The organism is Bacillus sp. JJ1122 (assembly GCF_036964885.1).
Taxonomy (GTDB): domain Bacteria; phylum Bacillota; class Bacilli; order Bacillales; family Cytobacillaceae; genus Mesobacillus.
The window spans coordinates 1-54,498 of record NZ_JBALQL010000012.1 but is presented as its reverse complement, the minus strand read 5'-3'; the positions used below and the strand labels follow the sequence as shown (position 1 = coordinate 54,498).

52 protein-coding genes are annotated in these 54,498 nt (G+C 40.5%); 36 read left to right on the top strand and 16 right to left on the bottom strand.

The window, feature by feature from the left end:
* Positions 1 to 296: 296 nt before the first annotated feature.
* From fdhD to mug, 3 genes are all read left to right on the top strand, one after another.
* Positions 297 to 1,121, top strand: a complete 825-nt coding sequence (gene fdhD, locus V7201_RS07620) for a formate dehydrogenase accessory sulfurtransferase FdhD (protein WP_335376199.1) — start codon at positions 297 to 299, stop codon at positions 1,119 to 1,121.
* Between the two features lie 124 nt (positions 1,122 to 1,245).
* Positions 1,246 to 1,491, top strand: coding sequence for a hypothetical protein (locus tag V7201_RS07615; RefSeq protein ID WP_335376198.1), 246 nt, complete (start codon positions 1,246 to 1,248; stop codon positions 1,489 to 1,491).
* A gap of 48 nt (positions 1,492 to 1,539) precedes the next feature.
* Positions 1,540 to 2,052 carry a G/U mismatch-specific DNA glycosylase gene (gene mug, locus V7201_RS07610; protein ID WP_335376197.1) on the top strand — a complete coding sequence of 171 codons (513 nt, stop codon included), beginning with the start codon at positions 1,540 to 1,542 and terminating at the stop codon, positions 2,050 to 2,052.
* Positions 2,053 to 2,086: 34 nt separating this feature from the next.
* Here the strand turns inward: mug and V7201_RS07605 are convergent, their stop codons facing one another.
* Together V7201_RS07605 and V7201_RS07600 are read right to left on the bottom strand one after the other, a co-directional pair.
* A complete protein-coding gene (locus V7201_RS07605) occupies positions 2,087 to 2,539 on the bottom strand; it encodes a GNAT family N-acetyltransferase (RefSeq protein ID WP_335376196.1) in 453 nt (150 codons plus the stop codon).
* A gap of 1 nt (position 2,540) precedes the next feature.
* Entirely contained in the window at positions 2,541 to 3,026 is a 486-nt protein-coding gene (locus V7201_RS07600) for a VanZ family protein (RefSeq protein ID WP_335376195.1), read from the bottom strand.
* A 451-nt stretch (positions 3,027 to 3,477) separates the two neighbouring features.
* On the opposite strand from V7201_RS07600, the gene V7201_RS07595 reads away from it, so the two are divergent.
* The 4 genes from V7201_RS07595 to V7201_RS07580 all read left to right on the top strand — a co-directional run bounded on the left by V7201_RS07595 (position 3,478) and on the right by V7201_RS07580 (position 7,248).
* A complete protein-coding gene (locus V7201_RS07595) occupies positions 3,478 to 3,915 on the top strand; it encodes a peptidylprolyl isomerase (RefSeq protein ID WP_335376194.1) in 438 nt (145 codons plus the stop codon).
* A gap of 208 nt (positions 3,916 to 4,123) precedes the next feature.
* Positions 4,124 to 4,873: a hypothetical protein gene (locus V7201_RS07590; protein ID WP_335376193.1), complete on the top strand. Its 750-nt coding sequence runs from the start codon at positions 4,124 to 4,126 to the stop codon at positions 4,871 to 4,873.
* A 25-nt stretch (positions 4,874 to 4,898) separates the two neighbouring features.
* Positions 4,899 to 5,771 carry a DUF3307 domain-containing protein gene (locus tag V7201_RS07585; protein WP_335376192.1) on the top strand — a complete coding sequence of 291 codons (873 nt, stop codon included), beginning with the start codon at positions 4,899 to 4,901 and terminating at the stop codon, positions 5,769 to 5,771.
* Positions 5,772 to 5,856: 85 nt separating this feature from the next.
* Entirely contained in the window at positions 5,857 to 7,248 is a 1,392-nt protein-coding gene (locus V7201_RS07580) for an FAD-binding domain-containing protein (protein WP_335376191.1), read from the top strand.
* 70 nt (positions 7,249 to 7,318) lie between these two features.
* Here V7201_RS07580 and V7201_RS07575 read toward each other — a convergent pair whose 3' ends face one another.
* Positions 7,319 to 8,194: a DMT family transporter gene (locus V7201_RS07575; protein WP_335376202.1), complete on the bottom strand. Its 876-nt coding sequence runs from the start codon at positions 8,192 to 8,194 to the stop codon at positions 7,319 to 7,321.
* A gap of 160 nt (positions 8,195 to 8,354) precedes the next feature.
* On the opposite strand from V7201_RS07575, the gene V7201_RS07570 reads away from it, so the two are divergent.
* From V7201_RS07570 to V7201_RS07510, 13 genes are all read left to right on the top strand, one after another.
* The gene (locus tag V7201_RS07570; protein ID WP_335376190.1) at positions 8,355 to 9,764 is read left to right on the top strand and encodes a PLP-dependent aminotransferase family protein; all 1,410 of its coding nucleotides are present in this window, start codon (positions 8,355 to 8,357) and stop codon (positions 9,762 to 9,764) included.
* A 418-nt stretch (positions 9,765 to 10,182) separates the two neighbouring features.
* A complete protein-coding gene (locus tag V7201_RS07565) occupies positions 10,183 to 10,944 on the top strand; it encodes an exodeoxyribonuclease III (protein WP_335376189.1) in 762 nt (253 codons plus the stop codon).
* A 232-nt stretch (positions 10,945 to 11,176) separates the two neighbouring features.
* Positions 11,177 to 11,824: a helix-turn-helix transcriptional regulator gene (locus V7201_RS07560; protein ID WP_335376201.1), complete on the top strand. Its 648-nt coding sequence runs from the start codon at positions 11,177 to 11,179 to the stop codon at positions 11,822 to 11,824.
* A gap of 14 nt (positions 11,825 to 11,838) precedes the next feature.
* Positions 11,839 to 12,657: a pyruvate, water dikinase regulatory protein gene (locus tag V7201_RS07555; RefSeq protein WP_335376188.1), complete on the top strand. Its 819-nt coding sequence runs from the start codon at positions 11,839 to 11,841 to the stop codon at positions 12,655 to 12,657.
* Positions 12,657 to 15,329, top strand: coding sequence for a pyruvate, phosphate dikinase (ppdK, locus tag V7201_RS07550; RefSeq protein WP_335376187.1), 2,673 nt, complete (start codon positions 12,657 to 12,659; stop codon positions 15,327 to 15,329). Before V7201_RS07555 ends, ppdK begins: the two co-directional genes overlap by 1 nt.
* A 373-nt stretch (positions 15,330 to 15,702) precedes the next feature.
* Positions 15,703 to 16,002, top strand: coding sequence for a hypothetical protein (locus V7201_RS07545; RefSeq protein ID WP_335376186.1), 300 nt, complete (start codon positions 15,703 to 15,705; stop codon positions 16,000 to 16,002).
* A gap of 232 nt (positions 16,003 to 16,234) precedes the next feature.
* Entirely contained in the window at positions 16,235 to 16,615 is a 381-nt protein-coding gene (locus V7201_RS07540) for a hypothetical protein (RefSeq protein WP_335376185.1), read from the top strand.
* Between the two features lie 260 nt (positions 16,616 to 16,875).
* On the top strand, positions 16,876 to 19,452 hold the full coding sequence (locus V7201_RS07535; protein ID WP_335376184.1) for a DEAD/DEAH box helicase: 2,577 nt from the start codon (positions 16,876 to 16,878) through the stop codon (positions 19,450 to 19,452).
* Positions 19,453 to 19,703: 251 nt separating this feature from the next.
* Positions 19,704 to 20,975 (top strand): LysM peptidoglycan-binding domain-containing protein, encoded by a 1,272-nt coding sequence (locus V7201_RS07530; RefSeq protein WP_335376183.1) that lies wholly within the window; start codon positions 19,704 to 19,706, stop codon positions 20,973 to 20,975.
* Positions 20,976 to 21,161: 186 nt separating this feature from the next.
* Positions 21,162 to 21,545, top strand: a complete 384-nt coding sequence (locus V7201_RS07525) for a phasin family protein (RefSeq protein WP_335376182.1) — start codon at positions 21,162 to 21,164, stop codon at positions 21,543 to 21,545.
* 14 nt (positions 21,546 to 21,559) lie between these two features.
* Positions 21,560 to 23,236, top strand: coding sequence for an ABC1 kinase family protein (locus V7201_RS07520; RefSeq protein ID WP_335376181.1), 1,677 nt, complete (start codon positions 21,560 to 21,562; stop codon positions 23,234 to 23,236).
* A gap of 116 nt (positions 23,237 to 23,352) precedes the next feature.
* Positions 23,353 to 24,279: a glutaminase A gene (gene glsA, locus V7201_RS07515; RefSeq protein ID WP_335376180.1), complete on the top strand. Its 927-nt coding sequence runs from the start codon at positions 23,353 to 23,355 to the stop codon at positions 24,277 to 24,279.
* Positions 24,280 to 24,469: 190 nt separating this feature from the next.
* Positions 24,470 to 25,129, top strand: coding sequence for a hypothetical protein (locus tag V7201_RS07510; protein WP_335376179.1), 660 nt, complete (start codon positions 24,470 to 24,472; stop codon positions 25,127 to 25,129).
* An 82-nt stretch (positions 25,130 to 25,211) separates the two neighbouring features.
* Here the strand turns inward: V7201_RS07510 and V7201_RS07505 are convergent, their stop codons facing one another.
* On the bottom strand, positions 25,212 to 25,586 hold the full coding sequence (locus tag V7201_RS07505; protein ID WP_335376178.1) for a hypothetical protein: 375 nt from the start codon (positions 25,584 to 25,586) through the stop codon (positions 25,212 to 25,214).
* A 5-nt stretch (positions 25,587 to 25,591) separates the two neighbouring features.
* Positions 25,592 to 26,782 carry a ParM/StbA family protein gene (locus tag V7201_RS07500; protein ID WP_335376177.1) on the bottom strand — a complete coding sequence of 397 codons (1,191 nt, stop codon included), beginning with the start codon at positions 26,780 to 26,782 and terminating at the stop codon, positions 25,592 to 25,594.
* A gap of 184 nt (positions 26,783 to 26,966) precedes the next feature.
* On the opposite strand from V7201_RS07500, the gene V7201_RS07495 reads away from it, so the two are divergent.
* The 3 genes from V7201_RS07495 to V7201_RS07485 all read left to right on the top strand — a co-directional run bounded on the left by V7201_RS07495 (position 26,967) and on the right by V7201_RS07485 (position 30,149).
* Positions 26,967 to 27,752 (top strand): CsxC family protein, encoded by a 786-nt coding sequence (locus V7201_RS07495; RefSeq protein ID WP_335376176.1) that lies wholly within the window; start codon positions 26,967 to 26,969, stop codon positions 27,750 to 27,752.
* A gap of 315 nt (positions 27,753 to 28,067) precedes the next feature.
* On the top strand, positions 28,068 to 28,841 hold the full coding sequence (locus tag V7201_RS07490; RefSeq protein WP_335376175.1) for a CsxC family protein: 774 nt from the start codon (positions 28,068 to 28,070) through the stop codon (positions 28,839 to 28,841).
* A gap of 204 nt (positions 28,842 to 29,045) precedes the next feature.
* A complete protein-coding gene (locus V7201_RS07485; RefSeq protein WP_335376174.1) occupies positions 29,046 to 30,149 on the top strand; it encodes a hypothetical protein in 1,104 nt (367 codons plus the stop codon).
* A 41-nt stretch (positions 30,150 to 30,190) separates the two neighbouring features.
* On the opposite strand, the gene V7201_RS07480 is transcribed toward V7201_RS07485, so the two are convergent.
* On the bottom strand, positions 30,191 to 31,033 hold the full coding sequence (locus V7201_RS07480) for a CsxC family protein (RefSeq protein ID WP_335376173.1): 843 nt from the start codon (positions 31,031 to 31,033) through the stop codon (positions 30,191 to 30,193).
* A gap of 302 nt (positions 31,034 to 31,335) precedes the next feature.
* Entirely contained in the window at positions 31,336 to 32,007 is a 672-nt protein-coding gene (locus V7201_RS07475) for a CotY/CotZ family spore coat protein (RefSeq protein ID WP_335376172.1), read from the bottom strand.
* 206 nt (positions 32,008 to 32,213) lie between these two features.
* Here V7201_RS07475 and V7201_RS07470 point away from each other — a divergent pair, with 206 nt between their 5' ends.
* The 6 genes from V7201_RS07470 to hutG all read left to right on the top strand — a co-directional run bounded on the left by V7201_RS07470 (position 32,214) and on the right by hutG (position 39,237).
* On the top strand, positions 32,214 to 32,822 hold the full coding sequence (locus V7201_RS07470; protein WP_335376171.1) for a branched-chain amino acid aminotransferase: 609 nt from the start codon (positions 32,214 to 32,216) through the stop codon (positions 32,820 to 32,822).
* A 330-nt stretch (positions 32,823 to 33,152) separates the two neighbouring features.
* Complete coding sequence (gene hutP / locus V7201_RS07465; RefSeq protein WP_335376170.1) at positions 33,153 to 33,590, top strand: hut operon transcriptional regulator HutP; 438 nt, start codon at positions 33,153 to 33,155, stop codon at positions 33,588 to 33,590.
* Between the two features lie 105 nt (positions 33,591 to 33,695).
* Positions 33,696 to 35,228, top strand: a complete 1,533-nt coding sequence (gene hutH, locus V7201_RS07460) for a histidine ammonia-lyase (protein WP_335376169.1) — start codon at positions 33,696 to 33,698, stop codon at positions 35,226 to 35,228.
* A gap of 54 nt (positions 35,229 to 35,282) precedes the next feature.
* Positions 35,283 to 36,944 carry a urocanate hydratase gene (gene hutU, locus V7201_RS07455; RefSeq protein WP_335376168.1) on the top strand — a complete coding sequence of 554 codons (1,662 nt, stop codon included), beginning with the start codon at positions 35,283 to 35,285 and terminating at the stop codon, positions 36,942 to 36,944.
* Positions 36,945 to 37,028: 84 nt separating this feature from the next.
* Positions 37,029 to 38,309 (top strand): imidazolonepropionase, encoded by a 1,281-nt coding sequence (hutI, locus tag V7201_RS07450; RefSeq protein ID WP_335376167.1) that lies wholly within the window; start codon positions 37,029 to 37,031, stop codon positions 38,307 to 38,309.
* A complete protein-coding gene (gene hutG, locus V7201_RS07445; RefSeq protein WP_335376166.1) occupies positions 38,278 to 39,237 on the top strand; it encodes a formimidoylglutamase in 960 nt (319 codons plus the stop codon). Before hutI ends, hutG begins: the two co-directional genes overlap by 32 nt.
* 59 nt (positions 39,238 to 39,296) lie before the next feature.
* Here hutG and V7201_RS07440 read toward each other — a convergent pair whose 3' ends face one another.
* The 7 genes from V7201_RS07440 to V7201_RS07410 form a co-directional block, all read right to left on the bottom strand.
* Positions 39,297 to 40,319, bottom strand: a complete 1,023-nt coding sequence (locus tag V7201_RS07440) for an LLM class flavin-dependent oxidoreductase (protein WP_335376165.1) — start codon at positions 40,317 to 40,319, stop codon at positions 39,297 to 39,299.
* A gap of 164 nt (positions 40,320 to 40,483) precedes the next feature.
* Positions 40,484 to 41,218: an exonuclease domain-containing protein gene (locus tag V7201_RS07435; protein ID WP_335376164.1), complete on the bottom strand. Its 735-nt coding sequence runs from the start codon at positions 41,216 to 41,218 to the stop codon at positions 40,484 to 40,486.
* Complete coding sequence (locus tag V7201_RS07430; RefSeq protein WP_335376163.1) at positions 41,205 to 42,191, bottom strand: DUF294 nucleotidyltransferase-like domain-containing protein; 987 nt, start codon at positions 42,189 to 42,191, stop codon at positions 41,205 to 41,207. The genes V7201_RS07435 and V7201_RS07430 overlap by 14 nt, the downstream gene beginning before the upstream one ends.
* An 86-nt stretch (positions 42,192 to 42,277) precedes the next feature.
* A complete protein-coding gene (locus V7201_RS07425) occupies positions 42,278 to 43,609 on the bottom strand; it encodes an ammonium transporter (RefSeq protein WP_335376162.1) in 1,332 nt (443 codons plus the stop codon).
* A gap of 165 nt (positions 43,610 to 43,774) precedes the next feature.
* Positions 43,775 to 44,098 (bottom strand): MerR family transcriptional regulator, encoded by a 324-nt coding sequence (locus V7201_RS07420; protein WP_335376161.1) that lies wholly within the window; start codon positions 44,096 to 44,098, stop codon positions 43,775 to 43,777.
* A gap of 92 nt (positions 44,099 to 44,190) precedes the next feature.
* Complete coding sequence (locus V7201_RS07415) at positions 44,191 to 44,343, bottom strand: Fur-regulated basic protein FbpA (RefSeq protein WP_335376160.1); 153 nt, start codon at positions 44,341 to 44,343, stop codon at positions 44,191 to 44,193.
* Between the two features lie 15 nt (positions 44,344 to 44,358).
* Entirely contained in the window at positions 44,359 to 44,502 is a 144-nt protein-coding gene (locus tag V7201_RS07410) for a hypothetical protein (RefSeq protein WP_335376159.1), read from the bottom strand.
* Positions 44,503 to 44,709: 207 nt separating this feature from the next.
* On the opposite strand from V7201_RS07410, the gene V7201_RS07405 reads away from it, so the two are divergent.
* From V7201_RS07405 to V7201_RS07380, 6 genes are all read left to right on the top strand, one after another.
* A complete protein-coding gene (locus tag V7201_RS07405; protein ID WP_438825033.1) occupies positions 44,710 to 45,537 on the top strand; it encodes a dimethylarginine dimethylaminohydrolase family protein in 828 nt (275 codons plus the stop codon).
* Positions 45,538 to 45,704: 167 nt separating this feature from the next.
* On the top strand, positions 45,705 to 47,168 hold the full coding sequence (locus V7201_RS07400) for an alanine/glycine:cation symporter family protein (protein ID WP_335376157.1): 1,464 nt from the start codon (positions 45,705 to 45,707) through the stop codon (positions 47,166 to 47,168).
* A gap of 120 nt (positions 47,169 to 47,288) precedes the next feature.
* A complete protein-coding gene (locus tag V7201_RS07395) occupies positions 47,289 to 48,206 on the top strand; it encodes a CBASS cGAMP-activated phospholipase (protein WP_335376156.1) in 918 nt (305 codons plus the stop codon).
* A gap of 93 nt (positions 48,207 to 48,299) precedes the next feature.
* Positions 48,300 to 48,569, top strand: a complete 270-nt coding sequence (locus V7201_RS07390) for a DUF1292 domain-containing protein (protein WP_335376200.1) — start codon at positions 48,300 to 48,302, stop codon at positions 48,567 to 48,569.
* Between the two features lie 101 nt (positions 48,570 to 48,670).
* A complete protein-coding gene (locus tag V7201_RS07385) occupies positions 48,671 to 49,444 on the top strand; it encodes a class I SAM-dependent methyltransferase (RefSeq protein ID WP_335376155.1) in 774 nt (257 codons plus the stop codon).
* A gap of 60 nt (positions 49,445 to 49,504) precedes the next feature.
* Positions 49,505 to 49,774, top strand: coding sequence for a hypothetical protein (locus V7201_RS07380; protein ID WP_335376154.1), 270 nt, complete (start codon positions 49,505 to 49,507; stop codon positions 49,772 to 49,774).
* A gap of 288 nt (positions 49,775 to 50,062) precedes the next feature.
* Here the strand turns inward: V7201_RS07380 and V7201_RS07375 are convergent, their stop codons facing one another.
* Positions 50,063 to 52,135 (bottom strand): hypothetical protein, encoded by a 2,073-nt coding sequence (locus tag V7201_RS07375; RefSeq protein ID WP_335376153.1) that lies wholly within the window; start codon positions 52,133 to 52,135, stop codon positions 50,063 to 50,065.
* Between the two features lie 108 nt (positions 52,136 to 52,243).
* A complete protein-coding gene (locus tag V7201_RS07370) occupies positions 52,244 to 53,398 on the bottom strand; it encodes a glycoside hydrolase family 18 protein (protein WP_335376152.1) in 1,155 nt (384 codons plus the stop codon).
* 184 nt (positions 53,399 to 53,582) lie between these two features.
* On the opposite strand from V7201_RS07370, the gene V7201_RS07365 reads away from it, so the two are divergent.
* Positions 53,583 to 54,374, top strand: a complete 792-nt coding sequence (locus tag V7201_RS07365) for an alpha/beta fold hydrolase (protein WP_335376151.1) — start codon at positions 53,583 to 53,585, stop codon at positions 54,372 to 54,374.
* Positions 54,375 to 54,498 lie beyond the last annotated feature (124 nt).

The window sequence follows — 54,498 nt, the reverse complement described above, 5'->3', positions numbered from 1 at the left end:
TTCTGCCGGGTTTTCGTTAAAAGATAAGAAAGTATAAAATTCACTTCGAGAAATGTCCAGCTCCAGCGCCTAGCCCCTCGAGTCGCTTCGGTCCGCCCAATGAAGTCAAAGAACGACTTCACTGGTCGGCCCTCCAGCGCTTGTCGGGGCTGACCAAGGCGCTTGCGCTTTTTGTTCTTTACGCAAAGACAGTGCAAGGAAGGTTCCTAATGACAAGCTGCAAGTTTGAAAGCTTCATAATTTGGTTAAAAGTAAAAGACTGTTAGGAAAAACTTTAATTAGAGGGGATGGCTGCTGTGAAACCAGTCGAAGTCAAAAGGGAAATTCTTCGTTTTGGAGATGGCCAGGCCGAAAGAATGGTAGACAGTATCGTGACCGAATATACTGTCACGGTTAAGGTGAACGGACAGGAATTTGTCACGATGGTTTGTACCCCTGACTACATCGAAGAAATGGTCATTGGCTATCTTGCTTCAGAGGGGATCATAAGAAAATTCACTGATATTGATGATATATGGATCCAGGAAAAAGAGGGTTTCGTACACGTGAAAACCAACAGGGAAAATCCTTATTATAAAAACCTTCAGGGGAAGCGCTATTTAACTTCCTGCTGCGGAGCAAGCCGCTCAAGTTTTGTATTTGCCAACGATGCTCTTACAGCGAAAAAGCTTCATGGAGTCAAAACAGAAATCGAGGTAAAGGATTGCTTTAGATTGATGGAGGAGATGCAGGACGCTGCTGACTTGTTCCAAAATACAGGCGGTGTCCATAATGCATCTTTGTGCAATTTGTTCGGGCCTGTGGTTTCAAGGGTGGATATCGGCCGGCACAATGCCCTGGATAAAATTTATGGCCATTGCCTGAAGAACGACATTCCGATTCATGATAAAGTAATTGTTTTCAGCGGGAGGATTTCATCTGAAATTCTGCTGAAAGTCGCAAAAATAGGATGTCCTATCGTTTTATCTAAGTCGGCACCAACTGAGCTCGCCCTTAAGCTTGCCGATAGTCTTGGAATCACGACAATCGGCTTCATCCGAAATCGATCATTAAACGTTTATACTCATCCTGAACGTATAGCGGATGCTAAATATACACTTCCAGAAAGCCGGGTTAAATAAACTCGGCTTTTTCTTGCAGGTAAGTGGAGCTTTCGTCTCATTTTGTCATCATTCCGGATTTTACTTTAAGTATAATGAACGATGTACTTTGGAAAAATGGAGGTGAATACAGAGGAGTGATAGAATGGAAGAGCATGAACTTGAAGATATGTTTGATTGGGCTGGCTTATCGAATGTTTATGAAAGACACGGTTATAAAATGTGGCTCAGCGGGCTTGGGGAAATTATAGATGCTGAACTTTTAGATAACCTTTCAAATGCTTATTCTTTTGAAAGTGCCGAAGCAATGTATTATGATGAATTTCTTTTTCATTTGAAAATTTTTAAAGGAATTTGTAAAAATAATGAATTGCCACCTCGGTATTGGTGAGGCCGTATAACACAATAGAAAATGATTGAAGCTAGAGGGGGGAGAGCCATGGAACCGATTGCTGATCATCTGCGCAAGAATTTAGATGTCATCTTTGTGGGGTTTAACCCTAGTATCCGTTCATCCGAAACCGGCCATCATTATGCAAACCCTAATAACCGGTTTTGGAGGATTCTATTTGAATCAGGGATTACACCTAGAAAGTATGTGACAACGGAAGATTATAAGCTGTTGGAGTTAGGCTACGGGATGACAAATATCGTGGCAAGACCAACTAAAGCTGCGGATGAAATAACGAAAGAAGAATATCTTCAGGGCAAGCAGGAGCTAAAGCGAAAAATAGAAACATACCATCCGAAAATCGTTTGTTTTGTCGGCAAGGGAGTTTATCAGCAATATAGCGGCAAGAAAGAACTGCATTGGGGAAGGCAAGAGGAATCCGTAGTCTCTGGAACGATTGATTTTGTTGCTCCTTCTTCAAGCGGGCTTGTCAGAATGAAGATGGATAAAGTTGTGGGCATCTATAAAGAGATACCAGCTTTGCTTGGGAAATTGAAGTAATGAAAAGGCAATCCCGTTGTATGAGGATTGCCTTTTAAATTTGCATCGAAAGTCTGATCATGTCCCGACATTGGATTCCGTTTTCGTAGATGGGTTCGGGATAATGGCGAACGAAAAAGTCATGGTCAATCCCGATAATCCGAAAGCCGGCTTTTTGATACAGCGCTAGCTGACTAATACTTGAATTGCCGGTCCCAATCTCCACAGTGTTAAAGCCCTTTTCTTTTGCAGCTTCAATCCCATGCTTGATCAGCTTGCTGCCAATTCCTTTCCCATGCAAGTATTCTGATACGGCTATGTTCTTTATTTCAATTATATCTTTCGACTTTGGAAACAGAACGATTATCCCTACAACGGAATTGTCCAATTCTGCAACATAGCAGTAGCCGCCTTTTAAATAAGCTGAAACCATATCTTCAGATGGATCTGCCAGTAGAAGCAAATCCCAGGGTGGATGTTCATCCTTTCTAAGCGGTGTAATGATCATATTATTCTTTCACCCTTTTCTGCATAATCCTTAAAACCATCGCAAATAAAAGGTAGCCGATGAAGCCGCCTACTGTATTCAGGATGATATCATCCACATCAAAGCTGCCTACCCGGGTCAGAAACTGCAGGACTTCCACTGAAGATGTCGCTAAAAAGACCGCACCTGCCGTTTTCCAGAAGCCATTAAACCTTCTAAAGAGCAAAGGAAGGAAGAACCCCATAGGAAGAAAAGCAAGCACATTGCCTAAAAGATTCGATATCCAGATATTCTGGTTGATATGGGAAGATGCTTTAATATAATTGTTGATCGTTTTGAATGGAATAATATTGTATGGATGGGTTCCTGAAGAATTGATTTCGTAGGCAGCCTGCCTGTATGGGCTGAAAAATAACAGTGCCGCTGCAATGATCACGTAAAGTCCAAACAGGGCATAAGCAATCGCAATCGTCCACTTTTTATTTTTAAATTCTAATTGATTTAGCATATACCCTCCTTATATGTACTTTTATAGTTAATTCTCATTTTACCAGACTTTAAACATCCAATTATATATACTATTCTTTTTATGAAACTTATTGCCAGGAATTTATGATTTATAGTTGATTGAGAGGTAATTACGTCATATAGAGTTCAGAGTTAAGGGAAGAGGTGAAGACTTAATAGAGAGATTTCTATAAAGTAGTAATATAAAAAACCTTACAGAAGAATTCCTGTAAGGTTTTGGTCATGTATATGTATTCCTGCATAGCAGGGCCCCTGCCGTCCGTACAGTGGTTAAGTGTCCCGCAACAAGCGAATGTTCGGCAGAGGCACTTTTATTTTAACACAAAACAGGGCGAAAAATACATTTTTAACGATGGAAGGGTACATGACTTTCATTTTTATTTAAAAAAGTGTTATGATAACAGTGATTTTAACATAAGGAGATGATTTTCATGGCTAAAAAAGGATACATAGAGATGCAAAATGGTGAGAAAATCGAATTTGAACTATACCCAAATGAGGCTCCTGGAACAGTTGCAAACTTTGAAAAGCTTGCAAACGAAGGCTTCTACAACGGTTTGACTTTCCACCGTGTTATTCCAGGTTTCGTCAGTCAAGGTGGCTGCCCTAACGGAACGGGAACAGGCGGTCCTGGCTACACAATTAAATGTGAAACGCAAGGCAACCCACATACACATGTACCAGGCTCGCTTTCTATGGCGCATGCAGGAAAAGATACAGGCGGCAGCCAGTTCTTTATCGTACATGAATCACAACCGCACTTAAATGGTGTTCACACTGTTTTTGGAAAGGTTACTTCTGGCCTGGAAGCAGCTAAGGCTATGCGCAATGGCGATGTAATGGAAAAGGTTGTCTTAACTGAAGAATAGGACATAATAGAAGAGCCCTTGTGGCTCTTTTTTTTGTACTTTTCTACCCATTGTGTCGAACGTATGCTCTTGTTACAATGAAAGTGTACTGAGCTGTATAAAATAGTTATATTGGAAAGTCTAATATTGAATAAATTTGACTATAATATCTAATTTATATAAAATTATATCAATTAGTCTAATTAATTTAATGTTAGGTGGAATGGCCATGCAGCCAGCTTCAATCTTTATCATGGATATATCTAAATCTTCTTCTGCTGAGCTAGGGGAGAAACTGAGCTCTTATTTATCTGATATTGAGGAATGGATTAATAAATGGTTTCATGGTTATGGACATATTCAGGTACGCCATCGTTCAGGCGATGAGCTTATCTTCCTCGCGGAGGGTTATGCCTCTGCCTTCGTAACCGCGTTCTTCATAAGTCGTCTATGGAAGTATGAGAACAATAAGCCGTATTTTGGACTGGCTTTTGGCAGCATAGATAAAAGTATAGAGGAAATCGATATTGAAAAGTGGATTCATCCAGTAGTGAAACAAGCAAGGCTGGCAAATGACTTCTTAAAAAAGCAAAAGGAAAGAGAGACATTTCATTTTGACTTAAAAGGAAACATACATGCGCATGAACTAATAACGTTACTAAATGGCATGCTAAAACTGCAGAATGCGTTAAGCAAGCAGCAAACGGATGTCCAGCGGCTAGTGTGTTCCCTGTACTTGGTATATGAAAAGCAAAATGTGATCGCAGAGCTGCTTGAAAGGTCAGCGCCTACTATTTATAGTCACTTTAAAAAGGGCCATAGCGAACTCGTGCTTGGCAGTTATCATGAAATTTCCCGCGTATTGGCTTCGCTTCAAACAAAGGAGTTTGGTGTTTCGACGGAGTGTAATCCAGAATTGCTCGAAGAAAATATTAGAAAGCATGTGAAAGGTCTGTTGAACGATGTATTTAATCTATAGGCTTTAACTGCAGAAAGGGGTCGGCATGCTTTTATTAAGTTTAATCATTGCGCATTTAATAGCGGATTTTTACCTGCAGACAGATAACATGGTGAATGACAAACTGAAGAATATTAAAAAACACTTGTTTCACCATTTAATTGTTAATGCTGCCGTCCTGTCCTTAGCATGGTATTTGAATGATCAAGGGACTGACCCTTTAACAGCGATCATTTGGCCAGTTCTTTTCATAACAGGTACTCATTTTTTTATTGACCTGCTTAAAATTAAGCTTGTAGATCAATATACCAACAGTGAAAACTTAAATAAATTATGGTTTTTTGTGCTTGACCAGCTATTGCATCTGGTGACGATTTTAATAGCTTTACAGTTATTTTATCAAATCCCGCTAGTTTCAATTCTTGATAGACTTTCAGAACTCCTCATGGGAGAAGGGGGCGAGATTGGGGCGCTAAACACAATTTTGTTCCTTGTGATCATCTTAATTTTAGGAACCACAGTGAGTGGACATATCATCAGGATTCTGCTCGGATCCCTGCCAGGCCAGCTTCTAACTTTTGAGGGAAAATATACGTTTAAAAATGACCTGAAGGAAAGCGAATACCTTAAAAACAGCAATGGAGAAAGAGGGCTGTCTGAACAATACAGTTATATGATTTTCAACAAACATGACTTATCGCGTGGGAAGCTGATTGGTTATATAGAACGCCTGCTCGTTATCCTTCTTACATATTATGCTTCTTATCCCGCAATCGCCTTCATTGTGACAGCCAAATCAATCGCACGTTTCAAGCAGATGGATGACCGCGACTGGGCGGAATATTTTCTGCTTGGAACATTAACATCGATGTTTTTGGGAATTGTATTTGGAATCCTTTTAAGAGAAGTACTTAATTAGGAATAAATGAATGGCAGCCATTTGGGATGCCATTTTATTTAAAGGGTAAAAAGTATATGTGGATTGAAAAATGGAGTGATTAACGATGAATCTTGTTCTTTTTCAAAGAGATATACGGATATTTGATCATCAGCCATTAGCAGAAGCAGCCAAAATCGGGGAGGTTTTGCCTTTATACGTGATTGAACCTTCTGTTTGGAGGGAAACCGAGCTCTCTGCCCGCCATTTTCAATTTGTCCTTGAAAGCCTGGAAGAGTTGTCAGTGCAACTCCAGGAAATCGGAGGAGAGTTATTTTTTGCAGTTGGTGAAATGGAGACTGTGCTATCGGAACTGCTGAACAAATATGAATATATCACGTTGTATGCCCATACCGATGCAATTAAAAAAAGCCGTATCAGCCAATGGGTTAATGAAAATAACCAGAAATTGTTCACCTATGGTATGGAATTTGTAAATGTTTCAGAAAAGGGATTTAAAAGCCGGTGGACAGCCAATCTAAAGAAACCGATCATTGATGTTCCAAAAAGGATAGAGAAACCTTCATTTATACCTGAAATTCTTTTTACTGATTTTAAAAGGTTCCGAAACTATAAGGTGAATGGCAGCAAGATTCGTTTTGGTCAACAGGGCGGTGAAATAAAAGCAATAGAAACGCTGGAATCATTTATTGAGAAGCGATTTGCGAATTATATCATCAACCACGACAAACCTCTGCCATCATCCTTATCATCGAGCAGGCTGTCGGCATATTTGACATGGGGAAATATTTCAGAGCGGATGATTTATCAAAAGACCATTGAACGGCTGCAAACTTGCAGTGATGAAGAAAAGCGTCAATTTGAAGAGTTCTTATCAAAGCTGTATACACGAGCAAAAATTATTCATCTTGCGAAAGAATATCCGGTAAATGCAGAAAGGAGCGCAATCAAGAAAACATGGAATGAAGAATGGTACCAACGCTGGGCAGATGGGAAAACAGGAATCCCGATAATAGATGCAGCGATGAGGAGTGTCCATAAAACCGGCTGGTTAAATTTCAATTTAAGGGCAATGGTCATTTCTTTTATCTGCAATACACTGCTGCTGGACTGCCGAAAACCTTCAATAGCACTGGCTGAGTTGTTTTTGGATTACGAGCCGGCGATTCACAATTTTTATGTACAAAAGCAGGCTGGTTTATTTGAAAAGCATAAAGTGAAAATGATTAACCCCATAAAATTCGGAAAACAACACGATCCCGACGGGGCGTTCATTCGCAGATACGTTACAGAATTAAGCAATGTACCTGCTGAATTCATACATGAACCGTGGCTATACCCAGGCTTTTACAAGCTAGGGTATCAAACACCAATGGTGGATGCAGTGAAAATGAACAAGAATGCCAAGCTCCAGTTTGAAAAGGAAATAAACAATGAAAGTACTGCCCTGTCACCAAAAAAGGCTGGAGAAACAGAGCAGCTATCCTTTGATTTATAAAATATTATGATGGTTGAATATAACCATCTATGAAACGCAAGATCGATTATCAATAAACGCTAATGGCAATTTAACATGACGCCTTTGCTTCTTCAATTTCTGTCCTGATCACCCTGAAGTAGGTAAATGACACCCCGATGAGTGTGATCATCCCACCGAACAGTGTCGTCATTGTCGGTGCTTCACCGAGCCATATCCAAGCAATGATGAACGTAGCAGCAGGCGTTAAATACAATGAGCTTGCTGCTTCAGAAGCTCCTGATTTAGCAGTAATGTAAGCTAAAGCGAAATAGGCGATCACAGTAGGGAATAATCCAAGGTATATGGCGCTTGCCGTTGCCCCGGCAGGAGCCTGAGCCAGCTGTGCCCCCAAACCTGGTGCGTATACGAGCATGAGAAGAGTCGCAGCCCATATCGTATAGGCTGTAAAAGGAAGCGCCCCGTATTTATTTAAGAACTTTTTTTGGAAAACAAAATAAAGTGATTCGGATAGAGAAGCTATCAATATCAAAATGACACCTAAACCGAGTTCCAGCTCTCCGCCTGAGCCCCGATAAATAAGGAGAATCCCAGCTATGCTGATGAAAGCTCCCATCCAATACCTCTTACCGGTTCGCTCCTTAAAAACAAGCCTTCCTAACAAACCAATAAAGACTGGTGATGTAGAAATGAGCAGGCTTGCAGCTCCTGCACTGACAGATTTTTCACCAATATTAAGAGCAGTCTGATAGACCGCAAATCCAAGAAATCCAAATAAAAAAATAACAGGCCAATCTTTTAATTCTGGTAATTTCATCTTTGTCTTCCCGGCATAAATCACAAGGGCAATGGAACCAACCAGAAGCCTTAGCAGCGATAAATGTTCAGGTGAATATCCTTCTAGACCATGCCGTATACCGGCGAATGCTGAACCCCAAAAGAGAATGATCAGCGCATGTGCAGCCATAATTTTTATGTTCAAGCGTCATCACCTCTAAAAAACCATCCAATTTAAACCTGTATCAGTTTATTTCTTTCAAATATAAACGGGTCTTGGTAAAATGTATCCAACCAATCAGGAAATATAAAAACCAACCAATTTTTTAAAAAATGAACGGAGCCTTTATATGAAAGCACCAAAATATCAAATGATTATCAACTTTATAAAAGACCAAATAATGAATGGAACTTGGCCGGTTGGCAGCAAGCTTCCCAGCCAGCGTGAACTTGCTAAGCAATTTGCAGTAAACAGAAGCACGGTTGTTACGGCGCTTGATGAACTTACTGCTGAAGGGTTGGTTGAAGGGAAGCTTGGAGCAGGAACAATAGTAGTAAACAATACCTGGTCTCTCATGCGTTCAAATGTCCCTGTGAACTGGAATGAACAGGTCCATTTTGGTTCCCATCAAGCAAGCTTGGGCACTGTTCAGGCTATTAATCTTGCTGAATCGGATGAGAGCATGATTCAGCTGAGCAAGGGTGAGCTTTCAAAAGATCTTTTTCCGCTTGAAGAAATGAAGGAAGTGATCTCGAAGGTTGGCAAGGAACTTATGCCTTTCGGTTATGAAGATCCAAAAGGAAATCCTGCTCTCAGGGAAGCGATAAGCAATTACCTGAAACCAAAAGGTATCGAAGCGCCGCCATCCTCTATTCTTGTTGTATCAGGTGCATTGCAGGCATTGCACCTCATATCAATAGGATTATTGCAGAAGGAATCAACTATATTTCTCGAAAATCCTTCCTATATTTATTCATTATCGACCTTCCAATCTGCTGGCATGAAGTTGCAGGGAATCCCCATGGACCAAGATGGGGTAGTGCCTCATTTGATTGAAGCATCGAGGGATCATAGGAAATCCGTACTATACTGCCATCCGACTTTCCATAATCCGACCGGTGCTTTAATGGGAGATGCCAGGAGACAAGAACTGATCCAAGTCGCGGAAAAAGTTCAGCTTCCGATCATTGAGGATGATGTATATGGTGATCTATGGCTTGATTCACCGCCGCCGCCGCCAATCAAGTCATATGACAAACACGGAAATGTCTTATATATTGGAAGTTTGTCTAAGAGTCTTAATCCCGGTTTAAGGATTGGATGGATTGCAGGGCCTCAGGGAGTTATTGACAGGCTGGCTGACTTGAAGATGCAAACGGATTACGGCTCAAGTTCCCTTTCACAAAAAATTGCTGCAGAGTGGCTATCAAGCGGAAAATATGACCTACATTTAGTAAACGTGAGAAAGCAGTTAAGAGAGCGGAGAGATGCGGTGCTTGCTGCTGTAGAAACTCATTTAGGACGGTATGCGGATTGGGATGCCCCTAAAGGCGGGTTCTTCATCTGGATAAAAATGAATCCTGAAATATCGTTAGCAGACTTATATAGGAAAGCTTTTGCAAAAGGGGTCCTCATAAATCCGGGAAGAATTTATGCCACAAAGAATCTCCAGCATTTCAGGCTGTCATTCGCAAATGCTCCTGTAGCTGATATTGTAAAAGGAATCGGTATATTAGAATCAATTATCGAAGACTGCTAAAATAAAAGGGGAAAGTCGAGACTTGTAGGTAAGTATGATTCAAGGTAAGTGATACAAGTAAAATTTAAAGGCTTCATAAAAGAATAAAGCTAGTGTTGATATAGAATCATTTATTTAATACTTTGGCTGAGTTAATGCACAATATCGTTTTTTTTAACCTGTTGACCTTCGTTCCAGGCGCGAAGACTCCTCCGAAAATACTAACGCATTTCCATCGTGCGTGGGCAGATTCGAGAAGATATTCAGTGTCCTGCAGGCTCAGCGCCAGCCTGCGGAAAGCGAAGGGACTGGAACGAAAATCAACAGCCTTGTTTAACAGAGCTAATACTTTAAATGATATCTTTATTGCAACAACACTGGGCTCTGTTAAGAATCTGAACGGCAAAAGAAAACACTAACTGAGGGGAACAGAGAGAATATGAAATTAGTATCATGGAATGTGAATGGAATCCGCGCCTGTTCGGGTAAAGGGTTTTTAGATTATTTTAAAGAAGCAGATGCTGACCTTTTTTGTATCCAGGAAACGAAACTTCAAGAGGGCCAGATTGATCTCGAGTTAAAGGGATATCATCAGTTTTGGAACTACGCAGAGAAAAAAGGTTATTCCGGTACAGCTATTTTTACAAAGAAAAAGCCTATAGCGGTCAGATACGGAATCGGGTCTGCTGAATATGATTGCGAAGGTCGAGCGATCACACTTGAATTTGAGCAGTTTTTCCTTGTGAATGTCTACACACCAAATTCACAGCGTGATCTTGCCCGTCTTGGCTACCGATTGGCTTGGGAAGACAAACTCCGGGAATACCTTATGGAATTGGACGATAATAAATCTGTCATCCTGTGCGGAGATTTGAATGTGGCGCACAATGAAATAGATCTGAAAAATCCTAAGCCCAACCGCGGGAATTCGGGTTTTACGGACGAAGAACGAGGGAAGATGACGCAGTTGCTGAACGGTGGTTTTGTTGATTCGTTCCGCCATTTATATCCTGAAACTGAAGGAGTATATACATGGTGGTCATATATGAACAAGGTAAGGGAACGGAATATTGGCTGGCGTATAGACTACTTCATTATTTCCGAAAGGCTTGTCCCTGAAATCATAGATGCCGGTGTTGAATGTTTTGTTATGGGAAGCGACCATTGTCCAGTTACGCTTGAATTGAATATAAAGGAATAATTTTATCCCCTGGCTTTTTAACCAGGGGTGTTTTTTGTATTTATAGAGATTGAGACCAAAAGTATGGCTTATTTAATACATGATAAATTGCTTATTTTAAAAGAATTCGAGAATAAATAAAACCTTTTCTTTTGATTTTTCATTAAATGTTATATACTATAAATTAATAAGGATAACACATTTAAAAATTCCTTGATAATGTAACATCATTATTATTGGAGGTAAGTTGGTGGTGAGTTCTATTAAACTAACAAAACGGCAGGAAGAAATCGTTCAAATCGTCAAGGAAGATGGCCCAATTACAGGGGAACAGATAGCAGAAAAGCTGAAGTTGACTCGGGCTACGCTAAGGCCTGATCTTGCCATTTTGACAATGGCTGGCAGCTTAGAGGCCAGGCCGAGAGTGGGCTATTTTTTTAACAAAGATAAAGAGAAACAATTTAACGGTACAGCCTTTCTTGATCTGAAGGTCAATGATTATAAAGGGCACCCGATTGTCGTGCAAAAGTCAGCCTCAGTCTATGATGCTATTGTCCAGATGTTCCTTGAGGATGTAGGTACGCTTTACGCGGTGGATTCAGAAGGATGCCTGGCAGGAGTTATTTCAAGGAAGGATTTGCTGAGGGCGGCTATCGGAAACAAGAACCTGGAGGATCTTCCTGTAAGCGTAATCATGACAAGAATGCCAAATATCATTACTGTGAAGCCGGAGGAGACAATGCTCCAGGCAGCAAAGAAGCTTGTCCTGAACCGAATTGATTCACTCCCTGTCGTCCGTGAACTCAAAGAAAAACCAGATACATATGAAGTCATCGGACGGATTACAAAAACCACGGTTACAAAGATTTACTTAGAAATAGTAGAGCAAAAATCTGTCTAGGAAGTGAGCGCGTTTTGGATATGAAGGAAGTTGTCTATGTAGTTTCCGATTCTGTCGGAGAAACAGCAGAATTTGTAGTAAAGGCTGTGGCCACACAATTCAATGGGGGCCAGGTTGATATTCGGCGGAATTCGTACGTTGAGGACGAAGAGGACATTGAGGATGTCATCATGGTCGCAAAACAAGGGCACTCCATCATTGCATACACCATTGTCGTTCCGGCCTTGAAAGCCTATCTTGATAAAAGGGCAGAAGAAGAGGGCATTTATGCTGTCGACTTGTTAAATCCACTTATGAATGCCTTCGAAAAAAAGTTCAACAAAGAGCCAAACCATCGCCCGGGTATGATGAGAAAGCTAGATGATGACTATTTCCGCAGGATAGAAGCGATTGAATTCGCGGTTAAATATGATGACGGAAGGGACCCGCGAGGAATTCTAAGAGCTGATATCGTTTTGGTCGGCGTTTCCCGTACATCGAAAACCCCGCTTTCCATGTACCTTGCACATAAACGGTTCAAGGTGGCCAATGTACCAATTGTACCTGAAGTAAAGCCTCCTGATGAACTTTTCCAGGTCCCCAGAAGTAAATGTGTAGGTTTGATCATCTCGCCTGACAAATTAAACGAAATCAGGACAGAGAGGCTGAAAGCACTAGGATTAGGCTCCAGGGCTAATTACGCGAGCTACGAACGCATTCTTGAGGAATTGGATTACGCAGAAAAAATCATGAAGCGTGTAGGCTGCCCGGTTATCAACGTGTCAAATAAGGCAATTGAAGAAACAGCCGGTTTAATTCTCGATATTCTAAAAAGTGAGAGGAGTTTTACTTGATGTCTAAATTCGTTTATCTCTTTAATGAAGGCAACAGCGGCATGAAAGAAATTCTTGGAGGCAAGGGTGCTAACCTGGCAGAAATGACTCGAATCGGGCTTCCAGTCCCTTTCGGGTTCACGATTTCCACTGAAGCCTGTAATGCTTATTATGATGCAGGTAAAACAATTACAGCTGAAGTCCAGGCTCAAGTGCTTGAGGCACTAAGAGAACTTGAAGAGAAAACAGGCAAGAAATTAGGCAATCCGCAAAATCCTCTGCTTGTGTCCGTGCGCTCAGGTGCGGTATTTTCAATGCCAGGCATGATGGATACCATCCTTAACCTGGGAATGAATGATGAAACGGTTGAGGGAATGGCTAAGCTTACAAACAATCCTCGTTTTGCATATGATTCATACCGCCGCTTCATCCAGATGTTCAGTGATGTTGTGCTGGATGTTGATGTATTTTTCTTTGAACGTCTGCTAGAGGAGACCAGGGAAGCTAAAGGCTATAGTTCGGATCCTGAAATGACGGCAGAAGACTGGAAGGAAGTAATCCAAGGCTATAAAAATATCGTGACAAAGCATACCAGAAAGCCTTTCCCACAGGATCCAAAAGAGCAATTATTCCTTTCAATCAATGCAGTATTTGATTCATGGAACAATCAGCGAGCGATTGTTTACCGCCGACTGAACAAGATCCCTTCTCATTTAGGAACAGCAGTAAATATCCAGAGTATGGTTTTTGGTAACATGGGTGACGATTCCGGAACAGGAGTTGCATTTACAAGGGACCCATCTACTGGTGAACATATTCTGTATGGTGAGTACTTAATCAATGCACAAGGAGAGGATGTTGTTGCGGGTATCCGTACTCCACAGCCGATCCAGACATTAAAGGATGAAATGCCTGCGGTTTATCAGCAGTTTGTAGATACTTGCAAACGCCTTGAACAGCATTATGCAGATATGCAGGATATTGAATTCACAGTAGAGCGAGGTGAATTATTCATTCTTCAGACCCGTACTGGAAAAAGAACTGCACAGGCAGCAATCCGTATTGCTGCAGAGCTTGTTGAAGAAGGCATTATTGATAAAAAGGCTGCGCTGCTTCGCGTTGATCCAGAACAGCTTGACCAGCTTCTGCACCGCAGGATTGATGAAAACTTTGAACGGAAACAGCTCGCAAAAGGGTTGCCTGCTTCACCTGGTGCAGCTACTGGAAAGGTCGTATTCGATGCGGACGAAGCTGAGCTTCTATCAAATGATGGCCAGAAGGTCATATTAGTTCGTCCGGAGACAACTCCTGATGATATCCACGGAATCATTGCCGCCCAGGCAGTGGTTACAAGCCGTGGCGGCATGACCAGCCATGCCGCTGTTGTTGCCCGCGGTATGGGGAAGGCATGTATCTGTGGATGTGAAGCCATGAAGATCGACCTTCATGAAAAGCAATTCCGTGTTGGGGAAGTTGTCGTTAACCACGGCGATATCATCACGATCGATGGTGGGACCGGAGAAATCATGCTTGGTGAGATTCCAATGATTGAACCTGAACTTTCTGATGAATTCCAGCTTCTTCTTTCATGGGCGGATGATGAACGCAAGATTGGTGTCCGTGCAAATGCGGATAATCCAGAAGATGCAGCAAAGGCGCTTGAATTTGGAGCGGGGGGAATTGGATTATGCCGTACTGAACATATGTTCATGGATCCAACTAGGGTGCCGATTGTCCAGAAAATGATCCTTGCCGAAAATTATGAAGAGAGAACTAAAGCCTTGGATGAGCTTCTGCCAATGCAACAAGAAGATTTTGAAGGTATCCTTGAAGTTATGCAGGGACTGCCCGTGACAATTCGATTGCTTGATCCGCCTCTTCATGAGTTCTTGCCTGATAAAGAAGAACTTATCGTTGAGATTACCAGGCTGCAAATCCTTGATCCGCAGTCTAAAGAGCTGAAGGAAAAGGAAGCATTGTTAAAGAAAGTCCGTCAATTGGATGAATTCAATCCGATGCTTGGCCACCGCGGCTGCCGACTTGGTATGATCCATCCGGAAATCTATGAAATGCAGGCAAGGGCAATCTTTTACGCAGTAGCGAAGTTAGCTGATAAGGGCATTGAAATCCAGCCGGAGATCATGATTCCACTCGTAGGCCATGTAAATGAACTTAAGGAAATGCGTGAGCTGGTTAATGCAGCAGCTCAAAGTATTAAAGAAGAAACAGGAAAGAATTTTGAATATACAGTTGGTACGATGATTGAAATTCCACGAGCTGCATTGACTGCTGACCAAATTGCTGAAGAGGCAGATTTCTTCTCCTTCGGAACAAATGATTTAACGCAGACAACGTTTGGTTACAGCCGTGATGATGCAGAAGGAAAATTCCTTCAGGCATACATCGAACAAAAAGTCCTTCCTGAAAATCCATTTGCGGTGCTCGACCGTGAAGGAGTCGGCAAATTAGTTGAAACCGGGGTAAATCTTGGCCGTCAAACAAAACCAGGCCTTAAGACAGGAATCTGTGGTGAGCACGGCGGCGAAAAAAGTTCAATTGAATTTTGTTACAACGCTGGACTTGACTATGTCAGCTGCTCTCCATATCGTGTGCCTCTAGCCCGTCTAGCAGCAGCACAAGCTACAATCCGTCATGGGCAAAGCACAGAGAAGGTTGCAGTATCAACAAAATAAAAACCAGTGAATAGCGCTACTTTTAAAGATATAGTTTTCTTTTCCTGTATTTCAAAATGAGGGTGTCCCAAAAAGTATCTTGGGACACCCTTTCTTGTTATTGAAAGGAGTCGGTTGATATCGGCTGAAGGTACTCGTTATCGGCATGTTAGAGAAACGAAAAGCTCAAGTTCCCTGTTTTTTTGAAGGAGTGAGTGCCCTCAGCTACAATAAATATAGATCCCGGTTTAAAAAACCACTTAATTTAATGTTGTTTTAGCATGGATTGTTGCTTTTTGAACAAGTACGTGTTCCGCATTTGTAAGGGCTCTTTTCGAGGAGGCTTCTCAAAATTCACATTAAAACTTGTGAAAATCCAAGTGGAGGGTTTAATTTGGTTGAGAAAGCAACAAAGGTCACGTTAAGAGCCAAATTAAAAGAGGCAAAAAGTAAAAATAAAATAAACAGAACCGGGTCATCAATAAATCCGATTGGCACCCAAAAAAGCGGGGACAGAGAAAAACAGGTCACCCATGAAGCCGATTGGCGCCAAAAAAGCGGGGACAGAGAAAAACAGGTCACCCATGAACCCGATTGGCGCCCAAAAAAACGGGGACAGAGAAAAACAGGTCAAAAAAGTTGTCAGAGAAAAGCAGGTCACCAATCTTATTGGTTCCAAAATAATACGCACTGAAAGAAATATGTCATAGGAAAAAATCAAAGAGCATAAATTACTAGGTGGAGATAGAAAAATACCGCTCCAGGAAAAAAATGCAAGAAACATCTTGTATTTAACTAATCACCTTAATAATAGGTAAACGGTGGAAAAAAGGGTATACTATGTATATGAATGAAATCCTTAGGTCTTCTGGTGTAACGACTAACCATGAGAAGGCGTGAGACCAAAACCAGAAAGGATGAGGGAAATGATCGTTAAACTTTATCAGGCAAAAGCGGGCGATGGCAATACGAAAAAGGGATTAAGGAGAACCCAGTCATATTTCACAACGCCGCAGGATGCTGTTTCAGAAGCACTGGCTTTAAAAGAAAGAATGGATTCTAAATATGCAAATGAAATCGAATGGGATTACAAGAGTGATTTTACTGGAACTTCGGATAAAATGAAAATCCTCAAGGGATATTTAAATGGAAATCGGGAAAGTACAGCATTTTATCTTGAAATTCTTTGCTTGGAAAATACAGAAAAAATTAAGCCTGTTTCACCGATTAAGCCGAAGAGCGTAACGAAAGAGGATAAGAAAGTATTAAATCGGGTCGTAAAAATGTTGAAGGTAAAGAACGCATAAGCACAATTATTCAGGCATATCCTTTAACTCAGTGAATAATGGAAATCAAGGGGATCGCACAATAATTTGTGCGGCCTCTTTTTTTGCGGATCTTTGGGAAACATTGCATTGTACTAAGAAGGAAATGATGGTTTCATGATTTTTGAGCATGATACTTTAAATGTACCTTTTCAATAAACCAATAAACCAATTAATTACGGTAAGTTATCATTATGAGCACACAACAAATTATTAATTCTATCCAATCAAGGGGCTTACATATGAATCAAATCGATACTATTTATCAGCAGTCAGTTGAACATACAAAAAACAAGGTAAAGGAAGATGTTGAGAAATTTCTTGGTGAGCATGAATATCCTCCATCATTTAATGAGTATTCTGAGAAAAGAAAAACTTATATCAACCAAATTTGGCTGAATGTCTGGCTTACTAAGTCAACGAATGACTTCTCGAAGCGCGATAAGAAAGCTTTTTTAAGTGAGAGAGGGTTTGTTGTCGAGGGTGTTGACCGCAAGCTGATCAATAAGCTTTTCAGAAATGAGATGAGGGACTACAATCCTTTTAATGTTTTTACCTGGATCGAGTCTGCTTTCGACAATCAAACATGGGAAGTATTGCACGAAAAAGCCAGAAAAAAATTTTTGAAAAAAGAAGCAGAAGAACAGCTCCTTGAGGAAAAGGCACTTATCCGTGAGAAAATTAGTCAGAATGCCAGAGTTACACTGGAAAAGTATCAGGAAATCTCTTACCTAAAGATCAGGTACCATATTGCAAAAGATTTATTCCATATTTTCAAAGAAAATCCTAAGTACAAGGATATCGATACATTTATGCTTGAAGAGAAATTGACAGAAGAGGGTTCATTTCAACCAGATGATTACAGCGTTTTAGCAGATTTCTTCGATGAATTGACCGGCCAGATCCATCAGACCACCCATTGGGGAAGACATTATTTTGAATATGAAACGTACGAATTTTACTTTGAAAAAAAGGTAATTAAGTATTTTGAGGATATTGGCTCTGAACAAGTACTGCTAAGTCTTCCAGCAAATATAATTAGTGCTTATGAGAAAACGGTAGATGATAAGCTTTCAAAGGAAGAGTTAAAAAGGATTATCCGCGATATGTTGCTAGCATATACAGATGGCTATCTTTATAAACTGCATGAGGAATACATTAGTGATCTTTTAGGTTTAGCAGAAACTCCTTATGATGAACAGATCCATCGTGAGATTTATGAGAGGGACCTTGAAGCTAGGGAACGCAGGAAAGAAGAAGAAGAGGCTGAACGAAAGCGGAAAAAAGAAGAAGAAGCAAGAATGCTTGAAGATATTTTCGCACGGGAATACAATCCTTCACTTCGGAGGAATGTCCGGTATATCCTTCATATCGGGGAAACCAACACAGGGAAGACGCATCACGCACTTGAAAGAATGAAAGAAGCAAAAAGCGGGTTATATTTGGCCCCACTTAGGCTTTTGGCTCTTGAGGTGTATGAAAAACTGAACACAGAAGGAGTTCCATGCTCTCTGAAAACTGGTGAAGAAGAGAAGCCTGTCGAGGGAGCTGCACATATTTCCTGCACCGTTGAAATGTTTCACGAAAAGGATTTTTATCATGTTGTGGTGATCGATGAATCTCAGATGATTGCCGATAAGGACCGTGGATTTTCCTGGTATAAAGCGATTACTAAAGCCAATGCGGAAGAAGTTCATATCATTGGAAGCAAGAATATTAAAAGCATAATGATGGATCTTCTGGAAGATAATTTAATGGAAATTTATGAATATACACGAGACATTCCCCTTCAAGTGGAGAACAAGGAGTTCAGCCTCAACTATACGAAAAAAGGTGATGCGCTAGTATGTTTTTCACGTAGGCAAGTACTGGAGAACGCATCGAAATTGCAAAATAGTGGTCGACAGGTAAGCATGATTTATGGCAGCATGCCACCAGAGACGAGAAAGAAACAAATGGACCGTTTTATTAAAGGTGAAACGACGGTAGTTGTGGCCACTGATGCGATTGGTATGGGGCTCAACCTGCCAATAAGGAGAATCGTTTTTTTAGAAAACGAGAAATTCGATGGAACTAGGAGAAGGCGGCTTACCTCACAGGAAGTGAAGCAAATTGCAGGTCGGGCTGGCAGAAAAGGGATCTATAATGTTGGAAAAGTCGCATTCACCTCGGATATCAATATAATGGCAAAGCTTCTTGAAAAAGAGGATGATCCTGTTGCGATATTTTCAATTGCACCGACATCAGGCATCTTTGAAAGGTTCCAAAAGTATTACCGTTCTCTTGGTGTTTTCTTTGAGCTTTGGGACCAATTTGAAAGTCCAAAAGGAACAAAAAAGGCTTCACTTTCAGAAGAACGGGAACTGTATGAATATGTCAGAGACACTGAAATTGAAGCACGACTGCCGATGATGGATTTGTATGGTTTCCTACACTTGCCCTTCTCATCAAAAGAGCCTGCTCTTATTGAACAATGGCTGGAAACAATCAAGGCAATCGTAGCTGGGACAGAGCTTCCAGAACCCGTTATTAAAACAGCAAGCCTTGAGGAGCTAGAGCTTTCCTATAAAGCAATCGGTTTACATCTATTGTTTTTATATAAACTTGGCCGCAAAACGGAAGCTGTTTACTGGGAAAGGCTTCGTACTGGGTTAAGTGATGATGTCCACGAATTTCTTAAGACAGAGGTCAAAAACTATAAAAAGAAGTGCAGGCACTGTGGTAAGGGAATCCATGTAGAATCTCCTTATCAAATATGCGATGGCTGCCATTCTGCAAGGTTCAGGAATCGTTCAGATGGACGAGATCGATGGAGATAATTAGCGTTACTCAGGGTCCCTTAAATAAGGACCCTGTTTTTTGTGTATTGTTGCAGAAATCTGGGTTCGATTCATTCTGTAAAAGCTTTTTACGGGAAGTAATTCCTGGATTTTTCATTTTTCAGTGTTTTGTTTTGTACCTAACGTTATAAATTAGCAAAGTAAATGATAAGTGCTCCGCCAAATTTGTAATAAATACAATCTTGATCACCATATGATGATTATAGAGACCATTATAAAGGTGTGATCAGATGGCTGTACATGTAGTAAAAGCAGGAGAAAATCTTTGGTCCATCGCTAAAACCTATGGAGTGACAATCCAAAACATCGTAAATGTGAACGGGCTGCCTTCCGCAAATTTAATTGTTCCTGGTCTAGCCCTTTATATTCCTGATCTTCAGCCGATTACCCGATTCTATAAAATCAAATCTGGCGATACTTTATGGAAGCTATCCATTCAATTCAGTACAACGGTCATTAGCATTATGAATGCAAATCCTGGTCTTGATCCGAACCGAATGTATATTGGACAAAATATAAATATTCCTTCACCAATAAAACCACAGATGGCTACACTTGGCTTCATTGTACCGAGTTCTCTTCCATCCTTCCTTAGCTGGTTTGATGCATTAGCTACAAAGCTGACTTTCCTTGCGATCGTTAACTATACCTTTACAAATGAAGGTTATGCTTTTGCGATAATAGATGATTCAGCATATGTAACGAAGAGTAAGGAAAAGAATGTCATCCCTATGTTAGTACTTCAAAATACAACACCTGATGGTTTCAGCAAAGAGCTTGCCGGTACAGTTCTAGGCAATCCTGTGTATAGGAAAAACTTGATAGCAAGTCTTGTCAACCTGGCAAATCAGAGAGGTTTTGGCGGTATAAGTATTGATCTGGAGTTCGTTCCTCCGCCACAAAGGGAGGATTTCAACCTATTTCTACGTGAATTGAAAGTCGCAATGGAAACTCTGATTTTACATGTGAATGTCCATGCTAAGACAGAGGACATTCCAACGAACCCAATTATCGGAGCCTATGATTATAAAGCAATCGGAGAAATAGCTGATGTGGTTGCAGTAATGACGATCGATTATGGGTATCCTGGTGGCCCGCCAGATCCGATAACCCCTTTATGGTGGTTAGCGCTAGTCATCCGGTACTCTCTGAGTTTGATTCCTGCTGACAAACTTCAAATTGCACTTGCGCTGTATGGGAATGATAAGGTTGTAGGGACGAACCAGACCAAATCTCTTTCGGGACTTCAGGCGCAAAATCTCGCTATAACAACTGGCTCGATCATTCAATTCGACCAGGCGGCAAAATCTCCATGGTTCAGATACTGGAAAGGGACAGAAGAACATATCGTATGGTTTGAAGATATTAGAAGTTATATAGAAAAATACAGACAAATTGACCTCTATCAATTATTTGGAACGACTTACTGGCAAATGAGTTTGCCTGCTCCACAAAACTGGGCATATCTGGAGAAGTTCGATATCCTGAAAGCTGGAACATGAGGTTTTCTTCGAGAAGTGGATAGAGATAAATATATAAAATTTTCAGCCTGAACAAAGGGTTCAGATGAATGAAGGCAACATCTGCTTTTAAGTTAAAGCGGGTGTTTTTTTATTTTATAGGGTGATTACGCCACCCTTTTGGGGTAAAGGTATGGAAATAGTTTTATATAAAAGGAGGATCTTTTCATGAATGGTTTTATAAAAAGCGGATTTCTGCTAGGTTTAGGAGCGGCAGTTGCAGGAAAAGAAAAGCTTGATGATACTTTTATGAAGCTGATCGAAAAAGGCAGCATGACACAAACAGAGGCAGATACCATATTTGATGATTTATTCAGAAAAGGAGAAACTAAAAGCGAGGAGTGGGATAAGGAATTCAGGGAAATGTCAAAAAGTCAGCTGAGCGAACTTGGTTTTGTGACCAGGGAAGAATTAGATATAGTCCAGGCACAGCTTGTATTGCTTCAGCAGGAGTTGAAACAGCTGCGAAACAATAATTCAAATACGGATTTGGATCAGACGGATCAAGGGATAGAAAATATTCCTCCTGGCTTTTCAAAAGACGTGAAATAATAGCAGGTGACGGAATGTTGACAGAGCGTTTGAGAAGGTTGAATAGATATAGAGAAATAGCATTAATATTAGTAAAGTATGGATTTGGTTATGTTTTGGAAGAGGTAGGGCTGTTTCAGGTTCTTTCCTTAAAAGACAGGATCGTTGCTGAAGTGAAGCATGGAAATACGAAGGAAGCAGGGTACCGAATCAGATGCATGCTGGAGGAATTAGGACCGGCATTCATAAAACTTGGCCAGCTGCTCAGTATAAGGAGCGACCTGCTTCCAGCTGAAATTGTTAAGGAATTAGAAATGCTGCAGGATCAGGTTCCGCCTGTTCCTGTAGAAGAAATAAAAGCGAAAATCCATCAGGAATTTGGTCGTCCAGTGGACCAAGTTTTTCAAACATTTAATGAAGAATGTATTGCTGCAGCTTCAATTGGTCAGGTTCATGAAGCAGCCCTGCCATCAGGTGAAACGGTCATGGTCAAAATACAGCGTCCAGGCATCAGGCAGGTTGTGTATACAGACCTCGAAATTCTTATGGATCTTTCAAAACTAATTGAACAGCGATATGACTGGGCTGAATATTACAATTTAACCGAGATGGTAGAAGAACTTTCTGAGTCGATCCGCAGAGAACTCGATTACTCTGAAGAAGCTCGTAATACCGACATTATTCAGAGGCAATTCGAAGAATGTGAATCTATCAAAGTTCCGGAGATATTCCATGATTATTCGACCGACCAAATCCTTACGATGGAGAAGATAGATGGTATAAAGCTGAATGAACTGCACCCAATGGCTGCCACCATAGATGAAAAGCGGAAGATTGCAGATTTACTGGTAAGTGCCTTTATTACCCAAATATTAAGAGAAGGCTTTTTCCATGGAGATCCTCACCCTGGAAATATTCTCTATATCCCTGAAAACCAACAGCTGGTATTCATCGATTTTGGACAAGTGGGAAGGCTTTCCGCAAGCATGAGGTATGATTCATCTTCTATGATGATGGGCATTATGCAGGAGGATACTCATCAAATTGTAAAGGCGATTTTCAGGATGGCGTACGTTCCTTCAGATATAAATGAAAGGCACTTTTATGATGATGTGGAAGCGATCAGAAAAATGGTTGATCACTCTCCTAAAGAGGGCCTGAGTTTAGGATTGACCGTCAAGGAGCTTTTTTCAGCTGCTCAGGAACATCGCATCATTTTGCCTAAGGAAATGACGATGATGGGGAAGGCACTTGTTACAATTGAAGGGATCATTTCTGAAATGGACCCTGAGCTGGATATGATTGCGCTCGCCAAGCCATATGGCGAACAACTCATGAGAGAACGTTATGACCCGTTAAAAATGGGCAAAAGGCTATGGAACAAGGCTGACGATTTTACAGATACTTTAACCAATATCCCTAAAAAAATGGAGGATGTTCTAGACCAGACGTCCAAGGGAGATTTAAAATTTGAAATCAGTCTTTCTGAAATCAACAGGATCCTTCATAAATTCGATCGAATCAGTAACCAGGTTTCATTCAGTTTAACACTTCTTGCATTTAGCATTGTTGTTCTTGGTCTGATCGTGGGGGCAACCTTTGGGAATAATACCATGCTGACTAGCGTGCCGGCGATTGAGATTGGATTTTTCATCGCATTTATGATGTTCCTATGGATCATTTATTCCATATTAAAATCTGGCAGGTTTTAGTTGTAACTGCATGAAAAAGGCGATGTTGATACATCGTCTTTTTTTCTTGGCTAAAATGGTAATAATATTTGTGCAGGATTAACTGTTAAATGAGATAAATCAGGGAGGGATATTTCATGCCATGCAGAACGACAAAAGAATTGAATGAACTTGTTCAGGAGGCAAAAAAGTATACTGGGAAGGGAAAAGTGGCTGACTATATACCGGCATTGGCGAAGGCGCATCCTGAAGAACTTTCTGTAGCTATTTTTCATGATGATGGAACATGCGTTTCTGCTGGGGATGTACAACAGAAGCTTACCCTTCAAAGTGTTTCAAAGGTGCTTACCCTTGCGCTTGCATTAATGGACTACGGGGAGGAAGCGGTTTTTAGTAAAGTAGGCTATGAACCGACCGGTGACCCATTCAATTCAATTGTTAAATTGGAATTTAGCCCGTCCAAACCATTGAACCCGATGATTAATGCTGGGGCACTGGCCGTTACGCATATGATTAAAGGAAAAAATGAAGAAGAACGTTTTGAAAGAATCCTTACATTTATTCAACAGCTCGCAGGTAACTCTACAATCGGGTATTCAGAAGAAGTTGCCGAATCAGAATATAGAACTTCTGATTTAAACAGGGCGCTTTGCTATTTTATGAAACAGCATGGAGTAATTGATGAAGATATTGAGGAATTGCTAAGAGTATATACGAAGCAATGCGCAATTGAAATGGATTGCCTGGACCTGGCACGAATCGGATGTGTATTAGCAATGGATGGAGTGGAGCCGATGACAAATCTCAGATTGATTCCTGCTTCTGTAGCAAGGCTTTGTAAAACATTCATGGTGACATGCGGAATGTACAATGCTTCGGGTGAGTTTGCAGTGAGAGTGGGTATTCCGGCAAAAAGCGGTGTTTCAGGAGGAATCATGGGTTCTGTACCAAATCGGTTTGGCATAGGAATTTTCGGGCCGGCATTAGATGAAAAAGGGAACAGTATAGGCGGAACCAAGCTTTTGGAAATAATGTCTGCTAAGTATAATATGAGTATGTTTTGATAAGATTCATTTGGTAAACTTTGACGATAATGTTTATTCATTAACTCGGGTCATTGGGAATTTCGTTCAGTAGGTTCGATCTTAAAGCGATTTATATATGTAAAAATTCAGACAAAAAATTACTCATATCAGTTTAAAATTCTGTGCTACGATATGGAGGTGACACTAAGTAATTGAAAGGAGAAAATTAATGTTCAATGAGAAAAATGTTATTTCGATGCAAGAAAAATTAAAGGATGTGGTTTTTGACGAACTTGGAGAGCTTTTTTATTATGCGGATCAGTATTACGGAGAATATTTGCTAGATTTGATAGATGATTTTATAGAAGAAAAGCATCAAGATGATGACTTATCATCCATGATGATTCCTCATTTTATTTCGTGGGCGACCCTATGTCACCGTGTACGTAATAGCAACAAGACTATTTTTCAGCATTATCTTGAATCACCGGAATATAAAAGCCGAAGAAGGCCGAAGGTGCATAGAATCATCAGTGAATGGAAGTATACGATGCCTGGATTCTACTATGTTGAAGAAATTGCTGGAGAAAGGGTTCTTGTCGTTACTGATGTTTTTCAAATGAAAGAGAAACTTGTAGCGGTTTATAATGAGATTTACCACCTGCCTCGTGAAGGAGATCTGATTTTTGGATATTTGCTCCCTGCCGGAGATGGAACTTATTCACCTGTCATTGACTTTTTTCATATCCCTGTAAACCAAAAAAGAGATACGGCTATAAAAATCATTGAGTTTTATAACAAAAAAGCCGTTGCCACAGACCATGAATTCTTCGAAAAAAACTATCCAAAACTTCTTTCCCTCATTTTTCGTTTGCTTCAAAAAAAGTAATAATCACTTGATTGTTTGTATGATACTATAGGCAAAATGAAGGACGCGTACAAATGTACCGTCCTTGATTGTTTTAATTTAGTTACCCGCCGAATGCATCTAGGATATCTTCAATTTCTTTCATGTCGAGAAGCTTAGCAGCGGCAGTTTGATCTTTTCGATACTTTGGCTGAGCAGAAGGATGAATTTGGTATACACCATTTTCGAGTATTGCTCTGATATCTGCAAGCTGCCGCAGTATTTCAGCAGAACCCCCATTTAAAATAGGTTTAGGAGTGAGATACTGATGAAGAGCCGACATAATAAGATGGTTCAATGTGCTGTTATCTGCATGGTATTCTACTTGTTCAATGACTTTTGGTGAGACACTGTATGACTCGCCAGTTTTAACATCAATATATCGTTCAGGGACAGTTATCGCGATCTTATTGTGGTAATCCGTATAAGTGTTTGACATACCGATCATCCTTCAACGGAAATTAATTCCTCGGTATTCTCATGTTGTTTTTTAAGTTGGTTCATTTTGGCTAAAATCATGAGGCCGAAGACATTCAATTTTTCCAGGTTTTCAGGAAAAGTCAGGTCGATTGGACGGCCTTTTTCTGACCATCTTACTGCAGCTTCCTGAATTTGTTTTTTGGCAAGCTTGGCAGCTCCGCCTACTGCGATATAACGGGATGCACCTTTGATCTCACTGGAACTGCTTCTGGCACGGTCAAAATGTTCAAGATATTTGATAGCCATGATCTTTAATTGAGGAATCACGTATTTGCTAATATCTTTTCTGACCCCGGCGAAAGGTTCTACATACCATTCTGACTGTCCTGCGTATAATTTCTCTTCAAGTTCAGACCTTGAATCAAAAGTGTATAATTCATTTTTGCTGACCTTTTTAATGATTGTATCCAGGAATAAATTGATTCCAAAATGGTCTCCCTCAACAGAAGCGACCGGCTTATTATTCTTGATGCCTACAAAATCAACAGAGTCACCGCCAAGGTCACCAATGATGATTCCTTTTCGTGAATCCTTTACCAGATTATCATCCTTGATGGCCAATGTGTCGATATCCCGAATTAAGCCTAAATAAGCACAGGCTCCTTCCGCACCAACGATGACATCCTTGATTTGAAGCTTTACAGTCAATTCCTTAGGCTCAGGAATGCCTGGGACCTTATGGAGTATAACTGTATGGCTGCCTATTAACCTTTGCTTCAATAAATCTTTCTTTTCCTTATACTGTGTAGTTGGCAGAGATACGGCTAATTGATCAATTGAATAATTTATTTCAATGTCTTCGGGATTAATTAATGAAGCGTGGTAGGCTGCTGCTGCAAAAAGAAGGACATATGTGCGATCTTCATCTGCTTTTTGGTTGTTGCTTGATGTCAAGCTGACGTTTCTTTGCTTGGCAGCAGCTTTTCCTGCATAAAAAACTTCTCTCTTGTTAATGATTGCTGGGCTTTTTATCTCTGCAATCAAGTTTTCCTCAAGGTCTATATCTTCCTCGTCATAGGGCTTTTCATAAAATTCATCATCATATAGGGCGATGGCGTTTGGCAGCTGGTATTCTGACAGTTCCCCTTGATCAGAGGCCAAAACTTTATACCAGCTGTTGCCTATATCAACTGCAAAGTAATTATATTTGTTCATTTTATCCTCCTCCTTTTGAATACTATGCATATGGCATGGGCATCTGTGCACGTACCCAATTAAAAGGTGCCTAATTCTTCAATTCTTTTAAAAATCCGCGTTTGCACCGCTACATTCATCTATGCCAAAAAGACTTAGAAGAATAGGATAAACTGTACAAGAAATTACAAGGAGGAATTAAAGAATGACTAATAATCATAAAGGTTCTCATGGTTGTGTCAACATAAATAAATCAGCGTCTATGGAGCAATGTGAGAATGTTACTGTTAACCCACCATTGGTAGACGCAGGACCAACAATTGTGCAATTGCCTATTACACTAGCGGAAATTCGTGTAACTAGCAATCTGGTTGCCAATATTCACTTCCCAGATCCTGTACTTGAAATCAAGGATATTAAAAAGCGGGTGAAAATTGTCCAGTGCAGACTTTTATTAGGTGGAAACACTGTTGATGCTGCAACTGGATTATTAACTAGACCTGTTCCGCTGTTCATTAAAGGTTTCATCCGTAAGAATATTCAGTATGCAACACCTTGCCCAACTGCCAAGAGTGACTGCGTAGCATCAGAGATGCGCTCCCTGACTGTAGATGTACCATTTGAGTGTGTAACAAATATTCAACCAGACCAATTCTTTACAAATCCAATCATTCCAGATCTCAATACACGGAACGAATTCGATTTCTTTAGAGCTCAAAATCTGGGCCACGGGTTCCCTGAAAAAGATCAATTGCTTTCCAGCGACCTATCCCAATTCCATCAAGTGAGTGAACAGTTCTACAATCAGCTTCCATTTTGTGAGCTGATTTCCAGCCGGATTGTTCAGTGGGATGAAGCAATTGACCGCTATCCATTGCCAGGTAATGGTCCATTTGAGGAAGGAACATTCGAAACAATCGTTGAGAAGTCTATGTTGGATTTCACAATTAAAGTACTGCAAAAACAGCAAGTAAGGATTCAAGCTCTATAAGTCGTAGTAGTTCGATAAGTAAATAAGATTTCTATAAAGCATGCCGATTTCAAAGCTGAAAACGGCATGCTTTTTTGTATGCTTATGATTTTATATGCAATTCAAAATGGATTTGATAATGACAATAGAAGCAAAAAAAAACTTAAAAATTTTTTGAGGATGAATCGAAGCATGTACAGTGTAAGGATTAAAGGGAATCTAATGGGTATTCACCCTAAATTCCGCTTATGCCTACGGGCTAATGCCTAGACCCAAAAATTCAAAGTGCATAGGATAGAACATCTTCACTCTCAGGAGTTTAAGGAGGAGCCATGTATGTTAGATAAAAATAAAAAGCCTGATTACGAGTGTGCGCCATCAAAAGATCACTTTGATTGCAAGCCTCACCATCATCATCCACATGTTAGCCTTGGGAAAATTGTTACGAAAGTTCCGGTGGTGCTAGCGGAGTTAACTCTTCAAGTGAATCTGGATACGATCATCAATTTTCCAGAGCCGGTATTGGAAATCAAGGATATTAAGAAGAGAATTAAATTAACTCAATGCAGACTGCTGCTACCGACAAATAAATTATTCATTAAAGGATTTGTCAGGAAAAATATCCAGTATGCAAGCCCTAGCCAGGATATTCAAGCTTCTTCATCATCGTCTGTAGCTTCTGACCTGCACTCTTTTACAGTAGATATTCCATTCCAGGTAATTGCTGAAATCAAACACTTCCTGTCAAAGCCAGTAATGCCTCAAGTGAACAATCGCAAGGAATTTGATTTCTTTGTATCAAAACCATTGCCTACTGGATTCCCTGAAAAAGACGAATTGCTGACAAGCGATTTATCTCAGTTCCACCAAGAAAGCACGCAGCACTATAATGAATTGCCTTTCTGTGAACTGGTATCCAGCCAAATCATTGAATGGGATGAGGCAATTGACCGTCAGCCGCTTCCGACAACATCACCGATCGATGAAGGGTTTTTCCAGAAGATCGAAGAAAAAATGGTTATCGATTTCACAGTCAAAGTCCTGCAAAACCAGCAAATCCGCGTTTCTTCTGCAACAAATGATCCAGATTACTTTGACGAGTCAGAATAAAAATGATTTAAAATTTGCGGGGCATTATACTAAGCATTCAATAGTATATGCCCCTTTATGTATTTTTTTAAGGCAATGTTTAGCGAATTGTTGTTATGGCACTATTAAGGTCGGCAATATACAGCCAACTTTAACAGTGCTTTTCAGAAAGGGAGAAGGGAGGTTAGGGAAAGGATGCACTGAATGTAGCACCTTCCAGAGAACATGCAAAATGGAAATCGAACCTTTCATGATGTGAATCTACTTCAAGGCAATTGGACAAATCGTGGACAAAACGCAAGGCAGCCGGTTAGTGAAATCGACATGGAAAAAGTTTTTGAAGAAATCGATCATGATCTTGGCAAGATTCAACCTGAAAATAATAATCGGTTACGGGCAAAAGGAAAACCTTCCGGAATACCTTTAATCCTCGCTCCGCCACCAATTAAAAGTATTCAGGAAAAGCCTTCAGCATCAAGGACAAGGATTCTCCAAGAAGACGATGATCAAGAATCAAACGATCTTGTTGAATTAAATGTGGAAAAAGAAGTTCTTGATGATTTAAAGGATGAAAGCGAGGATTCATATGAAGAAGAAGAATCTTCTTTTGATGAACAAAGCTTCCATGAGGAAGAGTCGGAAGAATGGTTATCTTCAGGTAATGAATCTGGAGAAGATACTGAAGAGATTGAATCTGAGCAGGATGAGTCTGAGCAATCTAAGCTAGATACCGAAGAAGAGCAAGAATCAATGAACCTTGTTCCAGCGGCATACAGGGGAATCGATTATGAGATAACCGGTACAAAAGTAAGAGTTCCGGTACATTTAGCCAATGTTAATTTGGAAATTGACATTTTCGACACCTTCCAATTATCAAGATCAATTGCCTCAGTTTCGAAAGTAGATTGCTCACTCCACTCGATTGATGTCGAAGTACTGCTTCCTTCTGCAAACCTTTTTACTAAGGGTATCTTGCTTTTGGATATTGATTATGTAGGTAAAGATGATTGTGGAGCAATGCACTCAGTAAAAATTCATATACCATGGAAGAAAATCATCAAGGTAGAATGGGGTCATCAACCGGAATTGTCCTGGAAAAACAGCAAAGAATATATGTTCACAGATTCCTGTGGGCAGGATTCAGGATACCATCGAGAATACTGTGAGAGTTTGACAGAGAAGATTCATTTTCACCTGGCGAATTTACATTGTGTTTGGAGTGAACAATTTATTAATCATGAAAAGGTATTGGTCCAGGGTACAGCAAGTATGAAAATAGATTTATACCAGAAGCAATGTGTAGACTTAAAGAGTTTACTTTTACCATAAAGAAAAAAAGGGTGCCGCGAAAAGAGACACCCTTTTTTAGATTAGCCTTCATAGTGCTTGTGCAATTCAGACATTCTATCCCTCATGCTTTTTGGCTGGGACTCCATGTCATAACCTGCCTCAGCAGCAGCAGAAGAAGAAGAAGAGGAAGAAGAAGAAGAAGACTCTTCGTATTCTTTAGATGGATATGAAGATTCTAAGTTAACCTGTTGCGTTTGTAGCAATTTAAAGAATAGGCCAACTTCCATTTTTTCAGTAATACGGCTGAATCTTCCCCAGCTATCGAAATCCTTGTAAAGGTCTAGATCATTGACGAAAGAAGCAAGCAGTTTGCACTCGATAGGTTCGTTGTAGTATTCATACGTAAATGCTCCAGAAGTACAACGGTCCGCTCCGTGGCCTTTATTATCAATGAATCTTCTTTCGTAGACTGTGTTCTTTTGGCTAAGGTGCTCGTAATCAGGATAGTTAAAGACCTTAACTGCCTGGCTGCAGGTAAATGGCACATCTACACTGAAATCTTTTAGCACACCGCTGCACTGCTCTACATACTGGATATTCTTGTGGACAACACCAGAAATATAGAGTTTTACTTTTTTGTAATCCATTGCTGAACGGATCGCTTTGCATTGCGTCAGGGAAACGTTCCTGCGCATATGTTTGATTTCCTTTGCAGCAGTTGGCAAGTAGATATCTGATTCTACTTCTACTTGAAGTTCTACTTCGGACAGTGCAACAGGAATATCCGCGACTGGAAATTTTAGAGTATTGCCATACGGATGAAAGGCATCACTATCGCAATCTACCCGAATAGTTTTTGCTTCATCACATTGAAGTTGTGGCGGGCAGCCATGCTGAGAATTGCAACCTGTATTTCTCTTCATTTTATTCACTCCTTTTTTTAATAATCAAAAGCAGTAAGAAACAGAATATTTCAGTTTCTTTCTTTTGACTTACTATTTTATATGCCAGTTCAAAGGCAATGGCATAGACGAATGATAGAGGGCAATCACATATTTTTACATTATGTGTGTACATATTAAGAGAATTCGGGACAAGTGCGGATTACTGGTAAATCAAGAGACCCCACTGGCTTTAAGCGGGGTCTCAACCAATCTAATTAGGAGGAGTCAATTGTGAAAGCATTGGGAATGCAATCCTGCCAGGAAAGCAGAATAGATTTTCCCTATCTTGACTTCTTCCTGCTGTCTGTACACAAAATCTTTTTTGGGTCCATTTTCTTTGCATTCACAGGAGGGAAGCAGGTAATTCCAGTAAAATCTTTTAAATCTACTTCTAAACAAGCCCCGGTTCTGATGAAGCCTTCAATTCCATGATGCTTTCCTTCGCAGCGCTCTGGACATAACAATTCCAAAATCGCACAGCAATCGGAGCCTTTTACAAAATCGACAACACGGAAAAATGTAGAGCGGATATCAAAAAAACAGCCGTCCATTTTTATTACTCCCGTACCGACAAATGTCTCGCAATCTCCCTTGCAGCCGCACAATAATTTAAACGGAATTGTATCCAAGTCTGAGTGCTTACATTGGTTCAGCAACTCTTTAATTGATCTGTCACAGCTGACATCGCAGCCATGTTTTTTTCGTTCCGCTTCATGCTGTGCGTCATTGATGTCCCGGACTTTTTTACATACACAGTTACGGGAATGCATTTCAGTATCTCTGTCCTTTTTGCATCCACAGTCATGAAAATCCTTTTCCTGTTCTCTGTGCTTATCGCGATGGTCGTGTTCATCCCAATCGTCGTGCTTTTGAAAATTCTTTTGTCCTTGCCTCGATTTCTCCTTCTTGCATCCACAGTCGTGGTCATGATCGTGCTCATGATGGGAATTCATTTTAGCATCTCCTTTCTTATAGAGTGGTGATGATAATAACAAGATATGGGGAAAAGCACTGCTTTGTATGGGGATGTGACTATTTAGCAGGAAAATCTTTCTCGAATATGGAAAAATGAAAAAGAATATTTGCTATTTCTTTAATAAACATTCAATATAAAAATTGATTCAGATAGAAGTTGAACGAAAGTGGAGGTACAGAGAATATGCTGAAAAAACAAGTGGAGAAATATCTTGCCAAGAAAATCAATGAAGCGTCTGCTAAAGATGCCGTTGAAATACATAGTGAAGAAAAAGAATATGCTGACCGAAATGGCCTTTTGGCAGGAGTTGAACATCCCATTAGAGTCCTGCCGGCAGAATACCGATTTAATGGTGCTTATCTGGAGAGAGGAGACAAAGAAACAGAAGAGTTCCTCGGAGAAGAATCCGCGGATTTCTTAAAGCAGCCGATCTCCTATTTCAAAAAGCATAAGAATGAATTTTTGTATGCCGAGTCAGAGTGGTGGGAAATAGTAGGTGTTGATGCAGTAAGCTTTGAGGCTGATGATGTTTTCGGGACGTATGATGTCATGCTTGGACTTAAGCTTCAAAAGAAATATGATCCTGTGATCAAATCCTACTTAAAAGAAAACCTTCTGGGAAATGAAGAAGGCTTTGATTTAATGTTTGATTCCAATGAAGGGATTTGGAGTCTTAATTTTGCGCTAAATGGTGTAGAGGGTTACCAGGAAGAAATGACAATCAGTGAAGCATACAATTTAATTTACAGTTTCTTATTCAGTCTTGCTGAATGGATTGAAGCCAAGAAATAAATAAAAACCGAATGGCGTTTCAGACAGTAGACAAACATGGGAAATTAAGTTTGTCTACTGTTTTTTCTAGTTGATCATTACTCCAATCAGAAGGGTTTCAAAAACTGAACGGTGAACTATTACTTATTTCACAAACTGAAAAGATGTATGGCGTTTTTTTATGGATTATTTTAACTTCAATAAATTATTAAATCAAACGCTTTAGTGTGTCATCATACTACTATATTAGAATACTAAAATTTCCCAAAATCATTGACAGAGACGGGTGGGACACATAAAATTAATATTAGTTATTAGTCAATAGTTAAAATTCAGAAAACGGGGTTTGTTATGGGGAACCGAATAGCGATTGGTAAAACAGCGATCCTGCTTTCATCATTAACTGAAGAAGAAATGGCTTTTTTTAGTGCTTCATTAAAGGATGCTAATTATTGTATCGGCAAAGTTGGATCGATGAATATGCAAAAAGTGATTTCCGCAGTGGAAACAGCAGCCAAGCGCCACGGACTCATTCATCCCAATTTGTACCGCGAGACCCATGCGCTGTACCATGCAATCATGGAAGGAATGGAAGGAGTAACGAGAGGCCATCTTGCTATCGGCGAGATGAGCAGGACCGTTGGCCTTCGGTTTGCGATTGTCCGTGGAACTCCCTTCCCAGACAATAGTGAAGGAGAATGGATTGCCGTCGCTTTTTATGGAACAATCGGCGCTCCAGTTAAAGGCTCAGAGCATGAAACGGTAGGTTTGGGAATCAATCACATATAGTTGTACATTGCCTATAGTACACAAGTCAGTAGGAGGCGATGATGGTTTAAGTATGCCATTGTCGTCTCCTTTTTATTTTATCTATTAAATAGGGGGTAAGGGTCAATGGTTGTTTTAACAGGGTCAACATTAACATTGGAACAAATTAAACAGGTTTGCTACCAGGGTGAAGTTGTCAAGATTAGTCCCGATAGTATGCGAAAGGTTGAAGAAAGCAGGGCTGCGGTCGACAAAATTGTAGCCGAAAAACGTACAATCTACGGAATAAATACAGGTTTTGGGAAATTCAGTGACGTCATCATTGAGGAACATGATGTAAATGCCCTGCAGTTAAACTTAATCCGATCGCATGCCTGCGGAGTAGGTGAACCGTTCCCTGAGGTGGTCTCGAGAGCCATGATTTTACTTCGTCTTAATGCACTTATCAAAGGATTTTCAGGAATTAGACCAGTGATTGTCCAGCGATTGACAGAGCTTCTCAACCTGAAGATTCATCCAGTCGTACCTCAACAGGGGTCACTTGGTGCTTCGGGTGACCTTGCCCCCTTATCACATCTGGCGCTTGTCCTTCTTGGAGAAGGTAAGGTCTTTTACAATGGCAAGGTACTTAAGACAGAAGAAGTATACAAACAGGAAGGCCTTGAGCCAATCGTTTTGCAGGCTAAAGAAGGATTGGCGTTGATTAATGGTACACAGGCGATGACAGCAATGGGTGTTGTGAACTGGATCGAGGCAAATGATATTGCCTACCAGTCTGAATGGATTGCTGCTCTTACTATGGAAGGTCTGGAGGGCGTTATTGATGCATTTCATCCTGCAATCCATGAGGCGCGCGGCTACAAGCAGCAAATAGATGTTGCGGAGCGTATGAGAGGTCTGCTGTCAGGAAGCAAGCTTATGACAAGGCAAGGAGAAAAAAGGGTCCAGGATGCCTATTCATTGAGGTGTATCCCACAGGTTCACGGTGCTTCCTGGCAGGCGCTCGATTATGTAAAAGAAAAACTGGAAATTGAGATGAACGCTGCGACAGACAATCCATTAATTTTTGATGGAGGGGAAACAGTCATATCTGGCGGCAATTTCCACGGGCAGCCCATAGCAATTGCAATGGATTTCATGAAAATTGCTATGGCAGAATTTGCGAGTATTTCTGAGCGGAGGATCGAACGACTTGTAAATCCCCAGTTAAACGATTTGCCGCCATTTTTAAGTCCGCAGCCAGGACTGCAATCCGGCGCCATGATCATGCAATATAGTGCAGCTTCATTGGTTTCAGAAAACAAGACGCTTGCCCACCCAGCCAGTGTTGATTCCATCCCTTCCTCCGCAAACCAGGAAGACCATGTAAGCATGGGAACTATTGCAGCGCGTCATGCCCATAGTATTATACAAAATGTCAGGCGTGTACTGGCAATTGAATGTATCTGTGCTCTGCAGGCTGTCCAATACCGTGGAGTCGATAAAATGTCACCTCAAACAAGAGGGTTTTATGAGGAAGCCAGAAAGATTGTCCCTTCTATCACAGAGGACCGCATCTTTTCAGAGGACATTGAGAGGCTTGCTGAATGGCTAAAAAAAAATAATAGGCAATGGACAGCTATAACAAAGGATGAAGGAACCCTGGTTCTGGAAAGTTAATGGCTTTAAAATCTAATAATCTATATTTAAGAGATAAAAGAAGGAGTGGGAAACATGGCAATCGAAGCTAAAAGAAATATCAAAGCAAAAAATGGTCTTGAACTTGAATGTAAAGGCTGGGAGCAAGAAGCAGCATTAAGGATGCTATACAACAATTTAGATCCTGAGGTGGCTGAAAATCCTGAAGAGCTTGTCGTTTACGGCGGTATTGGGAAAGCAGCAAGGAACTGGGATGCTTTTGATGCAATTGTTGATACGCTTCGCCGCCTTGAAAACGATGAAACGTTGCTGATTCAATCTGGAAAACCGGTTGCTGTATTTAAAACACATAAGGCTGCTCCAAGGGTTTTATTATCCAATTCCGTATTGGTTCCAAAATGGGCAAATTGGGAGCATTTTCATGAACTTGACCAAAAAGGATTAATGATGTACGGCCAGATGACTGCTGGCAGCTGGATTTATATTGGCTCCCAGGGAATTTTGCAAGGGACATACGAAACCTTTGCAGAAGTCGCAAGGCAGCATTTCGGCGGATCATTAAAGAACACAATCACATTGACAGCAGGCTTGGGAGGAATGGGTGGCGCCCAGCCATTAGCGGTAACGATGAATGGGGGAGTTTGTATCGCAGTGGAAATTGATCCTGCAAGAATTCAAAAACGTATTGATACACGTTATTGTGACCGCATCGCCTACTCGATTGATGAAGCGATTGAATGGGCAAAGGATGCAAAGCATAAGGGAGAAGCGATGTCGATTGGGTTAGTAGGACATGCAGCTGAGCTGCATCTTGAATTGCTTCAAAGAAACTTCAAGGTTGATATCGTGACGGACCAGACTTCTGCACATGACCCTTTGAATGGGTATATTCCTGTTGGCCTTTCTTTGGAGGAAGCTGCTAAACTGCGCGAAGAAAATCCAAAGGAATATGTAAAGCAATCATCATTCTCTATGACTAAGCATGTAGCAGCTATGCTTGAATTCCAGCGCAGGGGCGCGGTCACCTTCGACTATGGAAACAATATCCGCCAAGTCGCTAAGGACAATGGTGAGGAGCACGCCTTTGATTTCCCGGGTTTCGTACCTGCCTATATTCGCCCGCTTTTCTGTGAGGGTAAAGGACCTTTCCGCTGGGCAGCTCTATCTGGTGATCCTGCAGACATTCACCGAACAGATGAGCTGATTAAAGAGCTATTCCCAGAAAATGAGCCTCTCCAGCGCTGGATTGACATGGCTCAGGAAAAAGTCGAGTTCCAGGGACTGCCTGCCCGTATTTGCTGGCTTGGTTATGGTGACCGTTTGAAAATGGGTCTCGCAATCAATGATTTAGTGCGCAAGGGAGAATTAAAGGCTCCGATTGTCATCGGCCGTGATCATTTGGACAGTGGATCAGTTGCCTCTCCGAACCGTGAAACTGAAGCAATGAAGGATGGCAGTGACGCAGTTGGGGACTGGGCAATTTTGAACGCGCTTGTAAACGTTGCAGCCGGAGGTTCATGGATTTCTGTCCATCATGGAGGCGGTGTTGGTATGGGTTATTCTCTTCATGCAGGAATGGTCGTAGTGGCAGACGGCACCGACCTCGCCGAAGAACGCCTAACAAGAGTACTGACAACAGATCCGGGCATGGGTGTTGTCCGCCATGTTGATGCTGGATATGAAAAGGCAATCGAAACAGCAAAAGAAAAAGGTGTCGACATCCCAATGCTTCCATAAATTTCAGATATCAAGATGAGAAGTGTGTAGTTCATCTTGATTTGGCATCGACTCACATATGAATAAAGAAAGGGTGGAGCAGAATTGGAATTCGATTTACTTGTACACAATATTGGACAGCTTATTTTACCGAAAGGCACTAACAGGCCATTGAAAGGCCAGGAAATGAAGCAGCTTAATATAATGGAAAACGCGGCGATAGGGGTAATTGACGGGAAGGTGGCCTGGTTTGGCCCTGAAGCGGAAGCCGTTACATTTAGTGCAAAAGAACGTGTAAATGCTAACGAAAAGGTCGTTTCCCCTGGCCTGGTTGATCCACATACACATTTAGTCTTCGGTGGGTCTCGTGAACATGAACTATCCTTGAAACAGGCGGGAGTGCCGTATTTAGAAATCCTCGCTCAGGGTGGTGGAATTTTATCTACAGTTACTTCGACCAAAAATGCTACAGAGGGAGAACTGTTTGAAAAGGCATCTTTCCATTTGGAAAGAATGATTTCCCATGGTGTTACCACTCTCGAAGCGAAAAGCGGTTATGGATTGGATCCAGAAACAGAATTAAAGCAACTGAGGGTTGTTAAGAGACTAAAAGAAAAGTATCCCATTTCAATTGTTTCAACGTTCCTGGGAGCACATGCTGTACCGCGTGCCTATAAGGGAAAAGAAGATCAATTTCTAACAGAAATGGCCGATTTGCTTGATGAAATCAAAGAAAATGAACTAGCAGAGTTCGTTGATATCTTTTGTGAGACAGGTGTCTTCACAATCGAGCAATCAAGACAATTTTTACACAAGGCAAAGGAAAAGGGATTCGGCTTGAAAATCCATGCAGATGAAATTGATCCATTGGGTGGAGCTGAATTGGCGGCATACCTAGAAGCAGCAAGTGCAGACCATTTAGTTGCTGCTTCAGACGAAGGCATTGATCGATTAAGCAAGAGCAATACGGTGGCGGTACTTCTTCCTGGCACTACTTTTTACTTGGGAAAAGACCAATATGCACGAGCGAGAAAAATGATTGACGAAGGTGCAGCGGTTGCATTGGCAACTGATTTCAATCCTGGAAGCTGTGTAACGGAAAACCTGCAGTTAATTATGTCGCTTGCTGCTTTGAAGCTTAAAATGTCTGCAGAGGAAATCTGGAATGCTGTCACAATAAATGCAGCTCATGCGATCGGAAAAGGGATGGAAGCTGGCACGCTTGAAACAGGAAAGGATGCTAATTTTGTTCTTTGGGATATTCCAAACTATAAATATATTCCTTACCACTTCGGCGTGAATCACGTACAAAGCGTCTATCATTCAGGAAACAAACTGTGGGAGAGGGTGTCTTATGGAGAAATTCAGCTATCTTCAGCCAGGTAAAACGACTGTATTTAAAGACCAGTATGTCACAAAGGTAAATGAGTGTCTTTTTCAATATGATGAAGGTGAAAAAGGTGAGATAGGATTGATTGGTCTTCCTTTTTCCAAAACATCTATCTCTTTATCTCAGGCATCGGATGCCCCGAAAACGATCAGAGCGAGTCTGAATAGTTTTTCAACTTTTTCAGGAGAGCGTGATACTGATTTCCAAGATGTGAGAATCATAGACTTTGGTGATGTAATGATCCACCCAACCGATATGGAGGAATCACTTTCACGCCTCCATATCAGTGTGAAAGAAATGATTGATAAAAATGCTTGCGAACGGTATATCATGCTTGGCGGTGACCATGGAGTCAGCTATCCTTCTATCCGCGCATTTCAGGAAAGTTTCGGTAAAATAGGTGTTATCCAATGGGATGCTCATCATGATGTAAGGAATCTAGAGGACGGTGGAAGGACCAATGGGACTCCATTCAGAAGCCTTATTGAAGGCGGTTATTTAAAAGGGGAGCATTTGGTGCAGATTGGTATCCGTGATTTTGCCAATGCTAAGAAATATCATGATTATACAAAAGAAAAGGGTATTTCTGTCTATACAATGGCAGATGTTGAATTGACTGGAATCGTCTCAATCATAGAAAAAGAATTAGACAGACTATCTAAACTAGTAGACATAATCTATTTATCTGTTGATATGGACGTAGTGGACCAGGCATTTGCGCCAGGTTGTCCAGCAATTGGGCCAGGCGGAATCACAAGCAGGGAACTGCTTTCAAGTATTGCAATTTCTGCGTCTCATGAAAAAGTAAAAGCGATGGACATCGTAGAAATTGATCCATCAAAGGATTTCCGTGATATTACAAGCAGACTTGCGGCAGCAGCCATGCTTAGATTTATGTATAGCAAGAATAAAACGTTTGAATAAACTTAAAAGGAGAAGAATCCATATTAGGATTCTTCTCCTTTTTGAGCACAACTGTCAAGTTAGTCCATCTCTTTAAAAATCTTAGATACAATTTCAAATGATTTCAGCCTTGCGTCATGATTGAAGATCTGGGCGTTAATGATCATTTCATCTGCTTGAGTGTCATATAGGAATTGCTGAAGCTTTTCTTTTACTGTTTGCGGACTTCCGACGATTGATGAGCCAATACGGCTGTCCAGAAGCATCTTTTCATATTCAGTAAGCTGTTCACCCATATTTTCAACAGGAGGGAGTAATGGGCTTGGATTATTCCTGAACAGATTAAGGAATTGCTGCTGCATGGATGTAGCAAGGAACTGAGCCTCCTGATCTGTTTCAGCAGCGATTACATTCACTCCTACCATTGCGTATGGCTCTTTAAGAACATCTGATGGCTGGAAGCTTCTTCGGTAAAGTTTAAGGGCACCTAATGTATTCTCAGGTGAGAAATGGCTGGCAAATGAGAATGGCATGCCTAACTGACCTGCCAATTGGGCACTGTAGCCGCTTGAACCCAAAAGCCAGATCGGAATGTTAAGCCCCTCGCCAGGAATAGCCCGAACACTCCGATATTGTGAATCCAATTCTGGATTAAAATAAGCGCGCAGTTCGTCTAATTGCTCAGGGAAATCCTGTCCATCACTTCGACGTTCGCGCCTTAAAGCGTATGCGGTCACTTGATCGGTTCCTGGAGCCCGGCCAAGTCCGAGGTCTATTCTGCCAGGGAAAAGGGACTCCAGCGTCCCGAATTGTTCTGCGATTACGAGTGGGGCATGGTTAGGAAGCATAATTCCGCCGGATCCAACACGGATTGTGGAAGTACCTCCTGCCACATGGCTTATTACCACCGATGTTGCAGAACTTGCAATTCCAGGCATGTTATGATGCTCTGCTAGCCAATAACGGTTATAGCCCCATTTTTCCGCGTGTTGTGCTAGGTCAAGTGTATTTTTAAATGCGTCTGCTGCTGTGCCCCCCTGAAGAATCGGAGACAAATCAAGTACAGAATATTTAATGTTGTTTAATGATTTTCCATTTGTCATTTTTTCATCTACTTTCATTGAAAAATAAATACGCAGTAATGATAGTTACTATTCCCTGCGGTTTTACAAATCAATAGTACCAATTATCTTTCGTTAATCAAAATAATATGTTTTGAGATCATTATATGAAGAAAGAATGAGGAAGAATAGGGAAGCTGAGAAATCTATCTTTGCCTTGAAAGATACTCATATACTTCCCGAAGATTATTGTAGCCTTGATGCTGTGCTTTCTTAAGAAAAAATGCCCATATTTGAGCTGCCATTTTCGCATCTGCCAATGCATGGTGGCGATCTGTCACTTCAATTCCACAGTCATTGCAGAGCTGTTCCAATGGCAATGGATGAAATACAGGATTTGTTAACCTGACTAAAAATGATGTGTCTATGATTCGGTGTTCAAAACTTACTCGAAGCTGTTCTAAGGAAATTTTTTTCATGAATGCTTGCTCGTGTTTTGCGTGGTGTGCAACCAATATGGAGCTGCCGATAAAATTAAAGAAGTCTATCAGAACATCCTTTGCTTCTGGAGCCCCTTCAAGCTCTCCATTATCAATATTGGTTAATTTCGATATCTCTATTGGAATGGAGGTATCTGTTTTAACTAAAGAATAAAATACGTCCTTCTCATGTATCTTGCTCCCGGTCATTTTAATTGCTCCTATGGAAATCACTTTATCTCCTTTCTCAGGGAAAAATCCCGTTGTTTCTAAATCAAAGACGATAACTGGCAACTCATTCAAAGGACAATCAAGGCTGTTTTTTTGTTTCATTTCTTTTTGCAGCTGCCTGATAAATGAAATTTGCTGAGCGTTTGTTTGAGGCTGTAATCCTGCATATATATTCGAACCCAGTTTGCCAGACATTTGTCTCACAAAGCGGACCATATCATTCATTCCCATATTGATTTTCCTTTTCAATCTGTCCTTTGACATTGAAATACAGCAGTTCGCCTGATTTTAATAATGCTTTTAACTCTTTTCTTTCCGATTTTGTCAGATTGTCTCCGTTTACATAGTGACCCGATTCGTAATTATGATGAATGCCATGAAGAAGCCGGAATTCTAGCAGTCTCGAGAAGTTTTTTGCAAAAAAAATGCTCTTTTCAGATGGCATCGCATTTTGTGAAACTAAAGTTAACCTTGAAAGCGTTGAGGTTTCTGTGATTTTTTCGTTTAATGCCAGGAGTCTGGCGGCATTTACATATGGAAAGAAGGCTGTGTCTTTAAGATTGATTGAGCCGGAAAAGTTCCCATGGGTTTCGACCAGCAGCTGTCCCAGGACACCAACTCCTTTTTTAATATGCATCGTATTTTGCAGCATTCTTCTTATTAGGTGCTCTTTTTCAATGGATGAAGAGTATTCTTTTTTTATACTCATGAGCAGAGAAGTCGTTCCGTATAGTGGACGGGAATCTGCAAAAATTAATAAATACCGGATCGATTCCCAGGAGGATTCAGCTGTCCACTTATGGATTTGTGCTTTCCATTCTGTCATAGGTTTGCACCATAATGGGTTGCCGGCCATTACTCCGCCCGAGCATTTCGGATATCCAGCTCGTTCAAGACCATCGGATATTTCCTGGCCTAGATGAATAAAATATTTTTTTGATTCATCGTTATTTGTCTCAAATACGATTCCATGATCCTGGTCACTCCAAATCGATTGCTCAAACCTGCCAGCACTTCCCATGACAAAGAAAGTGAAAGAGGAGGGAGGATCGCCATAACTCATGTTCATACGTCTTAAAGCTAAAGAAATAACAAGTTCGTAAACCTGGTCGTGAAAATCATTCAGTTCATGATTGTTACGTGAGACTAGTGCGATTCCCTGTAAGCGAAAATCATTTATTTGCTCATAACTTGTAAATTCCATCTGACATTCTTCCTCCCGATAACCATAAAATAGAAAAGACGGCAAGCCCCGAAAAAGGGACCGCCGTTACATTATACGTCTGTCAATTAATTTATAGATGGCTGCTGTGATTTCAATTGTACAGTTTGGGTATTCGTACCCGTACCAGTTGCAACTGTTTCTCCGTTTTTCGCTAATACGGAATGAACAAGTTCAGGATAACCGTAGCTGCCATGTTCACTCATGTCTAAACCGATGATTTCTTCCTCTTCTGTGACACGCAATCCTTTCATTGATCCTTTCATGATTGCCAGAATGATATATGAAACAACGAAAGCAAATGCCGCGCATGCTGCCACTCCCATTGCCTGGACTCCCAATTGTTCAAAACCGCCGCCGTAAAATAGACCAGGCTTTCCAACAGAAGCCAGCTCAGGTGTTGCGAAAAATCCTGTTGATAAAGTACCCCAAACACCTGCCGTACCATGAACTGATAAGGCAAAGATAGGATCGTCGATTTTTCTGCTTTCAAAGAAACGAATGCTATAGAATACAAGGATTCCTGCGATTAGGCCAATCACAACAGCAGCCCAAGTGTCAACAAATGCACATGATGCCGTAATAGCTACCAGCCCAGCTAAAGCTCCATTCAGCATCATTGGTACATCTGCCTTCCCGACTACAATCCAGGAAATCAACATAGCTGCGACTGTTCCTGCAGCGGCTGCAAGATTAGTATTGAGTGCTACAAAGCCAAAGAAAGCTCCGTCAACAGAAACAGTGCTCCCAGCATTAAAGCCGAACCAGCCAACCCAAAGCAACAGGACACTTAAGGCGGTGAAGACCTGGTTATGTCCCTCGATGTTGTTAGCTGAGCCGTCCTTGTTGAATTTTCCCATTCGAGGCTTCAATAGGATCGTAGCTGCGAGTGCTGCCATCGCTCCTGTAAGATGGACGACGGTTGAGCCGGCAAAGTCCTGTTTGCCATGTTCAGCCAGCCAGCCGCCACCCCAAATCCAATGTGCGATGAAGGGATAGACTAAAACAGAAAATAATAATGCGAATACCAGGTATACAGATAATTTCGCTCGTTCTGCAAATCCACCAAATGCAATAGTTAAAGAAATGCCAGCAAAAGCTAACTGGAATAAAAAGAAAACAGATCCAGAAAGACCAAGGCCCTCGATATCATATCCGGAATAGAAAAAGTCAGAAAAACCTATGATTGAATTCCCTGCTCCAAATATTAACCCATAACCTACAGCCCAGAACGCAAGGGAAGAAATACCAAAGGTTAAAATGGTTTTTCCGGCAATATGGCCAGCATTTTTCATCCGTGTTGATCCTGTTTCCAGCAGGATGAATCCTCCCAACATTAAAATAACAAGAACTGCGGCAATCATCACCCATAGACTGTTCATTAAAAATAAAGTTTCCATAATGGCTCCCCTTTCAAAAACTTGAATGTAATTTGTATTCTCGCATGTATTTGGTAAGGTTTCTATATTCGTGTGAGGAAATCTAACATTGTTTTCGCTTGATTAGTTTTCTCTTAAAAGAAAAAACCCCACAAAAGGGGGTTAGAATTAGAAAATATTCATAAATTAATATTTTTTTATCCCAAATCGGGCATTTAGCTGTCCCTGGATCATCTTTTTATGGGCTGCTTCATCATTGCGTTTCTTTTCACGAATCATTTCCTGTCGGATTTCGTATGTTTGGACACCATCTTCTATTTTATTTGCAATCTCGACTAATTGTTCAACATCAGCAAATGAATATCTTCGGCTTCCGCCTGGCGTCCTGTCGGGGAATATTAATTTTCTTTCCTCATAATATCGGATTTGTCGCTCTGAAAGGCCTGTCAACTCCTTCACGATACCGATTGTAATTACCTTTTTATCCTTATAGGACGCTTCGTTTGCCATATGTTTCACCACGTTTCAATATGTTAATGTATTATATGTTATATTTTCTCACATGTAACTTGATTTGACAAAAGGAAATTATCTATTCGAAATTATTTTGAAAACTTGTTTGTTAGATTCTTTAATTCGGTTATTGTGAATTTCTTTAATTCATCTTCCGTTACATCAGTTAACCCTGACTTAATTAAATAATGAATATAATGCTCTTTTAGTTTTTCAATGGCTGATCGTAAATGCAAGGACATCTTTGGATTCCTCCTTTAAGTAATTTCGTTTTGAACACTTCTTAAAATAATCTGTGCCTGGTTTCCTCGACTTTTCAGCAGTTCCTCATATAATTCATCCCTCATAACGTCCAGCAGTACAATTAATTTTGCTAAACTCAACTCATTTTGATATTTCATAGACAGTGCCTCATTTCTTTTCTGTAATTGATTTTCATAATCGTAAGTTATTTTCATATTAGCGTCAGCAAATGTGTAAGAATTTCTAACCGAACTTTTGCGTGAAAGTAATGTTTAAGTAAAAAGAAGGAAAAACTATAAACGAAGTGTCCACTAGGAGGAATGAATTTGGAACAGAACAGTCAGGAAGATAATAAAGGATTTGTGATGAATGAATATGATGTGCTAAAAAAAGTCATTTTGTGCCAACCTCAGTATATGACGATTCGCGAGGTGATCAATGAAACGCAGAAACACTTCAAGGATGAAGGCATACATATTGAACGAGCATTAGAACAACATAATGATTTTGTAAGTACTCTTCGAAAATACGGCGTAGAGGTCATATTGCTTCCATATCATAAAAAATATCCTGAGCAGGTGTTCACAAGAGATATAGGGTTCACTCTTGGACAGACCATATTTGTCGCTGAAATGGCAAGTGATATCCGTAAAGGTGAAGAGGATGTTTTGAAACAATGGCTCGAGGACGAAGGGATTTCGTACTACAATTTACTTGGTGATCAAATCGAGGGCGGCGATGTTATCATTGATCGGGAAACTATTTATATTGGTCTGAGCAATCGTACAAATCAAAATGCTGTAAACCATTTACAAGGATTACTGCCGCAATTTGAAGTAAAGGCAATCCATTTCAAAGCGGAATATCTTCATTTGGATTGTGTCTTTAACGTAGTATCTCCAGATGTGGCGCTCGTTTACCGAAAGGCGCTGACAGAGGAGGACATTACATTATTCAGTTCCCGATATGAACTTATAGATGTGACGGAAGAAGAACAATTCACTCTCGGAACAAATGTTCTGTCTGTTGGAAACAAGCATATTTTCAGCCTGCCTGTAAACAAAGGAGTCAATGATAAGCTTCGGAGTAAAGGGTTTGAAGTTATTGAAGTGGATATAACGGAGATCATTAAATCTGGTGGTTCGTTTAGATGCTGCACACTTCCAATCCTGCGTGAAGTGAAAGCATTCTAAAACAGAATACAAATGGGAAACACACCCTTTTACTAGGTAAAAGGGTGTGTTTTTGTACAGGTTAGGAAAAAGTATACTGTTTTACATCACATTTTATTTGTCCCACAAGAAATATTATTTTATAATTCTAAATAGAAAGAATTTTAAATTTGTAAAGGGGGATTCACTTGGAAGTATTTGTTAATTGGTTAAATGGAATTTTGTGGAGTACACCGGTTATTTATATCATTTTAGGGATCGGCCTGCTCTTCTCAATCCTGACACGATTTTTACAAGTTAGGCATATTAAAGACATGGTCATGCTTATGTTTCAAGGGAAAAGTTCTGATGCGGGTGTGTCGTCATTCCAGGCCTTATCTATTGCTTTATCCGGCCGTGTTGGAACTGGTAATATCGCAGGAACGGCAACAGCGATTGCAATGGGAGGCCCTGGTGCAGTGTTCTGGATGTGGGCAATTGCCTTTATCGGTGCAGGAAGTGCATTTGTAGAGTCTACTCTTGCACAGATTTATAAGGTTAAGCAAGATGGTTTATACCGAGGCGGACCTGCATATTATATCGAAAAAGGCCTTGGAATCAGATGGTTTGCAATCGCTTTTGCCATTTCAGCTCTATTAGCGATGGCTCTATTGATGCCAGGCATCCAATCCAACTCTATCGCAATTGGCATGGAGAACGCGTTTGGGGTCAGCAAAAGTGTTACTGGTCTCATTGTAATTGCACTTTTAGGATTAATTATTTTTGGCGGTGTTAAAAGGATTGCGAATGTAGCTCAATATACAGTTCCTTTTATGGCACTAGGCTATATCTTGGTTTCATTAGTAATTATTGCTATGAACATCACTGAACTACCTGCTGTCTTTGCTCTTATTTTTAAAAGTGCATTCGGTGCTGATTCCATGTTTGGTGGTATCCTAGGAAGCGCCATTGCTTGGGGAGTAAAGCGAGGGATCTACTCAAATGAAGCAGGACAAGGTACTGGACCGCATGCTGCAGCTGCTGCAGAGGTTTCACATCCTGCAAAGCAAGGGTTAGTACAGGCGTTCTCGGTTTACATCGACACACTGTTTGTATGTTCAGCAACGGCATTTATGATTCTATTTACTGGTATGTTCAATACTGTAGGTCCTGATGGAAAGGCATTCCTAGTCGAAAACTTAGCAGGAGTTGAAGCTGGGCCTGGTTATACACAAGCAGCTGTCGATTCTGTTATTCCTGGATTCGGGGCTGGATTTGTCGCTGTGGCCCTTTTCTTCTTCGCTTTCACTACCATCATGGCATACTACTATATGGCTGAGACGAACATCGCTTATCTTCTTAAAGGACGAGATGGAAAAGTTCCAATGTTCATTCTTAAGGTTGTCATCCTGGGTGCGACATTCTACGGAGCTATTAAAGAAGCATCGCTTGCCTGGGCATTGGGAGATGCCGGTTTAGGGTTGATGGTGTGGCTGAATCTGATTGCCATTATCCTTCTGGCAAAGCCTGCTTTAATTGCTCTTAAAGATTATGAAGCGCAGAAAAAGCAAGGGTTGGATCCTGTTTTCAATTCGAAGAAGCTAGGCATTAAAAATGCAGAGTATTGGGAAGAAGAATATACATTTGACCGTGAAAAAGAAAAAGTTTCATAATGGTTGCTAAAGGGCAGAGCCGATCGTTTATGATCGGCTCTGCTTTTATATTTATACAATTATATTGTTTCCATATTAGGGAAGGCTGTTAATGACAATGAGTAATATCGGGGGATTAACATGAAAATGCTTTGCATAGATGGCGGTGGAATAAGAGGTGTATTCCCTATAGCCATTTTACAGGCGATTGAGGAAGAATACCAAATGCCGGTTGCAGAATTGTTCGATGTTATTGCTGGGACAAGTACGGGATCGATTATAGCTTCTTCTGCTGCATTAAATACAAAAATGGATAAAGTAATGGAAAGCTATCTTACTTATGGGGAGAAAATCTTTGTGCGGAAAGCAAAGGTTGGGTTTTTCAAGAGCGTTTATAGTGATCGATACTTGCGCAGGCTGTTGAAAAAAGCGTTTGGTGATATAGCGCTAGGGGATATAAGTAAGCCTCTGATCATACCGGCAGTTGATCTTACGCATGGCAAACCATATGTTCATCGATCAGATTATGGATTCTCCGAAAAAGAGGTGTTAAACGTTAAATTATGGGATGCTGTTCTATCTTCTTGTTCAGCACCTATCTACTTTCCACCCAACAATGTAAACAATCAATACATGTCGATTGACGGAGGTCTATGGGCAAATAATCCATCGCTGGTATGTGTGACAGAGGCTTTACACCATTTCAAATCTGAGCTTACGGATATTAAAATACTTTCTATAGGAACAGGACAGCAAAGGATAGATTTTCAAATGGAAAAAGAAAGATATTGGGGTGTGCGGCAATGGCTGCCGTTCCATTTTCCTTCAATGAAGGTCACCCCAAAGCTTCTGGATCTCGCGATGGATTTGTCGTCCGAGTCCGTTTCTTACCATTGCCGTCTTTTACTCGGAGGGCACTATTTACGAATCAATAGAGAATTATCAGAAGAAATTCCTTTTGATGATATTAGCTTTATGACAGAAATGAAGCAGCTAGGCAAACAGGTTTTTCAAGAGCGAAAAGCAGAGATTCATGCATTTTTGTTAGAGAATCAATAAACTTGTGTTACCTTTATTATTGAATTGGGAATAAAAAGTTAAGAAATACTATTTCTGAGTGTACCAATATATTGAGAGGGGACTGACTGGATGATGGATAAAATCGAAGTTGGCGAAGTTTTTACAATAAGTGATGAAAATGAAGAGGAAAATGAAGTAGAGGTAATTGGAACTGTTACCATTGAAGGTACAGATTACGTTGCTGTCAGTTTTGTAGATGATTTAAAGGAAGAAAATGAAGAAGATATCGATATCTTCTTCTTAAAAGTCGATCAAGATGGCGATTTTGCTGCAATTGACTCAGATGAAGAGTTTGAAAAAGTATCGACTGCATTTGATGAAATGGTGAATGAAGAAGAATAGCAGGGAACGGAGAGCTTTAATGCTCTCCGTTCTTTTTGTTCATTCCAAACTTTTCCTTTATTTGTTATTATGATGACATGAGGATAACAGGAGGAATCTGGATGAGCGAAAAAGATATGGTCCAACAACAGTTCGGTAAAAATGCAAGCCATTATGTAACAAGCAAATCACACGCTAAAGGAATGGATTTGGCTAAAGTAGTGGAGATTGTAAAAGGTAACGGGGCTTTTGAACATCTTCTTGATATAGCTACAGGCGGAGGACATGTAGCGAATGCTCTTGCTCCTTACTTTCAAAAGGTCACTGCATTAGATTTAACTCCTGATATGCTTAATGAGGCTGAGCGGTTTATCCGTTCAAACGGTTATGAAAATGTTGATTTCCTTCAGGGGGATGCTGAAAAAACACCTTTTGCTGATGAATCTTTTGATGTCGTGACTTGCCGGATTGCGGCCCATCATTTTCCGGCAGTAGACCGTTTCGTAAGCGAGGTTTTTCGGGTATTAAAGTCAGGAGGCCTGTTTGTTCTTGTCGATAATGTCGCGCCAGAGAACAAAGAATATGATGAGTTTTATAACACTGTTGAAAAGAAAAGAGATCCAAGCCATTTTAGAGCATATAAAAAATCTGAATGGATTTTAAAAGTTGAAAAAGCCGGTTTATATACGGATTCTATGTTCACTTTTGATAAGGAATTTCATTATGAGACATGGTGTAAAATGATGGATTTGCCTGACAAGGATAAAACCGAATTAAGTAAATTCATGAAAGTCGCTACCGACTCAATGGTTAAGCATTTTTCAATTGCTTTTTCAGGTGAAAACGTTGTGAGTTTTAAAGGTCAGAGCTTTTTACTAGCTGCGTCAAAGAAATAACTATATATAAAGGAAAAATAATAAAATGCGTCGAATTGGTTTTGAAAGGAGTTGATTTAATTGGATAGCGTCATTTTAGTAACTTTTAAGATTAAAGGAATCCCCCTTCCTATTAAAATAGCCTCTACTAACGAACCAAGCAGAGAACAGATTTTACAGAAAATCGCGGATTTAGCCAAAGGGTATGATCTAATAGGCGAGATCCAATTCAAGAAGCTTCTGAAAGAAAATGGCCATAAAATGTATATATATGAAATTGGGGACCGGAAATGCATGGTGCTTGTGGAAAGGCTGGAGAAGATTAAGGAGTTTGAGGAAATCGGGATATAAGAATCTGCTAAATTAATAACTGTGATATTTTTCAACACTGTTGATTGAAGCGGGAAGCACCAAAATTTATAAACAGGAAACCCAGGAGAAAGTTCTCCTGGGTTATTTGTCGGAATCAAAATAAGATTTTGACGCCTTTGAATTCTGATTCAAGACAGCATATTGGAAGTAGTTAAGGGTGCCTTCTTTAATTCCCTTATTAATAAAAATAGTTAGGCCTGAATGATGTTAGTGGTCTCCATCATTTAAAGATGTCACATCACTCTCATTGGTAAATTGGAAAAAATTTCACATCTCACTATCACTTTTTTCAAAAACCCTCAAAAGTGTGTTTTCTATTTTTCCTTTTTTATTTATTAATGAACCGATGGAGTTTTTGGTTTCAATTATGCTGTTATCCTCAAATGGAAGATATTGAATGGTTTCAGTCCATAAATGATTGGAGGTTTTAATTGGTGGCTGCGTTTGCAAAGTTAAGTTATATTCGCGGTCACAGCTGCGATGAAGAGTTTGTTTTTTTCGTTTTCTTGCATTGAACCACATGACTGTCTTCATTAACCCACCCCAAATGCCATTAAAGCTTTCATTAACAATGGGGCTGTTTATAACTTGGTAAAAGAATAATTGGTCGCCATTATCATATTGAATTTCAGATTTTACTTGAGTTGAGAAGTGTACATCCCCAGAAAGCAAAACACAGTAACTTGGCTTCCATTTGCTTACAGTGCTTACAAGTGCATTAAACCCTTTTCCGTTGTATTTCCATGAATCAAAATCAAAGGATGTCTGGACTGGAATACCGAGTACTTTAAAAGGATAAACATATTTGTGAAGGAAGGTTTCTATTAATCCCATTCCATAAACCGGTGATGGAGAGACTATATTCAGTGGTGTATTCTTCTTCCAGCCGCTTGCCTTAAGTTTCTGAGTGATTTGGTCCCATGCTTCATTGCTGATCAAAAAGGGAGTCCGAGTGGTTTCCTCTATGATATTCAAAAGCTTAACTGGCTTAGGACGTGGGTCAAATTCCCGTTGTGTACGGGTGTCGAGGAAAACCGTTTTTGGAATAGTCGGGGCGACAAAATGCCAGGAGTGGAACTCGGATAACAATTTGATTCCATTAAAATATTCTTCGGATTGAGTATTATTTGTTTCGATATACTTTTGGACGGATTTCAAAAAATTCTGGTCAAAAGTTTCCGGGTCATTCCCCCAACCCTGAAAAAGCCAGTAGGCAGCCAATCCATTTGTTACGATATGCTGACCTAAAGGTGAATGGCTGACGGATTCAGTCCAATCTGGTGATATATTCCAATCGTCTGTTATGTCGTGATCATCAAAGATCATATATGTTGGTGTGTTCGCCATAACCCTTCTGGCGGCAGAAACAGATGGAATAAAATTTCTAAGACGATCAAGCTGCTCTTCATATCGCGCTTTAAGTTTTTTGATCTCTTTCTTTTGTATTTTCTTGTCATAATCAAATTTAAGATGCAGCATGCCGCGATCGAGAATTTGCTGAAAAGGCAGAAGCAGTTCATTTTCCTGTACATAATGCCAGAGTTCAGGGTTCCATACCATTAAATACATTGCGGCATATTCATTGAAACAGATTAAATGATTATCTCCATTTTTAGTCGTGAATTTAGCCAGATGTTCAATCAGATATTGACGGCCATTTATTTTGTTCAGTCGTGGAGAGAGTGAATCATCTATCAAGGATCCTTTCAGAAGAGAAGTTCCCTGGTTTTCTGACAATTCTTGGCCGACAGCAGCTAAAATATGAGAGAGCGGGTCTGCCACATCATCGGCATAAATCTGGTCACCCATTAAAAATAAGGTACTAGGGCGTTCAGATAAATCTTGATACTGCTCGTGCAACAATAGATCAGCAGCTGAAAATGCATCATTTCCATTACCATGCGGTTTCCGGCATGACCCATATAGAATCCTGGTTGGTTCATGCTTTTGGTCTATATAGAAAGTGGGATACTTGAGATTGCCATATACAATTGCATCCGTATGTCCAGGTGTTAGTAAATCAAAGCTACCTAAGTCACGATGAAGAACTCCGCGTTTAAATAACAGATTATAGCCGAGTAGTGTGTATGGAGGAAAAGCTTTGTCCTTAGGCATTATTTTTATAAGTGATACATATAGCTGTTCTCCAGCCTTGATTGTCTTAATTTCAAATCCGATATCCAATGGAAGATATTGAACATTTTCAGTGGTCTCTGATTCAAGGATGTGAAACAATTCAGCGCCGATTTCCAGCTTCCGGCTTAATGCGATCCAAATATATATACAGGAAGGATCAGTCCTTCGTAAAATAGGTCCGCCTAAAATAGTCGGTAATTTCATGCAGTTTGCACCACCTAATATTCTTTACTGCTAATTTATTCGAGCTGTACAAATCTGTGTCCATGTTTGATGAAGGCAAAAAAAAGAAGCCAAAATGGCTTCGTTGAGTTATTTTTTTGTATAGAATCGTGTGTCATCTTTATTGTCTAATACGTTAGCAATCATGGAAGTCGCACTATTAGGCCCTCGAGCATCGAGGCCAGCTTCCCACACCATCATTCCGCCAAGCTTCTGGTCCAGCGCTAATTTTGTTTTCTTCTGTAGTGTTGAATGCCCATTATAATGATAGATAGTACCATTCAAACTTACTTTGTCTTTATTAACATTTGCAGGATTATTATTGATAAGAGCTTCATAGGAAACCTGTTTTATAGCGGGATCCTCAGGCTGCGCATAAAGAGGAACACCTAGCACAAGCTTTTCCCTCGAAAAACCGTGTCGATCAAAAAGATTCGACCAATATGAAACAATATTAGCAGAATAAGAGTAAGGAGATAAATTAGCGGCATTGTACGCGCCATCCCACTGGCCGTCATATGCCATTAAATTGACATGGTCGAAATACTGGAACATCTCTGGGTCGAACACGACAGAATGAATTTCGGTGCCCGTCACGCTATGAACCTTAGCGTTTACTGCTATGGATAGCTCTTTGCCTTTCGGATGAAGCAAGGAACTTAGTTCTTTTGAAAATGCAGCTAAGAATCGAGCATCATCGTTTGAGCGTGGATGTTCAAAGTCAATATCTATTCCATCGAGATTTTCTCGATCTGCCAAGCTAACAAGCTCATTGACTAGCTTTTTTCTGGAATTCTCGTTGGAAATAGCAGTTTTAAAGTAATCATAGGATTCGCCGCCTTTTATATGGTACCAGCCGCCTATTGCTAAAATAACTTTAGTATCATGCTGTTTTGCATTGGAAATAATTGCCCGTAAATTTTTCAGAGCTTGGTCACCGTTTAACAGGAGTTTGCCATCGGCTGTTGGATGGCCAAATGAAAAAATCACATGCGTCAGGTTCTTATAGTCGATCTCATCCGGATTGCGAAAATCCTGAACATAGCCAATCAGCACCTTTGGATTATGTGTTTTTGCCTGTGGAGCAGCTTTGAGTTCAAGGTTTTTAACTGATTGAGGAGTATTTCCACTAGTATAAAGTACATCTTCAGCCGTAGATTTTTTGCTGGAATACAGTACTCCAGTTATAAAACCTCCACCGAAGGTAAGCAATACGATCATTAGGAGCAGGATGCGTTTTTTCATATCAGAGTCCCCCTGAGATTATTCAACTTTAAAATTGTAACAGAGAAACAGGAGGCTGAGGTGTGGTAATATCAGCCTTTCTACCTGTGCAAACGGAATTTTCTGCAAAATGGGAGCTGCAGAGAGATTAATAAATTCGTACAAGGGAATAAAAAAGATATAACAAAAGGATAGGAGCAAAGATATGGAATCCATAAAAACAGTAGTTGGGAATACAGCAGTATCTTATTTTGATAAAGGGGAAGGAAAAACAATCTTGTTAATTCACGGGTTTGCAGGAAGCAAGTTATATTGGGGAAAGGTGCTGCTTGATCTATCTGAAAATTATCGAGTTATTGCCATAGATCTACCCGGACATGGAGACTCTACAATGGGATTTGAAAAATATTCAATTGAAGATATGGCAGGATTGATAAAGGAGTTGCTTGATAAATTAAGACTAGAGGATGTAACCATGTTCGGCCACTCACTTGGAGGATATATCACTCTTGCATTTGCTGAGCGATATCCGCAATATTTGAATGGTTTTTCGTTAATTCATTCCACCGCCAATCCGGATTCAGATGAAGCTAAGGCAGGCAGAGAAACCAATGCTAAGAAAGTGCTTGAAGCAGGGATGGATTCGTTCATCCATGGACTCTCTCAAAAACTTTTCTCACCAGCTAATTCAGAGGTAAATGCACAAGATATTAAAACTACTGTAAAAATTGGAATGTCTACATCAATTAAGGGCGTTGTAAGCGCATTACTGGCTATGAGGGACAGGCCAGACCGAAATGATGTACTTGAAGGTTCAGAAGTACCTGTTCTTTTAGTGGCGGGTGAACAGGATCAAATCATTCCTCCTGAAAAGACGTTTACAATTAACAAACCTAACATTCAACAGGTTTTGATTAAAGGCGCTGGCCATATGAGCATGTATGAAAAGCCTGCCGGGCTTGTAAAGGCTATGGAAGACTTTTTAGCCAAAATATAATTAAGAGATTCCCGCCCAAATTTGGGTGGGTTTTTTTACGGAAAAGAAAGTATAAAATTCATTTCGAGAATTGTCCAGCTCCAGTGCCTAGCCCCTCGAGACGCTTGTCTAGCTGCGGCTCCTA

Bases quoted from the DNA above. Each gene is read 5' to 3' on its own strand.
- V7201_RS07480 (WP_335376173.1), bottom strand. From the start codon at position 31,033: ATGAAGAGAAATACAGGTTGCAATTCTCAGCATGGCTGCCCGCCACAA.
- glsA (WP_335376180.1), top strand. From the start codon at position 23,353: ATGCCATGCAGAACGACAAAAGAATTGAATGAACTTGTTCAGGAGGCA.
- V7201_RS07500 (WP_335376177.1), bottom strand. From the start codon at position 26,782: ATGAACAAATATAATTACTTTGCAGTTGATATAGGCAACAGCTGGTAT.
- V7201_RS07585 (WP_335376192.1), top strand. From the start codon at position 4,899: ATGCTTTTATTAAGTTTAATCATTGCGCATTTAATAGCGGATTTTTAC.
- V7201_RS07410 (WP_335376159.1), bottom strand. From the start codon at position 44,502: ATGAAATATCAAAATGAGTTGAGTTTAGCAAAATTAATTGTACTGCTG.
- V7201_RS07475 (WP_335376172.1), bottom strand. From the start codon at position 32,007: ATGAATTCCCATCATGAGCACGATCATGACCACGACTGTGGATGCAAG.
- V7201_RS07425 (WP_335376162.1), bottom strand. From the start codon at position 43,609: ATGGAAACTTTATTTTTAATGAACAGTCTATGGGTGATGATTGCCGCA.
- V7201_RS07470 (WP_335376171.1), top strand. From the start codon at position 32,214: ATGCTGAAAAAACAAGTGGAGAAATATCTTGCCAAGAAAATCAATGAA.
- V7201_RS07615 (WP_335376198.1), top strand. From the start codon at position 1,246: ATGGAAGAGCATGAACTTGAAGATATGTTTGATTGGGCTGGCTTATCG.
- V7201_RS07520 (WP_335376181.1), top strand. From the start codon at position 21,560: ATGTTGACAGAGCGTTTGAGAAGGTTGAATAGATATAGAGAAATAGCA.
- V7201_RS07530 (WP_335376183.1), top strand. From the start codon at position 19,704: ATGGCTGTACATGTAGTAAAAGCAGGAGAAAATCTTTGGTCCATCGCT.
- V7201_RS07390 (WP_335376200.1), top strand. From the start codon at position 48,300: ATGGATAAAATCGAAGTTGGCGAAGTTTTTACAATAAGTGATGAAAAT.
- V7201_RS07600 (WP_335376195.1), bottom strand. From the start codon at position 3,026: ATGCTAAATCAATTAGAATTTAAAAATAAAAAGTGGACGATTGCGATT.
- V7201_RS07375 (WP_335376153.1), bottom strand. From the start codon at position 52,135: ATGAAATTACCGACTATTTTAGGCGGACCTATTTTACGAAGGACTGAT.
- V7201_RS07490 (WP_335376175.1), top strand. From the start codon at position 28,068: ATGTTAGATAAAAATAAAAAGCCTGATTACGAGTGTGCGCCATCAAAA.
- V7201_RS07430 (WP_335376163.1), bottom strand. From the start codon at position 42,191: ATGGAATTTACAAGTTATGAGCAAATAAATGATTTTCGCTTACAGGGA.
- ppdK (WP_335376187.1), top strand. From the start codon at position 12,657: ATGTCTAAATTCGTTTATCTCTTTAATGAAGGCAACAGCGGCATGAAA.
- V7201_RS07595 (WP_335376194.1), top strand. From the start codon at position 3,478: ATGGCTAAAAAAGGATACATAGAGATGCAAAATGGTGAGAAAATCGAA.
- V7201_RS07420 (WP_335376161.1), bottom strand. From the start codon at position 44,098: ATGGCAAACGAAGCGTCCTATAAGGATAAAAAGGTAATTACAATCGGT.
- V7201_RS07365 (WP_335376151.1), top strand. From the start codon at position 53,583: ATGGAATCCATAAAAACAGTAGTTGGGAATACAGCAGTATCTTATTTT.
- hutH (WP_335376169.1), top strand. From the start codon at position 33,696: ATGGTTGTTTTAACAGGGTCAACATTAACATTGGAACAAATTAAACAG.
- V7201_RS07535 (WP_335376184.1), top strand. From the start codon at position 16,876: ATGAATCAAATCGATACTATTTATCAGCAGTCAGTTGAACATACAAAA.
- V7201_RS07435 (WP_335376164.1), bottom strand. From the start codon at position 41,218: ATGGGAATGAATGATATGGTCCGCTTTGTGAGACAAATGTCTGGCAAA.
- V7201_RS07575 (WP_335376202.1), bottom strand. From the start codon at position 8,194: ATGGCTGCACATGCGCTGATCATTCTCTTTTGGGGTTCAGCATTCGCC.
- V7201_RS07570 (WP_335376190.1), top strand. From the start codon at position 8,355: ATGAAAGCACCAAAATATCAAATGATTATCAACTTTATAAAAGACCAA.
- V7201_RS07370 (WP_335376152.1), bottom strand. From the start codon at position 53,398: ATGAAAAAACGCATCCTGCTCCTAATGATCGTATTGCTTACCTTCGGT.
- V7201_RS07385 (WP_335376155.1), top strand. From the start codon at position 48,671: ATGAGCGAAAAAGATATGGTCCAACAACAGTTCGGTAAAAATGCAAGC.
- hutU (WP_335376168.1), top strand. From the start codon at position 35,283: ATGGCAATCGAAGCTAAAAGAAATATCAAAGCAAAAAATGGTCTTGAA.
- V7201_RS07540 (WP_335376185.1), top strand. From the start codon at position 16,235: ATGATCGTTAAACTTTATCAGGCAAAAGCGGGCGATGGCAATACGAAA.
- V7201_RS07415 (WP_335376160.1), bottom strand. From the start codon at position 44,343: ATGTCCTTGCATTTACGATCAGCCATTGAAAAACTAAAAGAGCATTAT.
- V7201_RS07580 (WP_335376191.1), top strand. From the start codon at position 5,857: ATGAATCTTGTTCTTTTTCAAAGAGATATACGGATATTTGATCATCAG.
- V7201_RS07525 (WP_335376182.1), top strand. From the start codon at position 21,162: ATGAATGGTTTTATAAAAAGCGGATTTCTGCTAGGTTTAGGAGCGGCA.
- V7201_RS07485 (WP_335376174.1), top strand. From the start codon at position 29,046: ATGCAAAATGGAAATCGAACCTTTCATGATGTGAATCTACTTCAAGGC.
- V7201_RS07405 (WP_438825033.1), top strand. From the start codon at position 44,710: ATGAATGAATATGATGTGCTAAAAAAAGTCATTTTGTGCCAACCTCAG.
- V7201_RS07440 (WP_335376165.1), bottom strand. From the start codon at position 40,319: ATGACAAATGGAAAATCATTAAACAACATTAAATATTCTGTACTTGAT.
- V7201_RS07565 (WP_335376189.1), top strand. From the start codon at position 10,183: ATGAAATTAGTATCATGGAATGTGAATGGAATCCGCGCCTGTTCGGGT.
- mug (WP_335376197.1), top strand. From the start codon at position 1,540: ATGGAACCGATTGCTGATCATCTGCGCAAGAATTTAGATGTCATCTTT.
- V7201_RS07395 (WP_335376156.1), top strand. From the start codon at position 47,289: ATGAAAATGCTTTGCATAGATGGCGGTGGAATAAGAGGTGTATTCCCT.
- hutG (WP_335376166.1), top strand. From the start codon at position 38,278: ATGGAGAAATTCAGCTATCTTCAGCCAGGTAAAACGACTGTATTTAAA.
- V7201_RS07605 (WP_335376196.1), bottom strand. From the start codon at position 2,539: ATGATCATTACACCGCTTAGAAAGGATGAACATCCACCCTGGGATTTG.
- V7201_RS07495 (WP_335376176.1), top strand. From the start codon at position 26,967: ATGACTAATAATCATAAAGGTTCTCATGGTTGTGTCAACATAAATAAA.
- V7201_RS07505 (WP_335376178.1), bottom strand. From the start codon at position 25,586: ATGTCAAACACTTATACGGATTACCACAATAAGATCGCGATAACTGTC.
- V7201_RS07510 (WP_335376179.1), top strand. From the start codon at position 24,470: ATGTTCAATGAGAAAAATGTTATTTCGATGCAAGAAAAATTAAAGGAT.
- V7201_RS07590 (WP_335376193.1), top strand. From the start codon at position 4,124: ATGCAGCCAGCTTCAATCTTTATCATGGATATATCTAAATCTTCTTCT.
- hutP (WP_335376170.1), top strand. From the start codon at position 33,153: ATGGGGAACCGAATAGCGATTGGTAAAACAGCGATCCTGCTTTCATCA.